Below are 55,886 nucleotides of genomic sequence, written 5' to 3'. Positions count from 1 at the left end.
GTTGCAGGCCGGCAAGGCCGGCCTGCGGAAACAACCTTGAGGCCGGGGAAAGCTGTTGGCGCGAGGCGTATCGGTGCCTCTTGGCATCTTGCGGGCCAGCGAAGCTGGCCCGCAGCCAACCCCAACCGATCCCCGCTCGATACCATCGTTCCGCGCCAACGAGATGGCGGGGTCCGGGGGGACCCTGTCCCCCCGGCGGGGTATGGGGCAGCGCCCCATGCAGCGGGACCGGGGCGGTCCCCCGGACCCCCGCCATTTCGGGGGGCGTAGCGCCAGGGCGGAACCGGGCACGCATGATGTTTGGTTGCGGGCCAGCTTCGCTGGCCCGCGAAAACAACCAAAGCCCGATCATTGGATTTGATGTTTCCTCGCAACGTTCGGCTTGATGGCGAGGGTTTGGTGTCTGGTTGCAGGCCGGCAAGGCCGGCCTGCGGAAACAACCTTGAGGCCGGGGAAAGCTGTTGGCGCGAGGCGTATCGGTGCCTCTTGGCATCTTGCAGGCCAGCGAAGCTGGTCTGCGGCCAACCCCAACCGATTCCGGCTCGATGCCATCGTTCCACGCCAACGAAATGGCGGGGTCCGGGGGGACCCTGTCCCCCCGGCGGGGTATGGGGCAGCGCCCCATGCAGCGGGACCGGGGCGGTCCCCCGGACCCCCGCCATTTCGGGGGTGCGCAGCGCCAGGGCGGAGCCGGGCACGCATAATGTTTGGTTGCGGGCCAGCTTCGCTGGCCCGCGAAAACAACCGAAGCCCGATCATCGGATTTGACGGTTCCTCGCAAGGTTCGGCTTGATGGCGAGGGTTTGGTGTCTGGTTGCAGGCCAGCGAAGCTGGTCTGCGGCCAATCCCAACCGATCCCGGCTCGATGCCATCGTTCCACGCCAACGAGATGGCGGGGTCCGGGGGGACCCTGTCCCCCCGGCGGGGTATGGGGCAGCGCCCCATGCAGCCACCGAAGGTGGCTTTGGCGGCAATGAAAAGCCCCCGATCCGTGGTGGATCGGGGGCTTGTTCTTTTTGTTTCCTGGGAGCTTACAAGGGGTCGGCTTCCAGGGCGTAGGAGCCGTCTTCGCGGTGCACTTCGCGTCCGGTCAGGGGCGGATTGAAGGTGCAGGCCATGACCATTTCGGTCTTGCCGCGCAGGATGTGGTCATCGTGCTTATCCAGGGCGTACATGATGCCCGGGTGGATGGCGTGGACTTCGCCGGTGGCCTTGTCCTCGATGCTGCCTTCGCCGCTGATGCAGTACACGCATTCCAGATGGTTGGTGTAGTGCAGGTTGAGCTCGGCGCCTTCGTGGATGGTGGTGATGTGGAAGCTGAAGCCCATCCCGTCCTCTTTCAGGAGCAGGCGGGTACTGTCCCATCCCTTGGCGCCGACGGTGCGGGTGGCCTTGGCGGTGTTGTAGTCACGAACGATCATGCTGGGTATCGGGCTCCGGTTGGGTTATTCGGCGGCCAGGGCGCGCACGCAGACCGATTCGCCGGCCGCTGCCTGGAGGATGTCCAGGCCGTGGGCGAGCAGGTCCGTCTCGATGGTCAGCGGGGCCAGGACCTTGACCACTTCGTCGTGGGCGCCCGAGGTTTCGATGATCAGGCCGTCCTCGTAGCAGCGGGCGCAGATTTCGCTGGCCAGCTCGCCGCTGCCCACGTCGATGCCCTGCATCATGCCGCGCCCCTTGAGGCTGGCCCCGGGGATGATGGCGGCGATGCGCTGAAGGCGCTCGGTGAGCAGGGCGGCCTTGTCGGCGACCTCGTTCTGGAAGCCTTTGTCGGACCAGAACTTGACCAGCGCGGCGCGGGCGGTGACGAAGGCGTGCACGTTGCCGCGGAAGGTGCCGTTGTGCTCGGCCGGGGCCCAGATGTCGTGCTGCGGGCGGACCAGCAGGCAGGCCATGGGCAGGCCGAAGCCGGACAGCGACTTGGCCATCGGGATCAGGTCGGGGGTGATGCCGGCTTCCTCGAAGCTGAAGAAGCCGCCGGTGCGCCCGATGCCGGCCTGGATGTCGTCGACGATGAGCAGGGCGCCGTGCTTGCGGGCGATGCGCTCGATCTTGCGCAGCCACTCGGGGTTGGCGGCGTTCAGGCCGCCTTCACCCTGCACCGCTTCCAGCAGGAAGGCGGCCGGGGCGTCGATGCCGCTCGACGGGTTGTCGAGCATGGCCTCGATCTGGGCGGCGGTGTCGACCTCGGGGCCGAAGGCGCCGTCGTAGGGCATGCGCACCACGTCGGTCAGGCTGCCGCCGCCGGCGCCACCGCGGTGGTGGCTGTTGCCGGTCGCCGCCAGGGCGCCCATGGTGACGCCGTGGAAGCCGTTGGTGAAGGCGATCACGGTGCGTCGGCCGGTCACCTTGCGGGCCAGCTTGAGGGCCGCCTCGACGGCGTTGGCGCCGGTCGGGCCGGTGAACTGGACGCGGTGATCCAGGCCGCGCGGCTTCAGGATCAGGCGCTCGAAGGTCTTCAGGAAGTCGGCCTTGGGGGTGTTGTGGTAGTCCAGGCCGTGGGCCAGGCCGTCGGCGCTGATGTGCTCGATCAGGGCGGCCTTCAGGTCGGGATCGTTGTGGCCGTAGTTGAGCGAGGCGCAGCCGGCCAGGAAGTCGATGTAGGTGTTGCCCTGATCATCGGTCAGGCGGGCGCCCTGGGCCTGGGTGAAGCTGGCCGGGAAGCTGCGGCAATAGCTGCGGGCAGCCGATTCGCGGCGGGCGTAGATGTCGGTTTCGGCCGAGATGACGGTCGAGGTCATGGGGTCTCTCCCAGTTTTGGGCGGACGGTGGTTGGGTTGAACAAGAACGCGGGGGCGGTCGGCCGCCCGGGGCCCGACGCGCCGTTTCGGCGGCCGGGCCCGGGCGGCTCCGATCAGGCGGCCCGGCGGTTGTCCTGGGTGCGGTCGGCGGCGTCGGCCAGGGCGGCGACATCGAAGGCGCCGATGGTGACCATGTGTTCGGTGGCGTGCTGGCCGCCGAAGTGGGCCTCGCGCTTGAAGTGCGCGGTGTGGCTGAGCGGCGCCCCCAGGCGTTCGGCGAAGCGGCGGAACAGGCCCCAGCTGGCCTGATTGTCGGCCGTGATGGTGGTCTTCATGTGGCTCACCTCGGCGCAGGCCGGGCGGTTCAGAAGGTGGCCCAGCATGCGCCGGCCCAGGCCCAGGCCGCGCGCCCCCTCGGCCACCGCCACCTGCCAGACGAACAGGGTGTTCGGCTCGCCGGGCGGCACGTAGCCGGAGATCCAGCCGACCGGCTCGCCGAAGCGTTCGGCGATCACGCAGGTATCGGCGAAATGGTCGCACTGCAGAAGGTTGCAGTACATGGAATTGGTGTCGAGCGGCGGGCAGGCGGCGATCAGCCGATGGATGGCGACGCCATCCTCGCGCGTCGGGGCGCGCAGGGAGAGCGACGTCGGCCGCTGGCTCGGATGGCGGGTCGTCGGGGTCGCGTCGTGCGTGTGGGTTCGCGGCGCGGCGGCGCTGGACATGTTTTCCTCGAAGGGTTGTTTCGTTAGGGTTCGAAACATACTTCATGGGCGGATTGATTTCAAGGCCGAAGTGGTTACGCCGGTGTTTCAGCCGGCCATGCCTGGAAAAATCTTTATAAAACAATACGATGATCGGCGGGTGCTTATACCTTCGGTGTAGGTTTTGTTTCGATAGCCGAAGTTTTTTGGGGTGATTGGGCAGGCGGTTTCCTTCGTTTTCCGAAGGAGTTGGCCGGGCAGCCCGGGCTTGGCCCGGGGCGCGCCACCGATTATTCTGCCGTCACTCTCCCCCCGTCCGACCTTTCCCGTTCGACCTTTCCCGTTCGACCTTGCAAGCTCTGGATCGTGGCAAGCCCCGCACCATGGAAGACCGCACCCGGACCAGCCTGATCGCCCTGCGCCGCATCCTCGGCGCCACCGAGGCCAGCAGCCGTGCCCTGGCCAAGCGCACCGGGCTGACCACGCCGCAGTTGATCGTTCTCAAGGTGGTCGAGGAGAAGGGCGAGGCGACGGCCAAGACCATCGCCCAGCGGGCCCGGGTCGCCCAGGCCACCGCCACCGCCCTGATCGACCGTCTGGTACAGCGGGGCTATGTGGTGCGGCGGCGCGGCGAGAGTGACCGCCGTCAGGTCTGGGTGTCGCTGACCGAGGCCGGCAAGGCCGCCCTGGCCGCCGCCCCCGATCCCCTGCACGAGCGCTTTTCCAGCCGCTTCGAGGCGCTGGCCGACTGGGAGCAGGCGATGGTGGTCGCCGGCCTGGAGCGGGTCGCCGCCCTGCTCGACGTGGAGACGGTCGACGCCTCGCCGGTGCTGCATGTCGGCGATCTCAAGGCCGGAGCGGCGCAGGCGTCGCCCGAACCGCCGCCCCGGGTTGGCGTGGCCGCCGCCGGCCGCCCGGTCGCAAACTCGGCGACAACCCCGGCGGCCGGCGGCGTGACGCGGGCGGCTCAGAAGGTGAAGTAGCGCACCCCCGGGCGGGCCATGAAGGCGCCGATGGTGGCCGGCTTGACCGGCGCCACGCCGGGCCGGAGGTCGGCCGCCGCGTGGCCCGAGTTGGGCAGGTACAGGCCGCACACCTCCACCGTCGCCCCGAAGTCGATCAGCCCGTCCAGCATCTGGCGCGGCGTCTTGCCGGCCGGCGCAAGGGCTGGCGCCGAACCCTCCTTCGCCGAACCTTCCTTGAGGGCCAGATCGCCGGCCGTGTCGCACAGCAGCAGGCGCACCTTGCTGCCATTGCGGATCGCTTCCATGCCCAGGATCAGGGCCATCCCCTGGGTCTGGGCCGAGCCCGAGGTGAGGGTGATGAAAAGGTCGTCGGCGCGGGCCAGGGTCGGCGTGGCCAGGGCGATCAGGCCGGCCAGCAGGCCGGCGCCGAGGACGCGGATGGGGCGTTTCATGGGCGGGGAACCTCCGTGTGCTGGGTGGTTTCTTGGGCCCGGCGGGGGCGCCGGGTCCGCCGAGCGTAGGGGGCATGGTCGCCGGCGGTCGTTGGCAATTCGCAGGCCCGGGCCAATTCGCAGGTCCGGGCCAATTCGCAGGCCCGTCCGTCCCGAGCCGCCCCCAACCGGCAAATGTCATGTCGCCGGGTCGCCCTTTCGGGGCATCAGGAAGGGGCAGCCCTTCCTTCCACGCCGATCCGGACCCGAGAGCCGACCCATGACCGACATCGCCATCCAGGACACCTATCCCGAAGACCTCAGCCAGTGTTACGGCTGCGGCCGGCTGAACGAGCTGGGCCTGCAACTGAAGACCTACTGGCGGGACGGCGAGACGCTGAGCCACTTCACCCCGGAGGCCCGCCACACCGCCATTCCGGGCTATGTCTATGGCGGCCTGATCGCCTCGCTGTTCGATTGCCACGGCACCGCCACCGCCGCCGCCGCCGCCCGCCACGCCGAGGGCGGGGCGCCAGGCGACGCGCCGCCGCGCTTCGTCACCGCCTCGTTGCAGGTGGATTTCGACAAGCCGACCCCGCTCGGCGGGCCGCTGGAAATCCATGGCCGGGTCGACGAGCTGAAGGAGAGGCGGGTGATCGTCGAGATGACCCTGTCGGCCGAGGGGGTGGTGCGCGCCCGGGGCCGGGTGGTGGCGGCCCGCATGCCGGCCAGCATGACCCCGCAAGCGGCCGCCCTGGCCGGGGCATGAGGCGACGCGCCAATCAGGCGATGCGGGCGGGCTGATCGCCCTTTAATTCAAGCCCTTGTCGGCCCACCGGGGCCGACGGAGGAGCGGCAGGTCGGTCCGCGGGGGCCGACGGAGGAGCGGCAGGTCGGCCCATGGGGCCGGCGGGGTCGAGCGCTTTGACATCGAAAAGCGTCACCAAGTAGGGCTTTGCGGCACTTGGACTCTGTGTTTAGTGTGGGTGGATAAGCTGCCCCACCAGGAGGAGTCCGTTCGCCCATGGCCATCTCGCAGGAGGTCCTCGCGGAGCTCGCCCGTCGCCGCGCCGAGGCCAAGGCGGGCGGCGGGGTAGAGCGTCAGGAGAAGCGCCGGGCCAAGGGTCTGATGACCGCCCGCGACCGCATCGAAACCCTGTTCCAGCCCGACAGCTTCCAGGAATTCGGCCTGCACGCCGAGCACCAGACCCGCCACTTCGGCATGGAAAAGAAGTCCCTGCCGACCGATGGCGTGATCACCGGCATCGGCTATGTGGACGACCGTCCGGTGGCCGGCTTCAGCCAGGACTTCACGGTCGCCGGCGGTTCGCTGGGCAAGGTCCACGCCGGCAAGATCTGTGACGTCATGGACTATGCCATGCGCTGCGGGATGCCCATCGTCGGCATCAACGATTCCGGCGGGGCGCGCATCCAGGAAGGGGTGGAAAGCCTGTCCGGCTACGGCCAGGTGTTCAATCGCAACGTGATGGCCTCGGGCGTCGTGCCGCAGATCGCCGTGATCGCCGGACCGTGCGCCGGCGGGGCGGCCTACTCGCCGGCCTTGATGGACTTCATCATCATGGTCAAGGGCTCGGCCGAGCTGTTCATCTGCGGGCCCGAGGTGATCCGCGCCGCCAGCGGTCAGGTCACCAGCATGGCCGAGATCGCCTCCGCCGAGGCCCACGCCTCGGTCAGTGGCAACATCCACTTCGTGGCCGAGAACGACGCCGAGGCGCTGGGCATCGTCAAAAGGCTGCTCTCCTTCCTGCCCGGCAACAACATGGCCGACCCGCCGCACCGCCTGGAAGCCGACCTTTCGGTGGGCGAGGACCCGGCGCTGAACGACGTCCTGCCGGCCGACAAAAAGATGGTGTTCGACGTGCGCGACGTCATCGCCCGGCTGGCCGACGGCGGCGACTTCATGGAGGTGCAGGCCCAGTTCGCCCGCAACATGGTGGTCGGCTTCGGGCGTGTCGGCGGCGTGGTGGTCGGCTTCATCGCCAACCAGCCGATGGTCAAGGCCGGCGCCATCGACATCGACGCCTCCGACAAGGGGGCGCGCTTCATCCGCTTCTGCAACTGCTTCAACATCCCGCTGGTCACCCTGGTCGACGTCCCCGGCTTCCTGCCCGGGGTCAACCAGGAGCGCGGCGGCATCATCCGCCACGGCGCCAAGATGCTGTTCGCCTATGGGGCGAGCACCGTGCCCAAGATCACGGTCATCCTGCGCAAGGCCTATGGCGGCTCGTTCCTGGCCATGTGCTCGCGCGACATGGGGGCCGATCTGGTGTTCGCCTGGCCGAGCGCCGAGATCGCCGTGATGGGCGCGGAAGGGGCGGTCAACGTGCTGCACCGAAAGACCATCAAGGAGGCCGAAAACCCGGCCGCCATGACCGCCGAGCTGGCCGCCGAGTACCGCGAGCGCTTCGCCTCGCCCTATCTGTCGGCCGGCAACCTGTTCGTCCACGACGTCATCGAGCCGTCGCGCACCCGGGGCGCCATCGCGCTGGGCCTGCGCGGCCTGCTGTCCAAGCGGGAACTGAGGCCGAGCAAGAAGCACGGCAACATCCCGCTGTGACCCCAGGCGACGAGGAGAAAGCCCCGTGGATGTCCTGATCGCCGACGCCGAAATGGCCGGCCTGGGCTTTGCCCTGGTGCTCGGCGTGCTCAGCCTGCTGTGGGGGGCGACGGCGGCGGTGGGTGCCATCTTCATGCGCCACGCCGCCCGCGCCGAGGCGAAAGCCGCCCATCCGGCGCCGGCCGCCGTCGCGCCGCCCCAGCCCGCCCCCCAGACCCCTGTCGGGGGGCCGCCGCCGCACCACATCGCCGCCATCGCCGCCGTCATCGAGGCCATGGGCTATGGCGAACACCGGGTCCACATCCGCCTGCCCGGCCACGAACGGGCCGGCTGGCTGGCCCAGGGCCGGGTGATGCAGAACAGCCGCGCCCAGGAGCGCGGCGGTTGGGGCCGCCGGCCGCCACCTCCGCCAACCCAAACGCCCCCAACCCACAAACAATGAGGCCCAGATGAGGAGCTATCGCATCACCGTCGAGGGGGTGGCCTACGAGGTCACCGTGGAAGAGCTGGGCGGTCCGCAGAGCGCGCCCGGCGTGGCCCCGGCTCCAGCGGCGATTGCCGCGCCGCAGGCCGCCCCGGCCCCGCTGCCGGCGGCCCCCGCCGCCGCCACCCCCGCGCCGCCGCCCGCCGCCGGGGCTGGCGACGTGCCCTCGCCGCTGGCCGGCACGGTGGTCGAGGTCCACGTCGCCGCCGGTCAGGCGGTGGCCGCGGGCGCGCCCCTGGTCACCCTGGAAGCGATGAAGATGAACACCCCCATCCAGGCCCCGCAGGCCGGCACCGTCGGCGCCGTGCATGTCGCCGCCGGTCAGGCGGTGCAGGAAGGCCAGGCCCTGGTTTCCCTGACCTGATGGTCTCCCCTTCCCGGAAGCCCTGAAAGCGCCCCATGGACAACCTCGCCGAGCTCTTCTCGCTGACCGGCTTCTCCCACCTGACCTGGCGCATGCTGGTCATGTGGGGGGTCGTTGTCGTGCTCTTCTACTTCGCGGTCTACCGCAAGTTCGAGCCCCTGCTGCTGGTGCCCATCGCCTTCGGGGCGCTGCTCGCCAACCTGCCCACCCAGGGGCTGGTCAACCTGCCCCACGGCGAGGAAATCGGCGGCCTGTTCTACTATCTGAGCCAGGGCATCCACCTTGAGATCTTCCCGCCGCTGATCTTCCTCGGGGTCGGCGCGCTGACCGACTTCGGCCCCCTGATCGCCAACCCGCGCACCCTGCTGCTCGGCGCGGCGGCGCAGTTCGGGGTGTTCGCCACCTTCGCCGGCGCCATCCTTCTGGGCTTCACCACCCAGGAGGCGGCCTCCATCGGCATCATCGGCGGGGCCGACGGGCCAACCTCGATCTTCCTCTCCAACAAGCTGGCACCGCACCTTCTGGCCCCCATCGCGGTGGCCGCCTACAGCTACATGGCCCTGGTGCCGCTGATCCAGCCGCCGATCATGCGCGCCCTGACCACCGAGCAGGAGCGCAAGATCAAGATGCGCAGCCTGCGCAAGGTGTCGCGCCTGGAAAAACTGATCTTCGCCGGCATGGTCACCGTGGTCTGCATCCTTCTGGTGCCCGCCGCCTCGGCCCTGATCGGCATGCTGATGCTGGGCAACTTCCTGCGCGAGTGCGGGGTGACCGAACGCCTCAACAAGGCGGCCCAGAACGAGCTGATCAACATCACCACCATCTTCCTTGGCACCTGCGTCGGCATCACCATGACCGGCGAGAAGTTCCTGCGCGCCGAAACCCTGATGATCCTCGGCCTCGGCGTGGTCGCCTTCGGCATCTCCACCGCCGCCGGGGTGCTCATGGCCAAGGGCATGAACAAGGTCTCGCGCCAACCCATCAACCCGCTGATCGGCTCGGCCGGCGTCTCCGCCGTGCCCATGGCGGCCCGGGTCAGCCAGGTCGAGGGCCTGCGCGCCGACCCCGGCAACCACCTGCTGATGCACGCCATGGGACCCAACGTCGCCGGCGTCATCGGAACCGCCGTCGCCGCCGGATACTTCATCGCCCAGATGGGGTGACACACCACAGCCGTTCGGCGGTCGGCTGCATGGGGCTTCGCCCCATACCCCACCGGGGGATCGAAGGCGATCCCCCGGACCCCCGCCATGACTTTTCCGAGCCTGGATCGGCTGTCCGTGCCTGACGTCGGAAGTGGCTTCAGGCAGGCCGGCCTTGCCGGCCTGCAACCAGAAAAACCGATCCACCAAGCGCAGCGCCGAAGACTGGTGTGTGGTTGGTTTATCGCTTCCGCAGGCCAGCGAAGCTGGCCTGCACCCAAACCCATTCGGCCCTGACCCCACCTTCGCGTTCCACACCAACGAAATGGAGGGGGTCCGGGGGATCGCCTTCGATCCCCCGGTGGGGGTTTGGGGGCAAAGCCCCCGCTACGACCCCTTCAACTCAGCCAGCACGGCCAGTCGGAGGGCGCTGGAGAGGTTGGTGTCGCGGTTGCGGTCGATTTCGGCCACCAGATCGCCGACGGTCAGGCCGCGCCGTGCCGCCATGGCTTTCAGTTCATCCCAGAACGGTTCTTCCAGCGACACGCTGGTGGCGTGTCCGGCGATGGTCAGCGAGCGCTTCACGGCAGGACCTCGATGCCCACCCCGCCGATCACGTGTTCCAGCACCATCAGCACGGCGAAGCCGATCAGGATCAGCCCGCTGGCCACCGACACCGTGCGCTGCACCGCCGGCCGGTCGAGCCAGCGGCGCATCACCTCGGCCAGGAAGGCCATCGGCAACTGCCACGCCACGTTGATCAGGATGAGCACCGCCGACAAGGTGACAAGCTGGGCCGGGATGTCGTCGCGCGCCGTCTCCAGGAAGTTGGGGAACAGGGCCAGGAACAGCACGATGACCTTGGGGTTGAGCAGGTTGGTCAGCACCGCGTGCCGCCCCGCCTGCCAGGGCCGGATGGCCCTGGGCGCGCCGCCGGTGTCGAGCTTCAGGACCTCGCCCAGCAGGCCCTGGATGCCCAGCCAGGCCAGATACAGCGCCCCGGCCACGGCAACCAGCTTGAAGAGGATCGGCGAGCCCGCGATGACCAGCGAAATGCCAAGCACCGCCAGGGCGGTGTGCACCAGCAGACCCAACTGCACGCCAATCACCGTCGCCACCCCGGCCCGCACCCCACCGGACAAGGTGTAGCGCAGGATCAACAAGGTGTCCGGCCCGGGCGACAAGACAATCGCCCCAGCCGTTACGGCAAACGCCAATAATGTGGAAAATTCAACCGGCAACATGATCCGAACCCTACACCAGCCGAGGTGTGGCGCGCAGCATCAAAGGGGCGCCGCCCCTTTGAACCCCGCTGGGGAGGCCGGGAGGCCTCCCCAGACCCCACCATGAATCAAAACCCCACCCAGGGGGGCTTGCCCCCCTGGGTGGGGTTTTAAGTCACGGCGGGGGTCCGGGGGGGCCCCTGGTCCCCCCGGCGGGGGTCAAGGGGGCAGCGCCCCCTTGGTGCCGCGTGCCGCGCCTCAGCCGGTGTGGATCAGGTGGAGGAAGGCGCCGCAGGTGGTTTCGAGGCGGGCGCCTTGGGGGCCGAGGTTTTGGCCGCTGGCGTCGGTGGCGGTGAACAGGGGCGGAGCGTCGTTGGCGGTTTCGCGGGCGTAGTGGAATTCGTGGCCTCGGAAGGGGCTGCCGGGGGGGCCGAGGGCGGATGGTTCCAGGGCGGTCAGGCGGCGGTATCCGATGGAGAGTTTGGGTGCGGCGAAGCTGGTCTCGATGGGCAGCAGGTTGGCCATGGGGTGGGCGGTGCCGTCGCCGTCGGTGAGGCTGCGTCCGAGGGTCATGTAGCCGCCGCATTCGCCGAACACCTGGGCTTTTCGGGCGGCGGCGGCGCGCAGGCCGTCGAGGAAGGTGTGGGCGTTGGCGAGCTGTCCGGCGAACAGTTCGGGATAGCCGCCGGGCAGGTAGACGGCGTCGGCGGTGGGGTCGGGGCTGTGGTCGGCGAGGGGGGAGAAGGGGAGGATTTCGGCTCCGGCGGCGTGCCAGCCGTCGAGGGTGGCCGGGTAGCAGAAGGCGAAGGCGGCGTCGCGGGCCACGGCGATGCGCTGGCCGAGGGGCGGCAGGGGGCGGGCCGGGCCGGGTGGTTTGGGGGCCGGGCGGCGGTGCGGCAGGGCGAGGGCGGTCAGCGCGGTTACGTCGACGTGGGCCCCGACGTGGGCCGCGGCGTGGTCGAGGAAGCGTTCCAGATCGGCGTGTTCGCCAGCCTGGACCAGCCCCAGGTGGCGGCTGGGCAGGGCCAGCGCGGGGTCGCGGGGCACCGTGCCGAGGACCGGCAGGGTCGGCAGGTCGGCGGCCAGGGCGGCGTTCAGGCGCGCGGCCTGACGCGGCGAGGTGACGCGGTTGACGATCACGCCGGCCACCCGCACGGCGGGACGGTGGCTGATGAAGCCGCGCACCAGGGCGGCGAGGGAGGCGCCGGTGCGGCTGCCGTCGACGATCAGGATGACCGGCCAGCCGGTGAGGGTGGCCAGGGCGGCGGTGGAGCCATCGCCGCTGGCCCCGGCGGGGCCGTCGGGGCCGGGCGGCGGGGCGCCGTCGAACAGGCCCATGACGCCTTCGACCAGGGTCAGCTCGCCGCTGGACAGGGTGGCGATCAGGCGGTCCAGGCTGTCCGCCGGCTGGGCCCAGGTGTCCAGGTTCAGGCAGGGGCGTCCGGTGGCGGCGGCGTGGAAGGCGGGATCGATGTAGTCGGGCCCGACCTTGGCCGGGGTCACGTCGAGGCCGCCTTGGGTCAGCCGGCGCAGCAGGCCCAGGGTCAGGGTGGTCTTGCCGCTGCCGGTGGCCGGGGCGGCGAGGATCAGGCCGCGACTCATGATGACAGGCCGCTGGCGGCCAGTTCCTCGCGCAGGCCATCGGCCATGATCTGGGCCGGGGTGCCGTGGGGGAAGTGGCGCCGGTAGGTGCCGTCCGGCCCCATCAGGTAGACCAGCGAGGAGTGGTCGATGGTGTAGTGGTCGGGATTGCCCTCGGGGTCGGGGACTTTTTCGTGGGTGACGCGATAGGTCCGGGCGGCGGCTTCGAGGTTGTCCGGGTCGCCGGTCAGGCCGATCAGGTCGGTGTGGAAGGCGGCCACGTAGCCGGCCACCACCTGGGCCGTGTCGCGGGCCGGATCGACAGTGATGAACAGCGGCGCGATGTGCGCGCGCTGGGCCGGGGTCAGGGCGTCCAGGGCCTGGGAGATGGTGCCCAGGCTGGTTGGGCAGATGTCGGGGCAGAAGGTGTAGCCGAAGTAGACCAGCATCAGGCGGCCGGCGAAGTCGGCCTCGGTGGTGGTGGCGCCGGTGTCGGCCCGGGTCAGGATGAAGGGGCCGCCGATGGTGGTGCCGGCGGGGCTGTCGTCGGGGGCGAGCAGCCAGAAGCGCCCCCCCAGGCCCAGGCCGATCACCAGGAGCACGGCGGCGAGCAGGGTGAAGGTGCGTTTTTGCGCGGCGCGCGGGGGGTCGGCGGCCATGGCGGCTCTCCGTCTCAGATCAGGGTGATGGCCATGTAGCCCAGCACGCCGGCGTTGAGAAGCAGCAGCAGCGGGGCGACCTGGGCGGTCAGGCTCTTGAAGGCACCGCCGGCCAGATGGCCGATCAGGCCGACGCCGAACAGGGCGGGCACGGTGCCCACGGCGAAGGCGCCCATGGCCAGGGCGCCGGTCAGCGGGTCGCCGGGGGCGGCCGCCGCGGCCAGGGCGCCGTAGAGCAGGCCGCAGGGCAAAAAGCCGAGGACCACGCCGAGCAGGTAGCCGCGCCCCCCGGTGGGGCTGGCGAAGAGCGGCCGGGCGACGCGGCCCAGCGAGTCGGACAGGCGGTTTTCCAGGCGCCTGAGGACCGGCAGGTCGAGCCCCGGCAGGGCTTTCAGGCGGGGCAGGGCGAAGCCGATGAAGAGCAGCGCCGCCAGCCCCAGCAGGGCGGCCGACAGCCAGGACAGCCCGGGCAGCCTGAGCGCCGCCCCGGCGACCAGGGCGGCGGCGACGCCCAGGCCGACATAGGTGGTCAGCCGGCCCAGGTGGTAGGGGATCAGGCTGGCCCCGGCCAGGCGGTGCCATTCGCGCATGCGGCTTGCCGGCACCTCTTCCAGGCGGGCGGCGACCTGGGACAGCACGAAGGGGCCGCACATGCCGGTGCAGTGGGTCAGCCCGCCGAGCAGCCCGGCCATGAACAGGCTGGCCAGCAGGCTGCCATGGGCATCGACCACCACCCGGCAGTGCGACAACCCGGCGTCGAGCAGGCGGAGCAGCAGGGGATCGGGGTCCACGGGACGTCTCTACTCGGATCGGAGGGCCAAACCCGCCCATCACGTCGATGGGCGCCTCATGGCGGTAAGCTCTTCGGTCATGTGGGGTCGGCGTCGGGCCGGAACCAGTCGAGGCGCTCGGCCAGACCGGCGGTCGGGCCGATGACCACCACCGCGGGGCTGGACAGGCCGGCCGCCGCGACGTCTTCGGCCAGCCGGCCCAGGGTGGTCAGCAGGCGGCGTTGGCTGGCCCAGGTGGCGTGGCGGACGACCACGGCCGGCTCTGCGGGGTCGCGGCCGGCGGCCAGCAGGCGGGCGGTGATCTCGGGCAGCACCCGCATGGCCATGAACAGCACCAGGGTCGGCGCGCCCTTGGCCAGGGCGGCGAGGTCGAGCCCCTGGGGCAGGCCGCCGCCGGGGCCCTGGCCGCTGATCAGGGCGACCGCGCCGACCGGCCCGCCGACGGTCAGCGGCACCCCGGCGTAGGCCGGCCCGGCCAGCCCGGCGCTGATCCCCGGCACGACGCGGAAGGTGATGTTTGCCTCGGCCAGGGCCAGCGCCTCGTCCGGTCCGCGCCCGAAGACGAAGGGATCGCCCCCTTTCAGGCGGCACACCCGGCGCCCGGCCCGGGCCTGCTCGATGAGCAGGGCGGACACCGTTTCCTGGCTCGGCGAGGCGCGGCCGCCGCGCTTGCCGATGTCGATGCGTTCGGCGTCGCCGGCCAGGGTCAGCACCACCGGGTCGATCAGGGCGTCGTGCACCACCACGTCGCAACTGGCCAGGGCATGCACGGCCAGCCGGGTCAGCAGGCCGGGGTCGCCCGGCCCGGCGCCGACCAGCCACACCGAGCCGGCGTCAAGCTGGGGCAGGGGGGGCAGAAGGGAATGAGGATCGGGCATGGCGCCGCCATCATGCGGCGCCCCTGGCCGGCGGGCAAGCCCGGGGGCGTTGTCGCGCCCCGGGGCGGGGTGGTATCACCGACTCTCCCCGCCGCCATCGGAGGCCCCTGGCCATGTTCGCGTTCGCCCGCCTGACCTCCCTGCTGCTCGCCCTGGGGCTGGGGCTTGCCGCCCCGCCGGCCATCCCGCCGGCTCACGCGGAGATGGACATGTACCTGACCAACCCGCTGTTCGAGATGGTCCAGAAGGGCGACACCAGCGAGCTGAAACGCCAGTTCCTGGGCGGCGAGTTCGGCGGCCCCAACACCAGCGATCTGGACGAGCGCACCCTTTTGATGGCCGCCGCCTCGCACAACCGGGTCGAGGTGCTGGATCTGCTGCTGGCGGAAGGCGCCGTGGTCGGCCTGACCGACAAGGCGGGCAACACCGCCCTCTCCTGGGCGGCGCGCGATTCCAGCTTGCGCGCCGCCGAGCGCCTGCTCGCCGTCGGCGCCGATCCCAACCACCAGAACAGCCAGGGCCTGACCCCGCTGATGCTGGCCGTGCAGGCCGACGACGCCGCTCTGGTCGAGGCGCTGCTCAAGGCCGGGGCCGATCCGGGGCTGGCCGACCACGCGGGCCAGGACGCCCTGCTGTGGGCCCGCGACGCCCGCGACCCGCGCATCCTCGGCCTGCTCGAAAACGCCTACTGAGCGTTCCCCGAGTCGCCCGGGCGCAGGTGCCGGGCGTGACCGGCGTCGTAGAGGTGGCTGTCGGGGAAGTCGGGCGGATCGAGCACCCGGCCGACCAGGATCATGGCGCTGCGCTTCAGGTCCTGGCGCTTCACCGCCTGGGCGATGTCGGCCAGGGTGCCTTTCAGCACTGTCTCCTCCGGCCACGAGGCCCGGTAGACCACCGCCACCGGGCAGTCGGCGCCATAGGCCGGGGTGAGGTCGGCCACCACCCGCTCGATGTTGCCCACCGACAGGTGCAGGGCCAGGGTGGCCCGGCTTGCGGCGAGGCGGGCCAACTCCTCGCCGGGCGGCATTTTCGAGGCGCGCACGGCGGTGCGGGTGAGGATCACCGTCTGGCTGACCTCGGGCAGGGTCAGCTCGCGGCCCAGGGCGGCGGCGGCGGCGGCGAAGGCGGGCACCCCGGGGACCACGGCCCAGGCGATGCCCAGGGCGTCGAGGCGCCGGGTCTGCTCGCCCAGGGCGCCGTAGAGGGACGGATCGCCGGAGTGGACCCGGGCCACGTCCAGCCCCTCGGCGTCGGCCTGTTGGATCAACTGGAGGATGGCCCCAAGGTCGAGCGGCGCCGTGTCGACCACCAGGGGTGGCCGGTCGGCCTCGGCCCCGGCCTCGGCGACCAGTTCCGGCGGCACCAGCGAGCCGGCATAAAGGACCACCGGGCAGGCCCGGATCAGGGCCCGGCCGCGCACCGTGATGAGGTCGGCGGCGCCCGGGCCGGCGCCGATGAAATGGACGGTCATGCAGGGCTCTCCAACGGGCCGGCGGCGACCGCCAGGGTGATCCCCGGGCCGGCCAGCTTGGGCACGATCAGGCGGGCCGCCGGGCCGGGCGGTGTGCCGAGGCAGGCCAGGGCCGCCGCCTCGGCCACGCCATGGCAGCCGACCGCCCGGAACACCGCCGCCGAGGGGGTGAGCAGGCGCGGCGTCAGGGCTTCCAGCTCGGCCGCCGGGAAGACCCGCAGGGGCAGGCCGAGGTGCTCGGCAAGGCGGCTGAGGGTGGGGTTGTCGCGGCGCCGGTCGAGGCTGCCCAGGGCGCCCAGCCGCGCCGGGTCGAGCCCCCGCTCGGCCAGCGCCGGGCCGATGAAGGCGAACGCCGCCTCGGCGTCGGCCCGCTGTCGACAGCCGACGCCCAGGGCGAGGAACGGCAGGGCGGCGTGGGACATGCGGCGGCGCGCTCCTTGGGCAACGGGCGGCGACTAGAGCAAATCCCGAGCGATCCGGAACGGATCGCGACGACGATTTGCGTCAATATCAAGAGTCTAGAGCATGTTGCGTGATTCACAAAGCACGCGACATGCTCTAGACGCTGTCGCACCGGGGCGCGCCAACCGTCACCGGCCCCCCGTCACCGGCCACCATCGGCCGGGCATTGACCAGTCGGGGCCCGGCGGGGGATAACCCGATCCATGCTCCTGCCCCTGCTCCATCCGGCGGCCAGCGCCATCGATCCCTTCCTGGTCCTGATCCTGGCCCTGGGAGTGGATGCCCTGTTCGGCGAGATGGGGCCGCTGTTCGCCGGGCGACGCCATCCGGTGGCCTGGCTGGGCGGCCTGATCGAGTGGGCCGACCCGCGCCTCAACCGCCCCGACCGGGGACGCGGCGCCCGGCTGGTGCGCGGCGCCCTGATGACCGGGGTCATGGTCGGCGGCGCCTTCGGGCTGGGATTCCTGATCGACCGCCTGCTCGCCCCCGCCCCCTGGGGCTGGGGGGTGGAGGTGGTGCTGGTCTCGCTGCTCATCGCCCAGCGCGGCCTGCACGACCATGTGCGCGCCGTGCTGGTCGGTTTCGCCGAGGAAGGGTTGCCCGGGGCACGCGGCGCCATCCGCCATCTGGTCGGCCGCGACCCGGCCCGCCTGGACGAACACGGGGTGTGCCGGGCGGGGCTGGAATCGCTGGCCGAGAACTTCTCCGACGGGGTGGTGGCGCCGGTCTTCTGGTATGTGGTGCTGGGTCTGCCGGGGATCATGGCCTACAAGGCGATCAACACCCTGGACAGCATGATCGGTCACCGCAACGAGGCCTACGAGGCGTTCGGCAAGCTGGCCGCCCGGCTCGACGACGCGGCCAACTTCCTCCCCGCCCGGCTGGCCGGGCTGATCCTGGCGACGGCGGCCCTGTTCACCCCCGGCGGGCGGCCCCTGGCGGCCCTCGGGACCATGGCCCGGGATGCCGCCAAGCACCGCTCGGTGAACGCCGGCTGGCCCGAGGCGGCGCTGGCCGGGGCGCTCGATCTGGCCCTCGCCGGGCCGCGCCACTATCGCGACTATTCGGTCCAGGACCCGTGGATCGGCTCGGGAAGGGCCCGCGCCACCCCGGCCGACATGCGGCGCGGGTTGCACCTGTTCCGCATCGCCTGTCTGATCCACCTGGGGCTGGTGGTCGCCCTGTGGCTGGGGCTGGCGGCGCTGGCCGGCTGAGGGAGAGCCCCTACCGGGGTCTGGCCGACCAAGCCCCTACCGGGGCAGGGCCTCGGGCGGCAGGTAGGAAGGCCCGTCGGGCGCGTTGCCCGGGGCGGTCACCGGGGCCTCGGTCTCGGCCTCGCGCCACTTGATGCAGGCATCGATGTAGCGGTCGCAACTGTTGCCGCCGTGCGGCCGGATCACCGCGAAGCACACCGCCTGGGCCTCGGCCTTAAGGGCGGGATCGTCGTGGCCGCCGGTGCGCAGGCAGGCGCAGCGCGACGCCTCGCACTGCTGGACCGCCTGACAGCGGCTGTAGGCCGAGCACGGGTCATCGCCCCGGGCCTGGCGCTGGGCATCACGCTCGCAGCGCCGGTAGTCCATCTCGCAGGCCATGTTGGACTGATAGGCGGCGGCCGGCAGGGCCGCCCCGGCGACAACAGCCGCCACCACGGCCACGGCGGCCAGGGGACGGAAGCGGGGGAAGGGTCGCATGGAAGCTCTCTGATCAAGGGAAAAACCAGGGGCGGTTGTATGCCACGCCCGGGTTGAGGTTGGAAGGGGGGATGCCCCGATCCATGGGAGGCAACCTTGCGGAGACAACCTTGTGCGACCGCGCGGGCGGCCCAATATCGGGCCCTGGGCCGGCGGTTGCCGCCGCCCTCGACCGGCCGGGAGAGAGCGATGCTGAAAGCCTTGCGTGCCATCGTCGGCATCCGCACCGACACCGAACAGTCCGCCTATACGGTCATCGAGCACCTGGGTCCAGGCCTCGAGGTGCGCCGCTACGCTCCGCGTCTGGCCGCCGAGGCGCGGCTCGACACCCCGCCCGGCGGGGGCGCCAAAACCCGGGCCTTCCGGCTGCTGTTCAACTACATCTCCGGCGACAACGGGCCGGGCACCAGGGTGGCCATGACGACGCCGGTGGAAACGGCGCCCGGCGGCGGTCGCGACGGGACCAGGATCGCCATGACCGTGCCGGCGGAAACCCAGGACCACGCCGGCACCGTGCGCATGCGCTTCTTCCTGCCCGCCGGCTTCACGGTCGAGACCGCGCCGCCCCCCCGCGACCCGCGCATTCACATCGTCGAGCTGCCCGAGCAGACCCTGGCCGTGCTGCGCTACACCGGCTCGACCGGCCCGGCGGCGGCCAACGCCAGGAAGGCCGAGCTGGCCGACGCCCTGGCCACCACGCCCTGGCGCGCCGAGGGGCCGGCGGTGACCTGCTTCTACGATCCGCCGTGGACCCTGCCCTTCCTGCGCCGCAACGAGGTGGCGGTGCCGGTGAGCCGCTGAGGGTGGCGTAAAATGGGGTTTTGGTCGGCCTCGCGATCACTGGGCATTCGGGTTAGAGTAAATCCCGAGCGATCCGGAACGGATCGCGACGACGATTTGCGGCAATATCAAGGGCCTAGAGTATGTTGCGTGATTCACAAAGCACGCAACATACTCTAGGGTGCCCACTCTTCTTTCCCCCGCTGCCAGGAAAAGCCCCCGATGATCGACCCCCGCTTCGCCGAGATGTTCCCGCTCGCCGACGACGGAACCCCCTATCGCCGCCTCTCCGGCGACTATGTGCATACCGAGCGCCTGGGCGGCCATCAGGTCCTGTTGGTCGAACCCGAGGGGCTGAAGCGCCTGGCCTTCGAGGCCATGCGCGACAGCGCCCACCTGTTGCGGCCGGCCCATCTGGCCCAGTTGCGGGCCATCTTCGACGACCCCGAGGCGAGCGACAACGACCGCTTCGTGGCCCTGTCGTTGCTGCGCAACGCCAACATCTCGGCCGGCATGGTGTTGCCCATGTGCCAGGACACCGGCACCGCCATCGTCATGGGCAAGAAGGGCCAGCGGGTGTGGACCGAGAACGCGGCCGGCATCACCGACGCCCAGGCGCTGTCGGCCGGCATCGCCGAGGCCTACCAGACGCTGAACCTGCGCTACTCCCAGATGTCGCCCAAGGACATGTGGGAGGAAGTGAACACCGGCAACAACCTGCCGGCCCAGATCGACCTTTATGCCACCCCGGGCGGCGAGTACCGCTTCCTGTTCATGGCCAAGGGCGGTGGCTCGGCCAACAAGGTGTTCCTCTACCAGCAGACCAAGGCGGTGCTGAACGTCGAGGCGATGGCCGCCTTCCTGAACGAGAACCTGAAGAGCCTGGGCACCTCGGCCTGCCCGCCCTACCATCTGGCGGTGGTCGTCGGCGGCACCTCGGCCGAGGCCAACCTGAAGACCGTCAAGCTGGCCTCGGCCCACTGGCTGGACACCCTGCCCACCTCGGGCGGCGAGCACGGCCAGGCCTTCCGCGACCTGGAGATGGAAGCCAAGGTCCTTCAGATGACCCGCGACTTCGGCATCGGGGCCCAGTTCGGCGGCAAGTACTACTGCCACGACGTGCGGGTGATCCGCCTGCCGCGCCATGGCGCCTCGTGCCCGGTCGGCATCGGGGTGTCGTGCTCGGCCGACCGCCAGGTGTGGGGCAAGATCACCCCGGACGGGGTGTTCCTGGAAAAGCTGGAGACCGACCCGGCCCGCTTCATGCCCGACGTGAAGACCGACAAGCTGAGCGGCGAGGCGGTGCGCGTCGACCTTTCCCGGCCGATGGACGAGATCAGGAAGACCCTGTCACAGTACCCGGTGAAGACCCGGGTGCTGCTGTCGGGGCCGATGATCGTGGCCCGCGACATCGCCCACGCCCGCCTCAAGGCCAGGCTGGACGCCGGCGAGCCGCTGCCCGACTACTTCCGCGACCACGCCGTCTACTACGCCGGCCCGGCCAAGACGCCGGAGGGTTATCCCTCGGGCGCCTTCGGGCCGACCACCGCCGGGCGCATGGACGCCTATGTGGAGCCCTTCCAGGCGGCCGGCGGCTCGATGGTCATGCTGGCCAAGGGCAATCGTTCGCCCCAGGTGCGCGAGGCCTGCCAGAAGCACGGCGGCTTCTACCTCGGCACCATCGGCGGCGCGGCGGCCGAGGTGGCCCAGGAATCGATCCGCAAGGTCGAGGTGCTGGCCTTCCCCGAACTGGGCATGGAAGCGGTGTGGAAGATCGAGGTGGAGGACTTCCCCGCCTTCATCATCACCGACGACAAGGGCAACGACTTCTTCCAGATGATCTAGAGCAAATCCCGAGCGATCCGGAACGGATCGCGACGACGATTTGCGGCAATATCAAGAGCCTAGAGCATGTTGGGTGATTCACAAAGCACGCAACATGCTCTAGGCCCGATGATCTGAGCCCCGGCGTTCAGCCCCCGCCCGCCCCCACCCGGGAGGTCAGCCCCCGCCCGCCACCACCCGGGCGGCCGGGAAGACCAGCCGCGCCGTGGTCCCCTGGCCCGGCGCGCTGTCCAGCCTCAGGCGGCCCTGGTGCATCTCCATCATGCGGCTGACCAGGGTCAGGCCCAGGCCGGTGCCGCCCATGCCGCCGCTGACCACCGGGCGGGCCTGGGCGGTGCGGGCCTGGAAGTAGGGCTGGGTGGCCTGGGCCAGATCCTCGGCCGACATGCCGATGCCGCTGTCCTTGACCGTCAGGGCCATCCCGCCGTTGGCCATCGGCTCGAAGAACACCTCGATGCGCCCGCCGGCCGGGGTGAACTTGATGGCGTTGGTCAGAAGGTTGAACAGCATCTGGACCACCAGCCGCTGATCGGCGCGCAGGGGCGGCGCCGTCTCCAGCCGCGCCACGGTGATTTCCAGATGGTGGGCCAGGGCCCGCTGGCGGACCAGCCGAAGGGCCCGGGCGGTGGCCTCGGGCAGCGTCACCTCGGTCTCGTCCAACTCGAACTGGCCGGCCTCGATCTTCGACAGGTCGAGCACGTCGTTGACCAGCTCGAGCAGGATCTGGCCGCTGTCGTGGATGTCGCCCAGGTACTCCAGGTAGCGCGGATCGCCCTGGATCGGCCCGAACATCTGGTGGGTCAGGATTTCCGAAAAGCCGAGGATGGCGTTCAGGGGGGTGCGCAGCTCGTGGCTCATGGTGGCCAGGAACTCGGACTTGGAGTGGTTGGCGGCGTCGGCCTGGTCGCGCGCCTCGGCCAGCTCGATCTCGTGGCGGGCCAACTCGCTGACATCCTGCACGATGCCGAAGATGGCGCTCACCTGGCCGTCGCGGCCGTGCTCCGCGTCGCCGCGCACATCGAGCCACTTGATCTCGCCCTCGACCTTGATCCGGGCCCGGAAGGCCAGCGGTTCCCCGGTTTCGATGGTGCGGTACACCTGCTGGCGCACCCGGGGGCGGTCCTCGGGCAGGTAGAAGTCGATGGTGGCCGGCAGGGAGGGCAGCGGCTGGCCCGGGGCGCGCCCCAGAATGCGGTAAACCTGATCGGACCAGACGGCCACCTCTTCCGGCAGCTTGACCCGCCAGTGGCCCACCTTGGCCACCTGTTCGGCGCGCAGCAGGCGGGCCTCCAGGGTCTTCTGGTCGGTGATGTCGGTCTCCACCGAGATGAAGCCGCGCAACCGGCCGTCCACATGCACCGGCTGGCAGGTGACATCAACCCAGTAGGGCCGCCCGTCGCGGGTGTGGTTCAGCAGTTGCTCGTGGCAGGCCTCGCCGCGCTTCAGGGCGTCGTCGATGCGCGCCGCCACCGCCGGGTCGGTGTCCGGGCCGCGCAGGAAGTCGGCCGGGCTCAGGCCCAGCACCTCGGCCCGGGGGTAGCCGGTCAGCGCCTCGAAGCCGGCGTTGACCCATTCGATGCGGCCCTGGGGATCGAAGATGATGACGGCGGTGGTGGTGTGGCTGGCCACCAGGGCCAGGGTGTCGGCTTCCTCGGCGCGGCTCTTGCGGTGGGCCAGCAGGTGGGCCTGCCGCTCGGCGAAGCTGACCACCAGGCCGACCAGCAGGGTGCCGACCAGATTGGCGGACAGCAGGATCGGCCACGCCTTGCCGATGATCGTCCAGCCGGTCGCCCAGTCGGCGCTGACGAAGAACGAGGGGATCACCATCAGGGTGCCGAAGGCGCCGATCAGCAGCAGCGCCAGCGGTCCCGGGCGCAGGCCCCGGCGGGCCAGCACGGCGCCGGCGATCACCCCGGCCAGGCCATAAAGCGCGAAGCCGGCGACCCCACCCAGGGCCACCGGGCCGCCGATCCCCCAATAGCGCACCGCCGCGCCGATGGCGGCGGCGATGGCGGCGCCCAGCGGCCCGGCGAACACCCCGGCCAGGATGGCCGGGCCGCCCCGGGCATCGAAGGTGGCGCCCTCGGGCAGGCGGATCGGGTCGAGCATGACCACCGCCGCCAGCAGCCCGAACATCACCCCCAGCAGGCCCTGGTGCAGGGCGCGGTTGGGCAGCCCGTTGGCCAGCGGGCGCAGCGCCACCACGCCCAGGCTGAACAGCGCCAGCAGGCCGAAATCCGAGACGATGTGCAGGATGGTGTCGACCATGCCGGTTTGGTGCCGCCAAAAGAAGGGACCAGTGTATCTGATTTGACGGGTTATGATAGGTGGCGCGGCGGGGCGCTCAGCGGCGGGGTCGGAAATGGCCGCCCGGGGCGACGGCCCGGTAGGGGTCGGGCACCGCCACCGGCCAGCCCAGGGCGTGGGCGGCGCTCAAGGTCCAGCCGGGGTCGAGCAGGTGCATGCGGGCCAGGGCGACCACATCGGCCCGCCCGGCCACCAGCAGGCTTTCCGCGTCGGCGAGGCTGGTGATGCCGCCCACGGCCATGGTCGGCAGGCCGCTTTCAAGACGCAGGGCGGCGGCCAGCGGGGCCTGGATCAGGCGGCCGCGCTCTGGCCGCTGGTCGGCCACCACGCCGCCGGCCGAGACGTCCAGCAGGTCCACGCCCGCGCTTTTCAGGGCCCGGGCGATGGCCGCCGCGTCCTTTGGGGTCAGCCCCCCGGGGGCCCAGTCGGTGGCCGACAGGCGGGCGGCCAGGGGGCGCTCGGCCGGCCACGCGGCGCGCACCGCGCGGACCACCGCCAGCGGGAAGCGCAGGCGGTGCTCGATCTCTCCGCCATGGTCGTCGTCGCGCCGGTTGGTCAGCGGCGACAGGAACGACGACAGCAGATAGCCGTGGGCCAGATGCAGCTCGACCATGTCGAAGCCGACCTGGGCGGCCCGCCGGGTGGCGGCGACGAAGGCTTCGGTGAGCCGATCCATGTCGGCCGCGTCCATCGCCCTGGGGGTCTGGCTGGCGGCGTCCCAGGGCAGGGCCGAGGGGGCGAGCAGCGGCCAGGCGCCTTCGTCGGCCCGCAGCGGCCGGCCGCCGTCGATCCACGGCACCTGACAGGCCGCCTTGCGCCCGGCGTGGCCCAGTTGCAGGCATACGGCGGCGCCGCTTTCCGCCTTGATGAACTCGACGATGCGCCGCCACGCCGCGGCCTGGGCATCGGTGTAGAGGCCGGCGCAGCCCGGGGTGATGCGCCCCTCGGGGCTGATGGCGGTGGCCTCGGTGACGATCAGCCCGGCGCCGCCCACGGCGCGCGCCCCCAGGTGGACCAGATGCCAGTCGCCGACCACCCCGTCCTCGGCCCGGTACTGGCACATCGGCGACACCGCCACCCGGTTGGCCAGGGTCAGCCCGCGCAGACGCAAGGGGGTGAACAGGGGCGGGGTGTCGGGCGCGGCGCCGGCCCGGGTCGCGACATGGGCCCTGAGGGTGGTCGCCAGCCCGGGGTCGGTGGCCGCCAGATCGGCCACCGTGACGCGGCGCGAGCGGGTGAGCAAGGCGGCGGCGAAGGTGGGGCCGTCGAGGGCGGCGTGGGCCTGGGGCAGGCTTTCGAACCAGCGCATCGAGGCCCGCGCCGCCCGGGCCAGGCTTTCCGAGGCCGGGCGCCGCGCCGCCTCGAAGGCTTGGCAGGCGGCGGCCGGGTCGGTGGGCGCGGCGTCCAGGGCCTCGGCCAGGGCCAGGGCGTCCTCCATGGCCAGCCGGCTGCCCGAGCCGATGGAGAAATGCAGGCTGTGCAGGGCATCGCCCAGCAGGACCAGCCGGCCGGCCGACCAGCGGGCGTTGGTGACCACCGGAAAGCGCCGCCAGCCGCCCGGGTCGGCCTCCAGCGGGGCGGCGCCCAGGGCCTGGGGGAAGAGGCGGCGGATCAGGCCGAGGTCCGCCGCCGGGCCCGCCGCCGGGCCGGCCCCGGGTTGCCCCGGGGCCAGCCCCAGGGCGCGCCAGGTGGCCTCGGCGCATTCGACGATGAAGGTCGCCCGCTTGGCCGAATAGGGGTAGGCGTGGGCCCACACCGGACCGTGCGCGGTGTCGGCGACGAGGAAGCGGAAGGCGTCGCCGGGGTTGCCGCTGGCCGCCCACAGGAAGCGGTTGGCGCCCGCCTCGACCCGGCTGCCCAGGGCCTCGGCGTGGGCCTGGCGCAGCGGCGAGGCGATGCCGTCGGCGGCGACCAGGAGATCGGCCCCGGCCAGCCGGGGGTCGTCGGGTCCACGGATCTCCGCGCCGTGGGTCACCGTCACCCCGGCGGTCCGGGCCGCCTGTTCCAGCACCTGGAGCAGGCCCAGGCGGGGCAGGGCCCGGTAGGGCGGGCCGTGGAAGCGATGGCAGGTGCCGGGGCGCTGGATGTCGATCGCCGCCCAGCTCACCGAGCGGGCCCTGAGGGCCGCCACCTCGCCGGGCAGGGCCTCGGCCAGACGGTTGAGCCCGGCTTCGGCGAAAACCACCCCGAAGCCCCAGGTCTGCCCGGCCGGGGCGCGCTCGAAGACCTGGATGGGCCAGCCGGGGCGGCGGCGGGCCAGGGTCAGGGCCAGGGTCAACCCGGCCGGTCCGGCGCCGACGATGACGATTCTCATGGGACGATTCTCATGGCCCATCCCCGGTGTCCGTGGGACGCAGGCGGAAGCGTTGCAGCTTGCCGGTGGCGGTGCGCGGCAGGCGGTCCACGAAGAGCACCCGGCGCGGGTACTTGTAGGGGGCGAGGCGGGCCTTCACGAAGTCCTGAAGCGCCCGCGCGGTGGCCGGGCCGGCGGCGGCCGGGTCGCTCAGGATGACGTGGGCCGCCACCACCTGGCCGCGCTCCGGGTCGGGCAGGCCGACCACGGCGCAGTCCTCGACCAGGGGGTGGGCCAACAGGCAGCTTTCCACTTCCGGCCCCCCGATGTTGTAGCCGGCCGAGATGATCATGTCGTCGGCCCGTCCCAGGTACCAGAAAAGCCCGTCCTCATCCATTCGGAACAGGTCGCCGGTCAGGTTCCAGCCGTCGTGCACATAGGCCCGCTGGCGCGCCCGGTCGGCCAGATAGCGGCAGCCGGTGGGGCCCTGGATGGCCAGCCGCCCGGGCTGGCCCGGGGGCACCGGCTGGCCGGCCTCGTCGAGCAGCCGGGCCCGGTAGCCGGGGATCGGCCGTCCGGTGGTGCCGGGGCGGGCATCGGCCCCGGTGGCGGCGATGAAGATGTGCAGCAGCTCGGTCGCCCCGATGCCGTTGACGATGCTGTGTCCGGTCAGCTTGCGCCAGCGCTCGAAATCGGGGCCGGGCAGGTGCTCGCCGGCCGACACGCACAGGCGCGGCGGGGCCAGGGGGGCGCCGGCCTCGATCAGCCCGGCCAGGGCGCGGTAGGCGGTGGGGGCGGTGAACAGCACCGTGGCCCGGGTCGCCGCCAGGGCCTGGAGCAGGGCCTCGGGGCTCGGCGCCGGCAGCAGCACGGCGCTGGCCCCGACGCTCAAGGGGAAGGTGAGCAGGGCGCCCAGGCCGAAGGTGAAGGCCAGCGGCGGCGAGCCCAGGGTGATGTCGTCGCACCCCAACTCGAGCCGGGGCGGCACCAGGGCATCGATGGCGGCGAGGTCGCGGTGGTCGTGCACGGTGCCCTTGGCCGGCCCGGTGGTGCCGCTGGTGAAGGCGATCAGGGCCGGGTCGTCGGCCCGCGTCGGGCACGGCGGCAGCCGGCGCCCGGCGGCCAGCGCGGCGGCCAGCAGGGAGTCCAACTGGCCGGCCGGGGCGGCGTCGGGGGCGCCGCTGCCGTGGGTGAGCAGGGGCGGTTCGAGCCCGGCGACTTGAGCGGCGTCGATGGCGGCGGCCAACTCGTCGGTCAGGGTGGCGTCGCACAGCGCCAGGTTGACCCGCGCCTTGCCCAGGATGTGGGCCAGCTCGCCGGCCCGGAGCAGGGGCATGGTCGCCACCGCCACCCCGCCGGCCCACAGCACGGCCAGCCAGGCGGTGGCCAGCATGGGGGTGTTGGGGGCGCGCAGCAGCACCCGCTGGCCGGGGATCAGCCCCAGGTCCTCGACCAGCACGGCGGCCAGGGCGGCCACCCGCTCGGCCAACTGGCCCCGGGTGAGGGTGGAGAAGCCGCCGTCCGGGCCGGGAAAGTGCAGCGCCGGGCGGCCCGGTCCGAGGGCCGGGTCGAGCAGGCGGGCGGCGCTGTTCATCATCTCCGGCCAGTCGGCCGCCTGGGGCAGGCCGGAAAGGTCGCGCCGCGCCTGCTCCTCCGGCGGCGGCAGGTGGTCGCGCACGAAGCTGTCGCGGTGGGCGGTGTCGGGCGGGGTCAGCGTCCGGCCTCCGGGTCCCGGGGGGTGGGTCAGGCGCCGTCGGCGCCCTCGATGGCGGAACGTTTGAGGGTGCCCAGCAGGTCGTGCAGCCGGGCCAGGTCCTGGCGCGGCACCTGGGCCATCATACGCCGCACCCAGTCGTGATGCACCGGGGCCATCTTGCCGAAATGGCTGTGCCCGGCCGGGGTCAGGCGGACGATCTGGGTGCGCCGGTCTTTGGGCGCGGCGAGACGCTCGACCAGCCCTTCGTCGACCAGCCGGTCGACCAGCCCGGTGACGTTGCCGTTGGAGACCATCATGCGCCGCGACAGCTCGCCCATGGACAGGGTCTCGCCCCGCGCCTCGGCCCGTTCGAGCTGGGCCAGGGCGTCGAAGCGGGGCAGGGTGGAGCGGAAGTCGCGGCCCAGCCCGGTGCGGATCTCGCGCTCGATCAGGGTGGTGCAGGTGAGCAGGCGCAGCCACAGGCGGACTTCCAGGGCGGCGTCGTCGGCCACCGCGTTCTCGCGGTCGCGCGGCGTGTCGGCGGGCTCGGCGGAGTCTTCCGGCGGGGGGGCGGAGGCCCTGTCGTCGGCGGGGGCATGGTCGATCATGGCATCACTTCTCCTCCGGCCACGGCGATGGCCTGGCCGGTCATGGCCGAGGCGGCGGGCAGGGCCAGCCAGGCCACCGTCTCGGCGACTTCTTGGGGCGCGATCAGGCGCCCCAGGGGGTTGGGTTCGATCAGGCGGGCCCGGATCTCGGCCTCCGGGCGGCCGGTGCGGGCCGCCACCGAGGCCACCGCGCGCTCGGCCAGGGCGGTGTCGGTCAGGCCCGGGCAGACGCAGTTGACGGTGACGCCGGTGCCGGCGGTCTCCAGGGCCACGGCGCGGGTCAGGCCGACCACCCCGTGCTTGGCGGCGCAGTAGGCCGCGACGTAAGGGTAGCCGGTCAATCCGGCGGTCGAGGCGATGTTGATCACCCGGCCCCAGCCGGCGGCCAGCATCTCTGGCAGCACGGCGCGGGTGAGGCGGAACACGGCGCCGAGGTTGAGCTCGATCAGGCGGCCCCACAGGGCGTCGTCGGTGCGGGTCAGGGGGGCGGTTTCCACCGCGCCGGCGTTGTTGACCAGGATGTGGATCGGGCCGTGGGTGGCGCGGGCCTGGGTCAGCGCGGCCTCGGTCGCCGCCGGGTCGGTGACGTCGGCGCCGAGGGGCAGGGCGTGCGGCAAGGCGGCGGCGGTGGCCTTGAGGGCGGCCATCTCGCGGCCGAGCAGGCTGAGGCGGGCGCCGCGCGCCGCCAGGGCGATGGCGATGGCCGCCCCGATGCCCTTGCCGCCGCCGGTGATCAGGGCGTGGCGGCCGGCCAGGGGCGTGTCGGGAGCGGCGGCGGCGGGGCTGGGCATGGCAGCGGGCAGGGAAGGGACGGGTTCCAGGGATCGGGGGAGTCTGTCACGCCAAAAAACGCTTTGTCTTTGAGAATTTTCGTTTTCGGTGTTTTAGAGGCAAAATAACCTGACTCCTCACCCAACCGGCGCCTGCCGCCGGTCCCACGCCCTCAACCGCCTGGAACCGTCGCCCGTGCAGCCTCTTCATCCCCCCGGTTGGGTCCGTCCCAAGGGCTATGCCCACGGTGCCCTGGCTCGCGGCACATTGGTGGTGACCGGTGGCCTGCTCGGCTGGGACGGCCAGGAGCGCTTCGTGGCGGACGATTTCCTGGGCCAGCTTCGGCAGGTGCTGGTCAACCTGAAGGCGGTGCTGGCCGAGGCCGGGGCCGGGCCGGAGCATCTGGTGCGGCTGACCTGGTACCTGGCCGACCGCCGGGAGTATCTGGCCGACCTGACGGCGGTGGGCGAGATCTACCGCGCCGAGCTGGGTCGCCACTATCCGCCGATGACGGTGATCGAGGTGGCCGCCCTGATGGAGCCCGGGGCGCGGCTGGAAGTGGAGGCCATGGCGGTGATTCCGGATGGATCACCCGGGGGCGGAGCGGCCGCCAGCGGCTGAGCCGCCGTGCCCGGCCCGGGGCGCCCCCGGGCGTCCTGTTTCGCCGCGCGCTCCCGGCCCGCCGTCGCCGGGGCGGGCCGCTTTAGGCTCAGCCGTCGTCGGCGTCGGGGCCGGTGGTCATTTCCTCGACCAGCAGGCCGGCGTTGGTGCGGATGGCACGCTCGATGGCGTTGGCCATCTCCGGATGCTCGCGCAGGAAGGTCTTGGCGTTTTCCCGGCCCTGGCCGATGCGCTCGGAGTTGTGGGAGAACCAGGAGCCGGACTTCTCGACGATGCCCGCCTTCACCCCAAGGTCGAGCAGCTCGCCCAGCTTGGAAATGCCCTCGCCGTACATGATGTCGAACTCGACCACCTTGAACGGCGGCGCCACCTTGTTCTTCACCACCTTGACCCGGGTCTGGTTGCCGACCACCTCGTCGCGGTCCTTGATCTGGCCGACCCGGCGGATGTCCAGGCGCACCGAGGCGTAGAACTTCAGCGCGTTGCCGCCGGTGGTGGTTTCCGGGTTGCCGAACATCACCCCGATCTTCATGCGGATCTGGTTGATGAAGATGATCAGGGTGTTCGACTTGGCGACGCTGGCGGTCAGCTTGCGCAGGGCCTGGCTCATCAGGCGGGCCTGCAGGCCGACGTGCGAATCGCCCATCTCGCCTTCCAGCTCGGCCCTCGGCACCAGGGCGGCCACCGAATCGATGACCAGCACGTCGACCGCCCCGGAGCGGACCAGGGTGTCGGCGATCTCCAGGGCCTGTTCGCCGGCGTCGGGCTGGCTGATCAGAAGGTCGTCCAGGTTGACCCCCAGCTTGCGGGCATAGGCCGGATCCAGGGCGTGCTCGGCATCGATGAAGGCGCAGTTGCCGCCGCCCTTCTGGGCCTCGGCCACCACGTGCAGGGCCAGCGTCGTCTTGCCCGAGCTTTCCGGGCCGTAGATTTCGACAACCCGCCCGCGCGGCAGGCCGCCGATGCCGAGCGCCAGATCAAGCCCCAGCGAGCCGGTGGAGATGGCCGGGATGTCGATCGCCGTCTCGCGCTGGCCGAGGCGCATGATCGATCCCTTGCCGAAGGAGCGTTCGATCTGCCCGAGGGCGGCCTCGAGGGCTTTCTGCTTGTCCATGGTATCCTTGTCCACCAGGCGGAGTACGGTCTGCGGTGACGCCGACATGATCAACGGCCCTCCCTTATTTCACAGCCCGAGGCGGTGCTTCAACGGCCGAGAGTGTACGCTTTTCGTTCCTGCCCGCAAACAAAAAAGAACATCGCGCGAACAGGGGTGGGAAAAAAAACGGGCGCGACGGGGGAAACCGTCGCGCCCGGCAAGGCTGGTCTTGGAGGGAATGCGGGTTGAAACCGACCCGCGGCCCGGCGTGCCGGGCAGACGCACCAGGAAGCTTACTTGGTGCGGAAGTCGTCGTGGCAGCCCTTGCAGGTGCCGCCCAGGTCCTTGACCAGCGGACCCATCGCCTTGCGGTCGGCGTCCTTGGCGGCGACGGCCAGCTTGTCGGCCGCCTCGGCCATCTTCTTAAGGCCGCCCTCGAACTTGTCCCAGTTCTCCCAGATGGCGGGATCGGAGGTGTGCTTGACCGAGGCGCCCTGGGCCGGGTCCTTGAAGGCCGGGATCGACATCTCGGCGGAGAAGGCGATGGCCTCGGCCAGGTGGGCCAGCACCTTGCCGTCCAGCTCGCAGTCGCCCTTCATGAAGCAGCCGATGGCGCCCATGCCGGCCCCGGCCACGCCCATGACGTCCTTGCGGTGCTCGACGACGGCATCGGCATCGGCGGCGAAGGCCGGCGTGGCGCCAGCCAGAAGGGCCGCCGTGGCGGCGGTCAGAACGATACGCTTCATGTGGATACTCCCCTGATGGTGGTGGTCGACTGGATCGGTTGGCCCGGCTGTCCCCGGACGCCGGACGTGGCGTGCGAAAAGGTGGGAACAGGCGGTGGTTTCGGGGCCCGGACACGGGAAAACGCTGTGATCCCGAACCGTTGGCTTGGCCCCTTCGGGCGCGGACGGCACCCCGAAGGGTTTCAGGTTGCGCCCGGCCATCGGCGGACCACTTAGTGCCCGGACGTCACCGGCACAATACCCCTGTTACACTTCAGGTTTCGGTGACCAAGTCACCGTATCGGCCATCCTGGCCCACCACATCATCGCCAGAGCTTTTGCGGGGCACGGCGGAACAGGGTAAGCTGCGCGCCAGATCGATTCCCCACCCATCCGGGCCCGCCCTGCCGTGACCTTCTCCCTCTCCCGCCCCGCGCTTGGTGTCTTCTGCGGTTCCGCCGTCGGCGCCGACCCGGCCCATGCCGAGTTGGCCCGCGCCCTGGGCCGGGCCGCCGCCGAGGCCGGCGTGCCCATCGTCTACGGCGGCGGCAAGGTGGGCCTGATGGGGGTGCTGGCCGAGGCCGCGCTGGCCGCCGGCGGGGTGGTCGCCGGGGTCATCCCGCGGGCCCTGATGGAGCTCGAGGTGGCGGCCGGGAACCTGAGCCACCTCGAGGTGGTCGAGACCATGCACGACCGCAAGCGCCGGCTGTATGAAATGTCGGATGTCTTCTGCGTCCTGCCGGGCGGCTTCGGCACCCTGGACGAGACGGTGGAGATCCTCACCTGGCGACACCTGGGCTGGCACGACAAGCCGATCCGCCTGCTCGACCCGGACGGCCACTGGCGCAAGCTGGAAGAGCTGTTCGCCCATCTGGTGGGCAGCGGCTTCGCCCGCCCGGCCAGCCTTCAGGGCATCGCCACCGTGCGCACCCCGGCCGAGGTGCTGGCCGCCCTGCCGGCGCCGGTCGGCTGAGCCGGGGCGCCTTGGAATCGGCCGGGCCGGCGGTCCGCCCTTGTCCGGGAACCGCCGGGACCCTACTTTTCCCGCGAAACCCCAAAACACCCCCCGCAGCGATGGAGAGCGCCCGACCATGAGCAAGATCAAGGTCACCAACCCGGTCGTCGAACTGGACGGCGACGAAATGACCCGGATCATCTGGGCGTTCATCAAGGACAAGCTGATCCTGCCCTACCTCGACGTGGACCTGATCTACTTCGACCTGGGCATCGAGGCGCGCGACGCCACCGACGATCAGATCACCATCGATGCCGCCAACGCCATCAAGCAGCACGGGGTGGGCGTCAAGTGCGCCACCATCACTCCCGACGAGGCCCGGGTCGAGGAATTCGGCCTGAAGAAGATGTGGCGCTCGCCCAACGGCACCATCCGCAACATCCTGGGCGGCACCGTCTTCCGCGAGCCGATCATCTGCGCCAACGTGCCGCGCTACGTGCCCGGCTGGACCAAGCCCATCGTCATCGGCCGTCACGCCTTCGGCGACCAGTACCGGGCCACGGACTTCGTGGTTCCCGGGGCCGGCCGGCTGACCGTCAGGTTCGAGGGCGAGGACGGGCAGACCATCGAGCACGAGGTCTTCCAGTTCGACGGCCCCGGCGTGGCCATGTCCATGTACAACCTGGACGACTCGATCCGCGGCTTCGCCCGGGCCTGCATGAACTACGGCCTGGAGCGCGGCTGGCCGGTCTACATGTCGACCAAGAACACCATCCTCAAGGCCTATGACGGGCGCTTCAAGGACCTCTTCCAGGAGGTCTTCGAGGCCGAGTTCGCCGAGAAGTTCAAGGCCGCCGGCATCACCTACGAGCACCGACTGATCGACGACATGGTGGCCTGCTGCATGAAGTGGGAAGGCGGCTTCGTGTGGGCCTGCAAGAACTACGACGGCGACGTGCAGTCCGACACCGTGGCCCAGGGCTTCGGCTCGCTGGGCCTGATGACCAGCGTGCTGATGACCCCGGACGGCAAGACGGTGGAGGCCGAGGCGGCCCACGGCACCGTCACCCGCCACTACCGCCAGCACCAGCAGGGCAAGGAAACCTCGACCAACCCCATCGCCTCGATCTTCGCCTGGACCCGGGGCCTCAAGTTCCGCGGCAAGTTCGACGGCACCCCGGACGTGGTCGCCTTCGCCGAAACCCTGGAGCAGGTCTGCATCGACACCGTCGAGGCCGGCCACATGACCAAGGATCTGGCCCTGCTGGTCGGCAAGGACCAGCCGTGGCTGACCACCACCCAGTTCCTCGACAAGCTGGACCAGGGCCTGAAGGCCCGCATGGGCTGAGCCGTGGGGAACTGACCGCCGGCGGCGCCCTGCGTCAGCGCGTTTTGCGCCAGAACGGAATCACTGCCTTCTGGGGTCCGGTTCGCACAACGCTCTTGATTCAATAATTTATACCAACCGGCGATGAGCAAGACTCATCGCGGTTTGGAATAAGTTGGGGGCTTTGCCCCCAAACCCCCACCGGGGAAGCAGGGCTTCCCCGGACCCCTCCATTCGTTGGTGAACAATCGTTGCCTCTGAGCGGGACGCGCCGTGGTTTTTGGTTGCAGGCCAGCTTTGCTGGCCTGCGAAAACAACCGGGGTATGGACACGCAACCCAAGATCGCCCCGACTGTTCGGCTCGCTCAGCGATCAATGAATGGAGGGGGTCCGGGGGAGCCCCTGGCTCCCCCGGTGGGGTTTTAAAGGGGCAAAGCCCCTTTCATACGGACCTTTAGATGAGTTCCTCTCATCGTCGGGTGGTATTAGAGCACGTCTCGGTTGCCTGGGGTCACAAAGCGACCCCAGGCAACCTAAACGTGCGCTAGCGCGACGCCGGCAGCCAAAGGTGGAAGCGGGCCCCGCCCTGGGCCGTGTTCTCGACCCAGATGCGGCCCCCGAAGTGGCTCATCACCTGACGGCTGATGGCCAGCCCCAGGCCCGAGCCGGTGGGCCGGTTGGGGGCCTCGCCGCCGGCCCGGGCGAACTTGTCGAAAATCATCTCGTGGTCGGCCTCGGGCACCCCGGGGCCGTTGTCGGTGACGCTGACCGCGAACCCGCCGCCGGCCGCCGGGCCGCCGCTGACCACGATGCGCGGCTGCTCGGGGTCGGCGAACTTGGCGGCGTTGGACAGCAGGTTGATGACCACCTGCATCAGGCGGTCGCGGTCCAGCCGGAAGGCGGCCCGGGCCGGCTCCAGGGTCACCTCCACCTGGGCCCGGCGGGCCTGGAAGACGCCCTGGGTGGCGGCCACCGCGTCGGCGATCACCTCGCCCGGATCGATCTCGGAAAGGTGCCATTCGCCGCGCCCGGCCTCGAGCTGGGCCAGGTCCAGGTGCTCGTCGATGAGCCGGGTCAGGCGCTGGCTTTCGCTGACCATGATCGACATGAAGCGCTCGGCCTGGGGGCGCGGCATGTCCGGGTTGTCGACCAGGATTTCCGAGAACGAGCGGATCGAGGTCAGCGGGGTGCGGAACTCGTGGCTGACCACCGAGAGGAAGTCGTCCTTCAGGCGGTCCAGTTCCTTCAGCCGGTCGTTGGCCGCCTTCAGCTCGGCGGCGGCGGTTTCGAGCTGGCGGGATTTCTCCTCCAGGCGCTGGCTGTATTCGATGACGTGGCTGGTCTCGGTCAGGATGGCCATCACCTCGTCCAGGCCGACCGGCTCGCCCTGGGCCACCGAGCCGACCAGCACGCGGGCCGAGGCGGCCCCCACCGAGCCGGCCAGCAGACGCTCGACAAAGGCCAGCAGGTCGGGGTCGGCGGCCTTGATGCGCCGCCAGTTCAGGCCGCGCGCCCGCTCGTAGGCGGCAAAGGCGCCTTGGGCCCGCTCGCGGCCCAGAAAGCGGATGGCCAGATCGAACAGGTCGGCCCCGGTGGCCCGGCTGCCGGTCCACAAGGGGGTGTCGCCGCCGCCGGTGCGCCCGAAGACATCGGTGAACAGCACCGCCTGGATGCGCTCCAGGGCGCCTTGCGGGCTGAACAGCGAAACCAGCACATAGGCCCCGATGTTGACCAGCATCGACCACAGCAGGGCGTGGCTCAGGGGGTCCATGCCGGACAGCCCGAACAGCGCCTCGGGGCGCAGCCAGGCCAAGTCGAAGGGGCCGTCGAAGAGGATCATCGGGTCCAGCCAGTCGGCCCGGGCGAAGGTCGGCACGATCAGGGTGTAGGCCCACATGGCGAAGCCGGCGGCCAGGCCGGCCAGGGCGCCGCGCCGGGTGCCGCCGGCCCACCACAGCCCGCCCAGCATGGCCGGCAGCAACTGGGCGGCGGCGGCGAAGCTGGTCAGGCCGATCGAGGCCAGGGCGTCCGATTCGCCGGCCAGCCGGTAGTAGGCGTAGCCCAGGCCCAGGATCAGCACCACCGACAGCCGGCGGATGCCGAGCAGGATGCCGGTCAGGTCGCCGCGCCCGGCCAGCCCGGGGCCGACCAGCCGCAGCAGCAGCGGCACCACCAGATCGTTGCAGACCATGGTCGACAGGGCGATGGCGGCGACCACCACCATGCCGGTGGCCGAGCTCAGGCCGCCGATGTAGGCGATCAGGGCGAGCAGCTCGTGGTCGAAGGCCAAGGGCACGGTGAGGACGAAAAAGTCGGGATCGGCCTCGCCCGGAAGGCGCAACATGCCGGTCAGGGCGATGGGCAGCACGAACAGGGTCATGGCCAGCAGGTAGGCCGGGAACAGCCAGCCGGCGGTGGCCAGATGGCGTTCGTCCACGTTCTCCACCACGGTCACGTGGAACTGGCGGGGCAGGGTCAGGACGGCGGCCATGGAGAGCAGGGTCAGGGTCAGCCAGCGGCCGCCGCCCTCGGGGTCGAGGGTGAACAGCTGGCGCGCCTCGGGCAGGCGGGCCGCCTCGGCGAACAGGTCGGGGAAGCCGGCGAACACGCCAAAGGTGACAAACAGCCCGACCGACAGCAGGGCCAGCAGCTTGAGCAGCGATTCAAAGGCGATCGCGGCGACCACCCCTTCGTGGTGCTCGTTGGCGTCGATGTGGCGGGTGCCGAAGAGGATGCCGAACAGGGCCATCAGGGCGGCCACCCAGAAGGCGGTGTCGGCGAGCAGGCCGTGGCCGCTGTCGGCCCCCGCCGGCAGGTCGGTGAGCACCGTGAAGCTGGTCGCCACGGCCTTCAGTTGCAGGGCGATGTAGGGGGTGGTGCCGATCACCGCGATCAGGGTGACCAGCATGGAGAGCTGGGTGCTCTTGCCGTAGCGCGAGGCGATGAAGTCGGCGATCGAGGTGATGCGGTGGGCTTTCGAGATGCGCAGGATCTTGCGCAAAACGAACCACCAGCCGAGGAAGACGATGGTCGGCCCCAGGTAGATGGTGATGAACTCAAGGCCGCTGCGCGCCGCCGTGCCGACCGCGCCATAAAAGGTCCACGAGGTGCAGTAGACGGCGATCGACAGGGTGTAGACGACGGGGTTGCGGACCAGGCTGCGCCCGGCCTGGGCCCGGCGGTCGCCGTAATAGGCGATGGCGAACAGCAGCCCGACGCAGGCCAGCGAGACGGCGATGACCAGCGGCGCCGGCAGCATCAGCCGGGTCCGCCCCCGGCACGGCCGCCCGGGTGCGCGGTTTCCTCCGCCTCGGCGGCCCGGGCGGCGGCCAGCAGGCGGCGCGAGACCAGGGCTCCGGCGACGATGGCCAGGGCCCAGACGGTGAAGGCGTAGGCGTAGAGCAGCGGCACCCCGGTCAGCGTGGTGTCGTGGCTGAAGACCAGCAGCAGCGGCGGGCAGAGCAGCAGCAGGGTGAGCAGGGGCAGGACCAGGGCGCGGTCGGCGCAGCGCTTCAGGCGGGTCACGGCCCGCCCTCCGGGGGGGCGTCACCGTCAAGGCCGAGCAGGGCGCGCGCCCGCCTGACCACGTCGCGGGTCGAGAAGGGCTTGGTCATGTAGCCGTCGATGCCCAGCTCCAGGCCCTTGCGACGGTCGATCTCGCGGCCGCGGGCGGTCAGCATCAGGATGCGCATGTGGCGGCAGCGCGGATTGTCGCGCACCGCGCGGGCCACCTCGAAGCCGTCGCAGCCGGGGATCATCACGTCGAGCAGCATCAGGTCGGGCGACACGCTGTCGATCATCTCAAGCGCCGTCGGCCCGTCGCGCGCAACCTTCACGGCAAGCCCGGCCTGCCCCATCAGGAAGCACAGCGACTCAACGATCGGTTCCTCGTCCTCCACCACCAGCACGCAGTGGGCCACGACGCGACACTCCCGGTTTTCCTGTCCGGCCGGCGCGGCGGGGGGATCATATGGGGGGAGCCGCGTCGGCCACGCCCTTTTGGCGGGTCGTTGATCTTGAAAGGCCAAGTCTAATCGTCGCGGGCGGCCTTGTCACGGCGCGGAGTCGGCGAACGGCAGGGCGGCCGGGTGGGCCCGTTGCGCGCAGTCCGGGCGCGGGCACTGGCGGCAGGTCAGGCCGACCGGGGTGGCGGCGGCCGGGGTGTCGAGGGCCAGGCCGTCGGCGTAGACGGTCTGCCGGGCGAAGGCGACGTCGCAGCCGATGAGCACCGAATAGAGCCGGCGCGGGGCGCGGAAGCCGCCGCCCGCCTTGCTCACCGCGCGGGCCACGAACAGGTGGGTGGCGCCATCGGGCAGGCGGGCCAACTGGGTGGTCACGTGGTCCGGGGTCAAAAAGGCCGAATGCACGCACCAGCGCGGGCAGACGCCGCCGAAGCGGGGCAGGCTGAGGCCGCTGGTCGAGAAGCGCTTGGAGATGTTGCCGGCGATGTCGGTGCGCAACAGATGGAAGGGGATGCCCTCGTCGCCCGGCCGGCGCAGGGTGGTCAGGCGGTGGCAGACCTGCTCCCAACTGACCGCGAAGTGCTGTTGCAGAAGCTCGATGTCGAAGCGCACCTGGCGCGCCGTGGCCAGGAACGGGGCGTAGGGCAGCATCAGCGCCCCGGCCGCGTAGCCGATCAGGGCGCGCGCCCCCTGGCGGCGGCTTTCCGGGGTCGACAACGCGGCGTCGTCGAGCAGATGCTCGATCTCGGCCTTCAGTTCCAGCTCGGCGATCAGCCCGGCGGCCAGGAAGCGGCTGCTCGCCGGCGGCAGGGCCTGGGAGAGGGCGAGGCGCCGCCGCTCGGGGTCCCATTGGACGGCGGCCGGGCGGGGCACGGCGGCGCCGTCGGCGGGCACGGTGGCCAGGGCCTCGGGGGCGACCCGCTGCACGGTGACCCCATGGCGGCTTTCCAGATGGCGCATGACGTCGGCCAGCAACAGCCCGCCGGAACGGTCGATGGCCGGGCGCAGGGCCTCGGCGGCGGCTTCCAGCTCGGGGAGGTGGTTGCCCCGCTCGAGCAGGAAGTCCTCCACCTCCTCGCCCGGGGCGGGCTCCGGGTGGCGTCCGGCGCTGGCGTCGAGCAGGGCGAAGGTCTCGCCGACCAGATCGGACAGGGTGTGGCTTTCGTCGACCAGCGAGGCGGTGAAGCGCTGGCGCCGCTCGGCGTCGAGATCGCCGTAGTCCTGGAGGATCTCGGCGAACGAGCGCACCGAGGTGACCCGGGTCAACAGGCGGTGGAAGGATTCGGCCAGCGCCGGGTCGTGACCCAGCCGCTCGACCAGGGCGCCGATCTGGTCCTGGCCGCGCCGGTAGGCCCGATAGAGGGTGAGCAGGGCGCGGGCCAGTCCCGGGGCGTGGGTCAGGGCGGCGGTCATCTCGGCCGCCTCCAGGGGCTCGCCGGCGAACAGCGGGTCGGCGGCGATTTCCCGAAGGTCGGCCAGCAGGCGGCTTTCCGCCTCGCCCGACAGATCGCCCGGCGGCATCTCCAGCGCCTCGGCCAGCCGCCGCAGCAGGGCGCCGCCGATGGCCCGCTTGTTGTGTTCGATCAGGTTGAGGTAGGCCGGCGAGATGCCGGCCCGCTGGGCCAGCGCGGCCTGGGTTTGGCCCAGGGCGCGGCGCCGGGCACGCAGGCGATGGCCCACCGGAGGGGCGCTGGCGGGACTTCGGGCCATGGGCGGATCCTTGGCGCGTCACGAGGGCAGGGGCTTTACAAATTTACATGCTTTATGTCCATCTGGTCCAAAGTTTTACAAAATCCTTGTTCTGTGACAAGGGGTTGTTGATTCCTTTTCAGCCGCCGCCCATAATCCGCCCACGGTTCCCGCGATTGGCGGGCGGCCCTTCAGGGGGTCAGCCCATAAGCCGGGCGACGGGAAAGCAACCGGCCAACCAGCCGGATAACCAACAAAACGAAGGCGCTGGCCGGCCCCCTTGGGGATCGTGACCCGCCCGCCAACAACAGAAGGCGTGTCGCCGGCAACGATCCGGCCAAGCGTCCGCCGATGATGAAAACAGGGACCGTTCCGGGGGTCGCCCCCGTTCCGTCCGCGAGATAAGCCAGGCCTGTCCGACGGTTGCCCCTGTGGGGGTGCCGGGGGGCAGGGTGCGGCTCGGCCCGACTCGGCTCGGGCCTGCCTCCGTCCCGGGGGTGGGCGCGCCGTCGACGGGACCGGTCCGCGCGGCTTGGTGGCGCGGCATGGGTGGCGGCTTTGGGCGCGGTCGGGGCCGGACGGCATGCCGTCGGCCGAGGATCCAAACAGACCCACCACTAGGGAGGCCGACCATGTCGGATGATCGCAACAAGCTGACCGTTTCGCGCCGTGGCCTGATGAAGGGCTCGGTGGTCGCCGGGGCCGCGCTGGCCACCCCGACCTTCTTCACCAAGGGGGCCTATGCGGCCACCTTCCGCAACGATCCGACCAACAGCCCGACCGTCACCTTCGGCTTCAACGTGCCGCAGACCGGCGCCTACGCCGACGAGGGCGCCGACGAGCTGCGCGCCTACAAGCTGGCCGTGAAGCACATCAACGGCGAGGGCGACGGCGGCATGCTCAACACCATGAAGCCGCTGGCCCTCGAGGGCAACGGCGTCCTGGGCAAGAAGGTCGAGTTCGTCACCGGCGACACCCAGACCAAGTCGGACGCCGCGCGGGCCTCGGCCAAGCGGATGATCGAGAAGGACGGCGTGATCATGTTCTCCGGCGGCTCGTCGTCGGGCGTGGCCATCGCCCAGCAGTCGCTGGCCCAGGAGATGGGCGTCGTTTTCATGTGCGGCCTGACCCACTCCAACGACACCACCGGCAAGGACAAGCGCCGCTACGGCTTCCGCCACTTCTTCAACGCCTACATGTCGGGCGCCGCGCTCGGCCCGGTGCTGAAGGACGAGTACGGCACCGAGCGCCGCGCCTACCACCTGACCGCCGACTACACCTGGGGCTGGACCCAGGAGGAGTCGATCAAGAACACCACCGAGGCCCTGGGCTGGGAGACCGTCGCCGCGGTCCGCACGCCGCTCGGCGCCGGTGACTTCTCGCAGTACATCACCCCGGTCCTGAACTCGGGCGCCGACGTGCTGATCCTGAACCACTACGGCAAGGACATGGTGAACAGCCTGACCCAGGCCGTGCAGTTCGGGCTGCGCGACAAGATGGTCAACGGCAAGCAGTTCGAGATCATCGTGCCGCTGTACTCGCGTCTGATGGCGCAGGGTGCGGGCGAGAACGTCAAGGGCATCCTGGGCTCCACCAACTGGCACTGGTCGCTGCAGGACGAGGGCTCGATGGCCTTCGTGAAGTCGTTCGGCGCCGAGTACGGCTTCCCGCCGTCGCAGGCCGCCCACACCTGCTACGTCCAGACCATCCTGTACGCCAACGCCTGCCAGATGGCCGGCTCGTTCGCCCCGCCGCAGACCATCCGCGCCCTCGAGGACTTCGAGTTCGACGGCATGGGCAACGGCCCGACCCTGTACCGCGGGGCCGATCACCAGTGCTTCAAGAAGGTCCTGGTGGTGCGCGGCAACGAGAACCCGACCAGCCAGTTCGACCTGCTCGAGGTGGTCAAGGAAGTGCCCGCCGAGGCGGTCACCTACGATCCGGCCATCTTCGGCGGCGAGCTGGGCCCCTACGAGGTCAGCTAAGACCTGATTTCGGGAGGGGGCCGGGATTCCGGCCGCCTCCCGTCTCCCGACGGTGGGTCCGGCCGCGCCCGTGACAAGGGCGCGGCCGGCGCCTTCCCGGAGGTTTTCCCGCCCTCCGGCGGGCCCCTTTCGCGGCCCTGTCGCCGCTGTTCAACCCAGTCGTTTTCCTCAAGGCCCCCCATAAGGCCCCCCACTAGACGGACCGACCGCATGGACGCCTTTGTGCTGCAAATCCTCAACGGGCTCGACAAGGGCGGCGCCTACGCCCTGATCGCCCTCGGCCTGACCCTGGTCTTCGGCACCCTCGGGGTGGTGAACTTCGCCCACGGGGCGCTGTTCATGCTGGGCGCCTTCTGCGCCGTGGCGGTGGAGAAGCTGCTCACCCTGTCCAAGCAGGTCAAGGACGAGAGCATCACCTTCTTCGATGCCTACAAGGAACAACCCTACCTGGAAATCTGGTGGGGTGATTTCGGGCGGGCCATCATCGACTACTCGGTGCCGCTGTCGATCCTGTTCGCCATTCCGGTGATGCTGCTTTTCGGCTTCGTCATGGAGCGCGGCCTGATCCGCCATTTCTACAAGCGTTCCCACGCCGAGCAGATCCTGGTCACCTTCGGGCTGGCCATCGTCCTGCAGGAGATCATCAAGGCCGCCTTCGGCGCCAATCCGATCCCCCAGGCGGCGCCCGAGCCGGTTTCCGGCAGCGCCAACATCGGCGCCTGGTTCGGCCTGGGCGAGGCCGTGGTCTATCCCTACTGGCGGCTGATCTACCTGTTCTTCTCGCTGTCGGTGATCGGCGGTGTGTTCGCCTTCCTCAACATGACCACCTACGGCATGGTGGTGCGCGCCGGCATGGCCGACCGCGAGACCGTCGGCCTGCTGGGCATCAACATCCAGAAGCGCTTCACCGTGGTCTTCGGGCTGGCCGCCGTGGCCGCCGGCCTGGCCGGGGTGATGTACACGCCGATCCTGCCGCCCGACTACCACATGGGCATGGACTTCCTGGTCCTGTCGTTCGTCGTCGTCGTGGTCGGCGGCATGGGCTCGTTGCCCGGAGCGGTGGCCGCCGGCTTCCTGCTCGGCATCCTGCAGTCCTTCTCGTCGATGACCGAGGTCAAGTCGATCATTCCCGGCATCGACCAGATCATCATCTACCTTATTGCCGTTGCCGTGCTCCTGGTCCGCCCGCGCGGGCTGATGGGCCGCAAGGGTGTGATGGAGAGCTAACGTCCCATGCCCACCACCCCTTCCTTTCCCAAGCTCCAGAGCGAGCTGGCCATCATGGCGGTGTTTGCCGCCGCCGTGCTGACCATGCCCCTGTGGATGGCCCCCTTCGGCGCCGCCTATCCCGACCTTCTGCAGAAGTTCGCCATCTACGGCATCTTCGCCATTGGCTTCAATCTGCTGTTCGGTCTGACTGGCTACCTGTCGTTCGGCCATGCCGCCTTCCTGGGTGTCGGCTCGTATGCCGCCGTGTGGTCGTTCAAGCTGTTCACCATGAACGTGCTGCCGGCGGTCGTCTTCGGCACCCTGGTGGCCAGCCTGTTCGCCGTGCTGATCGGTTTCGTCGCCCTGCGCCGGGCCGGCATCTACTTCTCGATCCTCACCCTGGCCCTGGCCCAGATGTCGTACAACATGGCCTACTCGGTGCTGACCCCGATCACCAACGGCGAGACCGGCCTGCAGTTGACCCAGAACGACCCGCGGATGATCGACCACATGTTCGTCGACCGCGGCGCCGGCCTGCCCTCGACCAACCTGTTCGGCCTTGAGATGAGCGGCTATCCCGGCTTCTATTTCTGCGCCGTGGTGCTGATCATCGCCTTCTTCATCTCGCTGAGGATCTTCCGCTCGCCGTTCGGGCTGAAGCTTCGGGCCATCAAGTCGAACCAGACGCGGATGGGCTACACCGGCTTCAACACCCGGCCGCACCTTTTGTTCGCCTTCATCATCTCGGGCGGCTTCGCCGGTCTGGCCGGCTCGCTGCTGGCCATCACCGACCCGCTGGCCGGGGCCGAGCGCATGCAGTGGACGGCCTCGGGCGAGGTGGTGCTGATGACCATCCTGGGCGGCGCCGGCACCCTGGTCGGACCGCTCCTCGGGGCCGGCCTGATCAAGTACTTCGAGAACATCTTCTCGGCCTTCAACGACAGCACCCTGCACGAGATCTTCGCCTTCCTGCCCGATGGCCTGGAAAGTGTCGTGGTCTTCCTGGTCAGCCCGTTCGTCGGCGAGGGCTGGCACCTGACCCTGGGCGCCCTGTTCATGGTCATCGTGATCTTCCTGCCGGGCGGCATCATGGAGGGCTTGCGCCGGCTCTCCCGGCTCGTCCGCCGGCCCTCCGCCGGCCGCGCCGACCAGCCCCAGACCCAGGAAGGGTGAGCCCGATGAGCACCCAGACCGCACCCGCCACCTCCGCCGCCACCTCCGCCGCCCCGGCCATCGCCCACTCGGCCAGTGGTGCCCCGCTGGTCCTCAACGTCACCGACGTTGAGAAGAACTTCGGGGGCCTCAAGGCGCTGAACAACATCAACCTGCAGATCGAGGAAGGGAAGACCCACGCCATCATCGGCCCCAACGGGGCCGGCAAGTCGACCCTGCTCAACGTCTGCATCGGCCGCATCCCGCCCGATCGCGGGGTGGTCGAGTTCGACGGCGTCCCGCTGACCGGCATGGCGCCGCACGAGATCAACCAGATCGGCGTGGTCCGCGTCTTCCAGACGCCGGAAATCTTCCCCGACCTCAGCCTGTTGCACAACGTCATGATCCCCGCCCTGTCGAAGCGCGAGGGAGCGTTCCGCTTCAACCCGTTCCGCTCGCTGGCCCGGGAACACGAGATCCGGGACGACGCCGAGCACGTGCTGGCCGACATGAACCTTCTGGAAAAGAAGGACCTCGAGGCCGGCAACCTGTCGCGCGGCGACAAGCGCCGCCTGGAGCTGGCCATGGGGCTGGTCCAGCGGCCGCGCCTGCTGCTGCTCGACGAGCCGACCGCCGGCATGTCGCGCCACGACACCAACCGCACCATTGATCTTCTGAAGCGGATCAAGGAGCGGGGCATGACCAAGGTCATCATCGAGCACGACATGCACGTGGTGTTCAGTCTGGCCGACCACATCACCGTGCTCGCCCAGGGCACCATCATCGCCGAGGGAACGCCCGACCAGGTGCGCGGCAATCCCAAGGTTCAGGAAGCCTATCTCGGGGGCGCCCATCTATGAGCACCGACAGCATGAATCCGATCGCCGCCCAGGGCTCGCTGGGCAAGAAGACGCTCAGCAACATCAAGGCCACCGGCACCGACCCGGCCTTCTTCTCGGTCTGGGACGTCCACGCCTACTACGGCGAAAGCTACATCGTGCAGGGGGTCAGCTTCGACATCCGCGAAGGCGAGATCGTCGCCCTGCTGGGCCGCAACGGGGCCGGCAAGACCTCGACCCTGCGCACCCTGGCGCGCACCGACAGCCCGCAGCTGACGCACGGCGAGATCTGGCTCGACCACAAGCCGATCCACTCGATGAGCTCCTATCAGGCGGCCCAGTCGGGGATCGCCCTGGTGCCCGAGGACCGGCGCATCATCCCCGGCCTGTCGGTCGAGGAGAACCTGACCCTGTCGCAGATCGCGCCGCCCATCGGCTGGTCCATCGAGCGCGTCTACGAGCACTTCCCGCGGCTCGGCGAGCGGCGCCGCCAGGAGGCGGTGACCCTGTCCGGCGGCGAGCAGCAGATGCTGGCCATCGGCCGCGCCCTGGCCCGCGACGTGCGCCTGTTGCTGCTGGATGAGCCCTACGAAGGCCTGGCCCCGGTGATCGTGCAGGAGATCGAGCGCATCCTGGAGAGCGTCAAGGATCTGGGCATCACCACCGTGATCGTCGAGCAGAACGCCATCGCCGCCCTGCATCTGGCCGACCGCGCCATCATCATGGACATGGGCGAGGTGGTGTTCGACGGCAGCGCCCAGGAGGTGCTGGACAACGCCGACCTGCGCCAGGAGTATCTGGCCATCTGATACCAACCGGCGATGAGAGGAACCCATCGCCGGTTGGCATGAAAGGTTGGCATGAAAGGGGCTTTGCCCCTTTAAAACCCCACCGGGGGACCAAGGTGGTCCCCCGGACCCCCTCCATTCATTCATTGATCGCCGAGCGAGCCGGGATTTCCGCACCCAGGCCAAGGCCGGCCTGCAAGCGAACCATTGGGAGGGCGATCCGAGGCTGCGCGCCCATTCCCCCGTTGTTTTCGCAGGCCAGCAAAGCTGGCCTGCAACCAAAAACCACGACGCGTTCCGCTCGGAGGCAACGATTGTTCACCAACGAATGGAGGGGTCCGGGGAAGCCCTGCTTCCCCGGTGGGGGTTTGGGGGCAAAGCCCCCAATCAGCCGCCTGAGCGGGCGCCCGGTCCCTAAAGGCTTGACCAAACCGCGATGAGTCTTACTCATCGCCGGTTGGTATGAGGCGGGCCGGCCGCTGCCGGCTCCATACTCACCAGAAATGTTCGAGCCGGCCCAGTCAGGGCCGGCTCGAGCTTTTTTGGGGGCTCAGCCGGCCAGCTCGGCCCCGGGTCGGCTCAGCCGGCCAGCTCGGCAAGACAGGTGCGCGGGTCGGGCAGGGCGACGCGGCGCGGGCGCAGCTCCACATGGGTCACCGTTTCCCGGTCGTGGTCGCGGTAGACGAACACATCGAGCAGGCAGCTCGGACCCTGGTAGTGCCAGACCTGGGCCGGTGGTTCGTGGCGGTTGAGGGTCGGCGGCCCCAGGGCCAGGGCGACGGCGGCGGCGCTTTGGCCGATCAGCCCGTCCGGCCGCTCGGGGCGCAACGCCTGGGGCGGCACCGGCGGCGGCGTCGGGTCGGCGGCCCAGTGGGCCAGCCCCAGGCGGAGCGGGTCGACCCGCCCGGCCAGACCACCGCTGCCGGGCAGCGTGGAGGGGCGCCGCTCGATGGGCGCCGGGCGGGTGGTCAGGCTGGTGGTCGGAGGCTCTTCCCCAAGGGCGCTCGGCGGCGTCGCGGCGGGGGGGGGCGCGGCGCAGGCGGCCAGCGTCAGCAGCAGCGCCGCGCCGGGGAGGGCGTGCCTCATTGACCGCCGGAACGCGAGGGTCCGTCGAGCTTGGTCACGGTGCCGGAAATCTCGCCCCCGGCCTCGATGACGATGCTGCTATAGCGCACCGTGCCGACGATCTGCCCGGTGGAGCGCACGATCAGCCCCTGGCGGGCCGTCAGCTCGCCCTCGAAGCGGCCGGCGATGTCGGCGTTTTCCACCTCGGCGCTGCCCTTGAACAGGCCGCCGCCGCCCACCTCGATGTCGGTGGCGTCGGTCAGGTTGGCGTCCACCCGGCCTTCCACGATCAGCTTGTCGCAGGCGCTGATCTCGCCCGACAACTGGATGTCGCGGCCGACCACCAGACGCTTGCCGTCGCCCGACTCGCCGCCCGGGCGGCTACCCGGGGTGCCCAGGGTGCCGGGGGCGCGGGGCATGGCGAGGCCCGGCCGGCTGGTTGCCGGGGCGGGGATTTCCGGGGCTCGGCGCGGAATCTCCGGGTTGTAGCTGGCCGCCGAGGCGGCGGCCCGGCTGCCATGGGCGCCCCGCTTGGCGAACGGCTTCAGTGGCGGGGTGTCGCCCTTGGCCTCGCCCTCCGCCGGCTTTTGTGCGCCGGGGGCCGGGGGAGTCTGGTCTTCGGGGTCTTCGGGGCTGCCATCCTTGCGCCGGAACATGCTGTCGTGTCGCTCCATCGGGGCCGGCCATCGAGGGGGGCCGGCGGGGTCGTCGAAAGGGGCGGCGCCGCCCCGGCTCGCAAGGAGGGTCAGGCCGGGCGCCGGTTCAGGGTCTGGAACAGGTGGACCATCGCCGCCGTGCCGAGAATCGGGGCGACCAGATTGACCACCGGCACGGTCAGCAGCACGGCCAGCACCGCGCCGGCCGGCCACAGACGCTTCAGCGACGCCTTGCGCATCGCGTCCACCGCCTTGGCGTCCAGCCGCCTCAGGGCCACCAGCTCGAAATACTCCCGCGACAGAAGATAGCCGTTCAGCCCGAAGAAGACAAAGGGCGCGATGGGGGGCAGGATCAGATAGACCGGCAGGGCGATCAGGTTGAGGAACACCATCACCCCGACAAAGCGCACGGTGGACAGCAGAACCTCGGCCAGCGGTTGGGCGCGGGCCTTGGGCTGCTCGGGGTAGTGGCGGTCCTCCACCGCCTGGGCGACGTCTTCCAGCAGGAAGCCGAGAACCAGCGAGACCACGCCGGGGAACAGCAGCAGGGCGAGGATCAGCACGCCGAGCCCGGAGACCCAGTCGATCACCGCCTCCAGCCAGGCGGTGTCGGTCAGCGTGAAGCTGCCCAGGATCAGCCACAGCCCGATGGCCAGCAGCACATAGACCGCCAGGGCGCCGCCCATGCTGAGCCACAGCACCTGGCGGATGCGCGGATCGGACAACTGCCCGACGGCTTTCGAGAAGGCATCGATCATCGGCCGTGATCTCCCCCGGAAATGAACAGGACCCGTCGCCGGCTTCTTAGCACATCTTGGCGATGGGGTAGAACCACCGGCCGGCGCGGCGGTGGTCCCCCCTTGGGCGCCATCACTGGGCCGCCGTCTTGCGTGGGCGCGAACGGGGCCGCGCCGGGCGGCGGGGGGTGCCCCGCCCCGGGCCGCGGGCCGGCGCCTCGGCGTCGTGCGGGGTGCCGCCCAGGGTCATCAGCAGGGTGTTGCGGATGTCGTTCAGGCGCCCCGGGTGGTCCACCTTCAGGCCGACCAGATCCTTGACGTAGAAGACATCGACCACCCGCTCGCCGTAGGTCGAGATGTGGGCCGAGCTGATCTGCAGGTTGAGCCCGGTCAGGGTGGTGGTGACATCGTACAGGAAGCCCGGCCGGTCGCGTCCGTTGACCTCGATCACGGTGTGCGTCTTGCTCGCCTCGAGGTCGAAGATGACCCGTGGCGGCACGGTGAAGACCTGGGCCCGGCTGGGTCCCGGGTGCGGCTTGTGCAGCAGCTCGCGGCCCACCTTGAGGGTGCCGGTCAGCGTCGCCTCGACGGTCTTCTTCAGCCGTCCGGGCATTTCCTCGTCGTCCAGTGGGCCGCCGCCCGGGCCCTGCACGGCGAAGGTGTCGAGCGCCATGCCGTTGGCCATGGTCATGATCTTGGCATCGACCACCGAGACGCCGAGCAGCGCCATCGCCCCGGCCAGACGGGCGAACAGGCCGGCGTGGTCCGGGGTGTAGACGATCACCTCGGTGACGTCGCGGGCCGGCACCGGGGCCAGATGCACGGCCAGCGGCTGGCCGGCCGCCTCGGCCTCGGAAATCAGGGTGGCGTGGCGAACCTGGGTCTCGGTGTCGAAGGCCAGCCAGTAGTTGGGATAGCCCATGGAGACGAAGCGCTCGATGGCGGCCTCGGCCCAGCCCTGGTCGTCCAGGAGGCGCGTGGCCAGGGCGCGCTTGGCGGCCGTCACCCGGCGGTCGCGGCTGGTCGCGGCGTGGCCGTCGGACAGCGCCTCGGCGGTGCGGTAGTAAAGCTCGCGCAGCAGGGTGGCCTTCCAGTTGTTCCAGGTCCGGGGGCCGACCGCGCGGATGTCGGCGCAGGTCAGGATCAGCAAAAGCTTCAGGCGTTCCGGGCTCTGCACCAGGGCGGCGAAGTCGGCGATCGTCTTGGGGTCGTCGATGTCGCGCTTGAAGGCGGTGCGGCTCATGTCCAGGTGGTGCAGGACCAGCCAGGCGACGGTGTCCGTCTCCTCGTCGCTCAGGCCGAAGCGTGGCCCCAGCTTGTGGGCGATCTCGGCCCCCAGCACCGAGTGGTCGCCGCCCCGGCCCTTGGCGATGTCGTGCAGCAGCACGGCCACGTACAGGGCGCGGCGCGACTGCACTTTGTCGATCACCGAGCTGGCGGCCGGCAGCTCGTCCTTGAGCCGGCCCTGCTCGATGCGGGCCAGCACTCCGACGGCGCGGATGGTGTGCTCGTCGGTGGTGTAGACGTGGTACATGTCGTACTGCATCTGGGCCACGACGCGCCCGAAATCGGGGATCAGGCGGCCCAGCACCCCGGCCTCGTTGAGCCGGCGCAGGGAGGTTTCGACGCCTTCCGGGCGGGTCAGCATGTCGAGGAAGCGCTGCCACGCCTGTTCGCTGTCGCGCAGGGTGTTGACCAGCCCCGGGTTCTCGGCGATCAGGCGCAGCGCCTTGGGGTGGATGTCGAGGTCGCGCCGCTGGGCGACGGCGAACAGCTCCAGGATGCGGGTCGGGTCCTCGGCCAGGGTGGCTTTGTCGGGCAGCATCAGGCGGCCGCCCTCGACCGCGAAGCCGTCCGCCTCGCGCCGCCCGAAGGGCAGGCGGACCAGGGGGCGGCGCTTGTGCTGCTCTTCCAGCGCCGCGCACAGGATGCGGGTCAGGTCGCCGACGTCCTTGGCGATCAGGAAGTAGTGCTTCATGAAGCGTTCCACGCCCTTGGTCCCGGCGTGGTCGGTGTAGCCCATGCGCCAGCCGATTTCCTGCTGCACGTCGAAGGTCAGGCGGTCTTCCGGGCGGCCGGTCAGGTAGTGCAGGTGGCAGCGCACGGTCCACAGGAAGTTCTGCGCCTTGGCGAAGCGCCGGGCCTGGCCGGGGGTCAGCACCTGGGCGGCGACCAGATCGTCCATGCCGGCCACGTCGTACAGATAGCGGGCGATCCAGAACAGGGTGTGCAGGTCGCGCAGGCCGCCCTTGCCCTCCTTGATGTTGGGCTCCAGCACGTAGCGCGAATCGCCGTGGCCGTCGTGGCGGCCATCGCGTTCCTTCAGCTTGGCCTCGACGAAGCTGGTCTCGGTGCCGCTGACCACGTCGGCCCGGTAGCGCTTTTCGAACTCGCCGAACAGGCGGCGCGAGCCGGTCAGCAGGCGGGCCTCGAGCAGCGCCGTGGCGATGGTCAGGTCGTCCTTGGCCAGGCGCACGCAGTCGTTCACCGAGCGGGTCGCGTGGCCCACCTTCAGGCCCAGGTCCCACAGCATGTACAGCACGTACTCGACGACCTGCTCGGCGCGCGGCGTCGAGCGGTAGGGGGTGAGGAACAGAAGGTCGAGATCGGACTGCGGCGACAGCTCGCCGCGCCCGTAGCCGCCGACCGCGACCAGGGCCATCTCGTCGCCCTTGGTCGGCACGCCGAGGGGATAGACCCGGGTCAGCGCCAATTCCATCAGGGTGACGATCAGGCGGTCGAACAGGTGGCAGCTTTCGGCCACCGTCACCTCGCCGGGGGTGGCCTCCTCCAGGAAGCGGCGGCGCACCTCGGCCCGGCCCTCGGCCAGCACCTCCTTGAGGATGGCCAGCACGGCGGCCCGGGTCGCCGGGGCGCTGGCCGGGCCGGCCTCGAAGCAGGCGTCGAGGCGGGCGATCAGGGCCCGGCGGTCGACGATGGCGCGCGGGTTCTTGATCCGGCGGTGGGACATGGGCAGCGGCGATCCGGACGGGCGGGGGCGGCGGTGGGTGCTCCGCCGACTATAGGCGCTAACACCGGCGTGCCAAAGGCCAGACTCGAAGGAAAACGTGGGCCCGGAGCGCCTCGCGATGAGAGGGGGTCACCGTGTGCTCCCTCTCATCGCGAGGCCGTGCATTAACGGGTCTGGAGTCTGGTGGGGCCTGAGGGTGCTCGCGGCGCGGCTGGCTCTTCACGGCTTCTGGCCGGCCTGCCACACTGCTCGGGATAATTTCTCGCGAGATTGTCGAGCTTCTGTGCCTCAAACTCCGACATCCTCCGGCAATAATCGGACGTCAGTTCATTGTGGCACCTTCTGAATATCTGAGCCCCCTCCCGGCACGAAAACTTCGTCAAGGGACCTTCCTCCAGCTCATGCCGTTTATAGGCAACGGTTTCCTGCCTGCAGTAGCCGCTGGTGTATTGATCATGGCACTCGGACACCCAGGCCAGGCCGGCCGCCGAGACATCGCCTGTCTGTTCATTTCCCGCCTTTTCCGGCCCGGTCAGCGGTTCATAAATCCAGTTTCCGTCTTCCAGGCGCAGCCATTCCCCGTCCTCGGATTTGCCCACCACCTGAATGGCCGCGCCGGCCTCTTTGCGGCCGACCTTGGCAAAACCGGTTCCCGGACCGGCCCGCAGGTTGGCGTTTTTGTTCACAAAAAGGGTTTCCGCCCCTGGGGCGGAAGCGCCGGACTGACCGCCCGTGGCGGATGATCGGGGTTTGGCCGGGGTGGCCGGGGATTGGCCGGCGGCCTGCCCGCCACTGCCTGTCCCGTAGTGTTGCTCGTAGTCGGCCATCAGGGCGGTGTATTTTCGCTCGCTCACGCCCCTCAAGACATCAGAGTGGGCAAACTCCCGGTCGAGAAAGGCAACCTGGGACTTTTCCTCGACCAGTCGGGGGAACGTGTTGGTCAGGAAGTCCTGGGCCTCCGAGTCGGACAGCTTGTCAATAACCGACAGATCATACCCATTGACCAAGGCGCCCTGGATTTCCCTCACGGGCTTGCCATGGGAGGCGATGAGCTTTCCATTCCGGTATTCACAATATCCATGCCTGCTTAATGTATTGCATGTAACTGGCCCCTTTCCATAGAAATTAAAAAAATATGGAATGACAAACTGGAACCCGCTCCCATAACCACTCCGCCCGTCGTAAATGAATTGATAGTCCTGCGGGCTATAGAGGGTCTCATTATCTTTTGAAGCCGGAATGTTCGTGCCATGCGAGATCTCGTAATATTTTTCATCGGCACCCTTGACCAGATCGATCTGAACGCCGAATTCTTCTTCCGCGCGTGCGATGCTGTACTGAATCCATTCCAATGCCTCATCCGGCCCGGATGTCTCGATATTCAACATCCCCGGCTGCCCGGAGTCGTCATACCGGACCCCAAGAAAGGCGTGTATTCTTGCCGGATAGACCATCGAGGGAACCCGGTAATTTCCGTATTCTCCCTTGATGAAGGGCGCGCCGCTGACCTCGACAAGCATCCATATCCGGTCATCGTTGAAGCTTCTGTCATTGCTGTAATGCACGAACTTGCTTTCGATCAGCCAGTAGCCCTGCACCCCCTGATCGAAAGCCTGTGCGCTCTGGATGCCCAGGAACTGCTGGCAGGTCGAATCGCAGACCTTGCGGGCCGCCATCCATTGCTCCGGGGTCACCTTTCTGGGGGTGGATTGGGGAGTGGTGACGCAAGCCGTTAGGATCACGGCAAGCATGGACAGACCGGCCCAGGAAAGCGAAGCACGAAGGCGGGGCATGGGACGGGGCTCCGGGCAAGAAGGCTTCAGCCACCAGAAGGTGCGGGATAGTAGACACCACCTCCCTTCCACAGATCAACCGACGGGAGCGGTGCGCAAGGGACTTGAGCGCCGCCCGGCCACCGGCCATGCTGATCCCCCGCCGCCCGAGGAGACCGCGCCGTGTCCGATCCCGCCCCCGCAACGGTCAGGCTGGAGGTCGGCTTCGCCGCCCACGGCGCCCGGCCCGAGGCCACCCTCAAGCTCGACCTCGACCCCCAGGCCCCCGGCCAGTGGGCCATCCTGGCCCGTTTCCGCCTGGGCCAGGCCTACGAGGCGGGAACCACGGCGCTGCTCCGCCAGGTGCTGGGGCCGGGCGATGGGATGGTCGATGTCGGCGCCCATGTGGGCTACATGAGTACCCTCGCCGGGCTCACCGTGGGGCCCACGGGGTGGGTGGTCGCGGTCGAGCCCGACCCGGCCAATCTGGCCGCCCTGGCCCACAACCTGTCCCTCAACGGCCTGGACTGGGTCGAGCCGCTGGCCGCCGCGGTGGCCGAGCGGGCCGGCCAGGGAACGCTCTATGTGAACGCCGACATGGACGCCGGCCACGCCCTGTGGCCGGTGGCCCGCCACGGCTTCAACGAAAAGACCCGGGCCGATCCGAAGACCCGACCGGTGCCCCTGACCACCCTGGCCGACATTCTTGAGGGCCGGCCCGATCCGCGTCTGGTGAAGATCGACACCGAGGGGGCCGAGGGCGCCGTCATCGCCGGTGCCGGGGCGCGCCTGACCCCGGCCCGGCTCCCCTTGGTCATCGCCGAGTTGAACCTGTTCGGGCTCGACGCCATGGGCCACGACGAAATGGGCCTGCGCCGGGCGATGACCGGGCGCGGCTACCTGGAATACGCCATCGCCGACGATCCGCCGCGCCTTCGGCGGCTGCTCGCCGAGCGGCTTTACGGCCACATGGGGGTGGTCAACCTGCTGTTCCGGGCCCCGGAGGTGTCCCCCGGCCTGCCCGTCGACCCCACCCCCTGGCAGCCCGACTGAGGATCAGCCGTGGTTGCAGGTGCAGCCGCCGCCATGGCCGTGACCCTGACCGTGGCCATGCCCCTTGCAGGAACCCTGGCCGTGCCCATGGTCGTGGTCATGGGCGTGCCCATGGACGTGGTCGTGCCCGTGGTCGTGCCCGTGATCGTGATCGTGGTGGTGCGGGTGGGCCGGCTGGCGGTCCGGGTTGCCGGCGTGCGGCTCCTGGCGCGGCGGCAGCGGCTCGCTGCCGGCCAGCACGGCGGCGGCGGCCGCCGCCGGGTCGGTCTCGCCGGTGGCGACGACGCGGATGCCGCGCCGCGCCATGCGCTCCAGGAAGCGCTGGCCGCAACTGGCGGCGATCAGCACATCGGTGCCGTCCAGCGGGTGCGCCCCGTCGCCGTGGAAGTCGTGGAAGGCCTGGCCGGGTTCCAGCTCCAGCGGGCTGGGCGTGCCCAGGGTGCCCTCGGGCCCGGTTTCGAAGACCAGAAAGCGGCGGGTCTTGCCGGCGTGGGCGGTAATGGTCCTCAGGTTCTGGCTGGCGACGGCGATGCGCATGGATGGGCTCCGGAGAAAGAGGGGCGGGACGGGCGGCCGGGAAGGCACCCTCACCTCTCCTTTCCTACACCTGTCGTCGGTGCGACCTAATAACAATTATCAACGGGGATGGGCCCGTCGGTCGACCGGCGGCACGCTGCCGGTGTCCACCGTCGCCTGGGCCATGTCGCGCAACCGGTTGCGCTGGACGCGCGGGCCGTTGGGGCTGGTCACGGTGGGAAAGGCCTCCAGGGCGATCACCCGCACCGGCACCTTGAAGTCGGCCAGATGGGCCCGGCAGTGGGCGATCAGCGCGTCTTCCGCCACCCTGGCCCCGTTGCGCGGCAGGACGAAGGCAAGGCAGGTCGAGCGCCGCGCCACCCGCACCCCGACCACCTGACAGGCGGCGACCGAGGGGTGGCGCAGCAGGTGCCCCTCGATCTCCGCCGGCTGGACCAGGAAGCCGCCCAGGCGCAGGGCGTCGCCGCCGCGGGCGATGAAGACGAAGCCCCCATCGGCCCTGAGGAAGCCCAGGTCGCCGCTGCGCAGCCAGCCGTCCTCGGTCAGCGCCGCGTCGGTGGCCTCGGGGTCGCCGTCGTAGCCCACCATCAGGCTGTCCGGGCAATAGAGCTCGATCTCGCCCACCTGATTGGGGGCCAGCAGGCGGCCGCGCGGCCCGTCGCTGACGTCGCGGGCGCGCACCCGGGCGTGGGGCGACACCGGCCGCCCGCCGCCCTGCTTGCGGGCATCCAGTGGCAACTCGCCCGGTTGCAGGGCCCACAGGCCCTGGACCTCGCTCATGCCGAACAGGCCGTGGACACGCAGGCCCCGGGTTTCGGCGCGGGCCGCCAGATCGTCCAGGGTGGGGTCGAACTGGGAGACCCCGACGAAATCCAGCCAGGGCCAGGGGTGGGCCGGACGGTCGGGCATCTCGGCCAGCAGGTGGTCGAGCATTTCGTCGGTCAGGTTGAACTGGGTCACCCGGCGGGCGGCGATCAGGACCGCCGCGCGGGCCGGCTCGAAGCGGCCCATCAACACGTTGGGGCGCCCGGCGGCGAGGCTGGCCAGGGCCTGGCAGATGCCGAACACGCCGGACAGGTCGGCCGCCTGCAGGGTTACCGTGTCCGGGGCCGCGTAGCCGAAGGCCGTCGCCACCTGCCGGGCGTGGCAAAGCAGGGTGCCCTGATCGTGCAGCACCAGCCGGGGCCGGCGCGTCGTGCCGGTGGTGACGACGATCAGGCAGGGGCTGTCCGGGGTGCCCGCCTCGGGCACCGGCCCGGCCGGCGGCGCGGCGGTCAGGGCGTCGTGATCGAGCACCGCCACGGCCTCGGGCGGGGGCGCCATCATCGGCCCCCCAACCACCAGCAGGAACCCCAGGTCGAGCCGCCGCCTGTCCGGCGCCTCGCCCAGGCGGGTCGCCTCGGCGGGCTCCAGGACCAGCCCCCGGCAGCCGGCCCGGGCCAGGATGTCGGCCACCTCGCCGGGCCCGAAACGGGTGTTGATGGCCACCGCCACGGCGCCCAGACGGCAGCAGGCCAGGAACACACTCAGCCAGGCGGCGCGCCCGGGCAGCCATACCCCCAGCCGGTCACCGGGCTTGAGGCCGGCCTCGGCCAGGGCGGCGGCCACACGCCGGCTGTCCTCGGCCAGATCGCCGAAGGTCAGGGTCTCCCCATCTTCGATCAACGCCACCTGCGCCGCCGGCATCCCGTCCACGAAGCGGAACAGGGACTCGGGCGGCGCATCGGCGCAGGGATTGCGGGACAAGCAACCTGTCTCCCTGCCCGGTCCGGATCGACGCTGCCCCTCTCTCCCCAGGCAACGCTCCGAACCTGTTCATTACGCTTGGCGGCACCGTCTATGCTGCGATGCACTTAGGACACAGTATCCTCCCTTGCCCACGCCCTGTAAACCGCCACCGGCTGGAGGGTCCGGCCGAGAGACCGCCAAGGGGGCGCTGCCCCCTTGGAACCCCCGCCGGGGGGACCAGGGGCCCCCCCGGACCCCCGCCGCGACTTAAAGCCGTGAAGAGGGGGGTAGCCGAGCGCACGCGCTCGGATACCCCCCTCTTCACGGCTTTGACTCATGGTGGGGTCTGGGGAGGCCTCCCGGCCTCCCCAGCGGGGATTTCAAAGGGGCGGCGCCCTTTGACGGTGCCTCGGCCAAGCCCTCTAGCCGGTGGCGGTTTCGAGGTCGTGGGACAGGGTCAGCCAGTGTTCCTCGGTTTCGGTCAGGGTGCGGCTGGTTTCGGCCAGTTGTTGTTGGAGTCTGGTGATGGTTTCGGCCGGTTGGTTGTAGAGATC

Annotated in this window: 51 protein-coding genes (1 of these 51 only partly in view); 19 read left to right on the top strand and 32 right to left on the bottom strand. The window is 70.3% G+C overall.

The features are described from left to right. Positions 1-1,031 precede the first annotated feature (1,031 nt). The 3 genes from BLR95_RS04770 to ectA all read right to left on the bottom strand — a co-directional run bounded on the left by BLR95_RS04770 (position 1,032) and on the right by ectA (position 3,466). Positions 1,032-1,421: an ectoine synthase gene (locus BLR95_RS04770; RefSeq protein ID WP_092616208.1), complete on the bottom strand. Its 390-nt coding sequence runs from the start codon at positions 1,419-1,421 to the stop codon at positions 1,032-1,034. Between the two features lie 24 nt (positions 1,422-1,445). After that, a complete protein-coding gene (gene ectB / locus BLR95_RS04765; protein WP_092616205.1) occupies positions 1,446-2,741 on the bottom strand; it encodes a diaminobutyrate--2-oxoglutarate transaminase in 1,296 nt (431 codons plus the stop codon). A gap of 113 nt (positions 2,742-2,854) precedes the next feature. Next, positions 2,855-3,466, bottom strand: a complete 612-nt coding sequence (ectA, locus tag BLR95_RS04760; protein ID WP_092616202.1) for a diaminobutyrate acetyltransferase — start codon at positions 3,464-3,466, stop codon at positions 2,855-2,857. A gap of 362 nt (positions 3,467-3,828) precedes the next feature. Here ectA and BLR95_RS04755 point away from each other — a divergent pair, with 362 nt between their 5' ends. Beyond that, positions 3,829-4,428 (top strand): MarR family winged helix-turn-helix transcriptional regulator, encoded by a 600-nt coding sequence (locus BLR95_RS04755; RefSeq protein WP_092616199.1) that lies wholly within the window; start codon positions 3,829-3,831, stop codon positions 4,426-4,428. Here the strand turns inward: BLR95_RS04755 and BLR95_RS04750 are convergent. Continuing rightward, positions 4,413-4,862: a DsrE family protein gene (locus tag BLR95_RS04750; RefSeq protein WP_245689246.1), complete on the bottom strand. Its 450-nt coding sequence runs from the start codon at positions 4,860-4,862 to the stop codon at positions 4,413-4,415. The genes BLR95_RS04755 and BLR95_RS04750 overlap by 16 nt on opposite strands. Positions 4,863-5,121: 259 nt before the next feature. On the opposite strand from BLR95_RS04750, the gene BLR95_RS04745 reads away from it, so the two are divergent. From BLR95_RS04745 to BLR95_RS04725, 5 genes are all read left to right on the top strand, one after another. Then, positions 5,122-5,610: a PaaI family thioesterase gene (locus tag BLR95_RS04745; RefSeq protein ID WP_092616196.1), complete on the top strand. Its 489-nt coding sequence runs from the start codon at positions 5,122-5,124 to the stop codon at positions 5,608-5,610. A 255-nt stretch (positions 5,611-5,865) separates the two neighbouring features. Next, on the top strand, positions 5,866-7,419 hold the full coding sequence (locus BLR95_RS04740; protein WP_092616193.1) for an acyl-CoA carboxylase subunit beta: 1,554 nt from the start codon (positions 5,866-5,868) through the stop codon (positions 7,417-7,419). Between the two features lie 25 nt (positions 7,420-7,444). Next, positions 7,445-7,861, top strand: coding sequence for an OadG family transporter subunit (locus tag BLR95_RS04735; RefSeq protein WP_092616190.1), 417 nt, complete (start codon positions 7,445-7,447; stop codon positions 7,859-7,861). Positions 7,862-7,868: 7 nt separating this feature from the next. Continuing rightward, positions 7,869-8,267, top strand: coding sequence for a biotin/lipoyl-containing protein (locus tag BLR95_RS04730; protein WP_092616187.1), 399 nt, complete (start codon positions 7,869-7,871; stop codon positions 8,265-8,267). Positions 8,268-8,302: 35 nt separating this feature from the next. After that, positions 8,303-9,430, top strand: coding sequence for a sodium ion-translocating decarboxylase subunit beta (locus tag BLR95_RS04725; protein ID WP_092616184.1), 1,128 nt, complete (start codon positions 8,303-8,305; stop codon positions 9,428-9,430). 366 nt (positions 9,431-9,796) lie between these two features. On the opposite strand, the gene BLR95_RS04720 is transcribed toward BLR95_RS04725, so the two are convergent. The 6 genes from BLR95_RS04720 to cobA all read right to left on the bottom strand — a co-directional run bounded on the left by BLR95_RS04720 (position 9,797) and on the right by cobA (position 14,541). After that, positions 9,797-9,994, bottom strand: coding sequence for a ribbon-helix-helix domain-containing protein (locus tag BLR95_RS04720; protein WP_092616181.1), 198 nt, complete (start codon positions 9,992-9,994; stop codon positions 9,797-9,799). Next, positions 9,991-10,653 (bottom strand): LysE family translocator, encoded by a 663-nt coding sequence (locus BLR95_RS04715; protein WP_092616178.1) that lies wholly within the window; start codon positions 10,651-10,653, stop codon positions 9,991-9,993. The genes BLR95_RS04720 and BLR95_RS04715 overlap by 4 nt, the downstream gene beginning before the upstream one ends. Before the next feature lie 237 nt (positions 10,654-10,890). After that, positions 10,891-12,234, bottom strand: a complete 1,344-nt coding sequence (locus BLR95_RS04710; protein WP_092616175.1) for a cobyrinic acid a,c-diamide synthase CobB — start codon at positions 12,232-12,234, stop codon at positions 10,891-10,893. Then, the gene (locus tag BLR95_RS04705; RefSeq protein WP_092616172.1) at positions 12,231-12,872 is read right to left on the bottom strand and encodes an SCO family protein; all 642 of its coding nucleotides are present in this window, start codon (positions 12,870-12,872) and stop codon (positions 12,231-12,233) included. Before BLR95_RS04705 ends, BLR95_RS04710 begins: the two co-directional genes overlap by 4 nt. A gap of 14 nt (positions 12,873-12,886) precedes the next feature. Further along, positions 12,887-13,663 (bottom strand): sulfite exporter TauE/SafE family protein, encoded by a 777-nt coding sequence (locus BLR95_RS04700; protein WP_092616169.1) that lies wholly within the window; start codon positions 13,661-13,663, stop codon positions 12,887-12,889. Between the two features lie 77 nt (positions 13,664-13,740). Further along, positions 13,741-14,541 carry a uroporphyrinogen-III C-methyltransferase gene (gene cobA, locus BLR95_RS04695; RefSeq protein WP_092616166.1) on the bottom strand — a complete coding sequence of 267 codons (801 nt, stop codon included), beginning with the start codon at positions 14,539-14,541 and terminating at the stop codon, positions 13,741-13,743. 113 nt (positions 14,542-14,654) lie between these two features. Here cobA and BLR95_RS04690 point away from each other — a divergent pair, with 113 nt between their 5' ends. After that, the gene (locus tag BLR95_RS04690) at positions 14,655-15,233 is read left to right on the top strand and encodes an ankyrin repeat domain-containing protein (protein ID WP_092616163.1); all 579 of its coding nucleotides are present in this window, start codon (positions 14,655-14,657) and stop codon (positions 15,231-15,233) included. Here the strand turns inward: BLR95_RS04690 and cobM are convergent. After that, positions 15,227-16,012 carry a precorrin-4 C(11)-methyltransferase gene (cobM, locus tag BLR95_RS04685; RefSeq protein WP_092616161.1) on the bottom strand — a complete coding sequence of 262 codons (786 nt, stop codon included), beginning with the start codon at positions 16,010-16,012 and terminating at the stop codon, positions 15,227-15,229. The genes BLR95_RS04690 and cobM overlap by 7 nt on opposite strands. Next, complete coding sequence (locus tag BLR95_RS04680) at positions 16,009-16,434, bottom strand: cobalamin biosynthesis protein (RefSeq protein ID WP_092616158.1); 426 nt, start codon at positions 16,432-16,434, stop codon at positions 16,009-16,011. The genes cobM and BLR95_RS04680 overlap by 4 nt, the downstream gene beginning before the upstream one ends. Positions 16,435-16,677: 243 nt before the next feature. Between BLR95_RS04680 and cbiB the strand changes: the two genes are divergently transcribed. Continuing rightward, a complete protein-coding gene (cbiB, locus tag BLR95_RS04675; RefSeq protein ID WP_092616156.1) occupies positions 16,678-17,688 on the top strand; it encodes an adenosylcobinamide-phosphate synthase CbiB in 1,011 nt (336 codons plus the stop codon). A gap of 36 nt (positions 17,689-17,724) precedes the next feature. On the opposite strand, the gene BLR95_RS04670 is transcribed toward cbiB, so the two are convergent. Beyond that, positions 17,725-18,165: a hypothetical protein gene (locus BLR95_RS04670; RefSeq protein WP_092616153.1), complete on the bottom strand. Its 441-nt coding sequence runs from the start codon at positions 18,163-18,165 to the stop codon at positions 17,725-17,727. A 189-nt stretch (positions 18,166-18,354) separates the two neighbouring features. Between BLR95_RS04670 and BLR95_RS04665 the strand changes: the two genes are divergently transcribed. Beyond that, the gene (locus BLR95_RS04665) at positions 18,355-18,966 is read left to right on the top strand and encodes an SOUL family heme-binding protein (protein WP_245689244.1); all 612 of its coding nucleotides are present in this window, start codon (positions 18,355-18,357) and stop codon (positions 18,964-18,966) included. 201 nt (positions 18,967-19,167) lie between these two features. Then, positions 19,168-20,790, top strand: coding sequence for a fumarate hydratase (locus BLR95_RS04660; protein ID WP_092616150.1), 1,623 nt, complete (start codon positions 19,168-19,170; stop codon positions 20,788-20,790). A gap of 156 nt (positions 20,791-20,946) precedes the next feature. Here the strand turns inward: BLR95_RS04660 and BLR95_RS04655 are convergent, their stop codons facing one another. The 5 genes from BLR95_RS04655 to BLR95_RS04635 form a co-directional block, all read right to left on the bottom strand. Further along, positions 20,947-23,058 (bottom strand): PAS domain S-box protein, encoded by a 2,112-nt coding sequence (locus BLR95_RS04655; protein WP_092616147.1) that lies wholly within the window; start codon positions 23,056-23,058, stop codon positions 20,947-20,949. 76 nt (positions 23,059-23,134) lie between these two features. Beyond that, a complete protein-coding gene (locus tag BLR95_RS04650; RefSeq protein ID WP_218119483.1) occupies positions 23,135-25,411 on the bottom strand; it encodes an oxidoreductase in 2,277 nt (758 codons plus the stop codon). A 10-nt stretch (positions 25,412-25,421) separates the two neighbouring features. After that, on the bottom strand, positions 25,422-27,068 hold the full coding sequence (locus tag BLR95_RS04645) for an AMP-binding protein (RefSeq protein ID WP_245689242.1): 1,647 nt from the start codon (positions 27,066-27,068) through the stop codon (positions 25,422-25,424). A 65-nt stretch (positions 27,069-27,133) separates the two neighbouring features. Beyond that, complete coding sequence (locus tag BLR95_RS04640) at positions 27,134-27,694, bottom strand: MarR family winged helix-turn-helix transcriptional regulator (protein WP_092616502.1); 561 nt, start codon at positions 27,692-27,694, stop codon at positions 27,134-27,136. Further along, the gene (locus BLR95_RS04635; RefSeq protein ID WP_092616144.1) at positions 27,691-28,485 is read right to left on the bottom strand and encodes an SDR family NAD(P)-dependent oxidoreductase; all 795 of its coding nucleotides are present in this window, start codon (positions 28,483-28,485) and stop codon (positions 27,691-27,693) included. The genes BLR95_RS04640 and BLR95_RS04635 overlap by 4 nt, the downstream gene beginning before the upstream one ends. 175 nt (positions 28,486-28,660) lie before the next feature. On the opposite strand from BLR95_RS04635, the gene BLR95_RS04630 reads away from it, so the two are divergent. Then, positions 28,661-29,086, top strand: coding sequence for a RidA family protein (locus BLR95_RS04630; RefSeq protein ID WP_092616141.1), 426 nt, complete (start codon positions 28,661-28,663; stop codon positions 29,084-29,086). Between the two features lie 88 nt (positions 29,087-29,174). On the opposite strand, the gene recA is transcribed toward BLR95_RS04630, so the two are convergent. Further along, positions 29,175-30,248: a recombinase RecA gene (gene recA / locus BLR95_RS04625; RefSeq protein WP_092616500.1), complete on the bottom strand. Its 1,074-nt coding sequence runs from the start codon at positions 30,246-30,248 to the stop codon at positions 29,175-29,177. A gap of 227 nt (positions 30,249-30,475) precedes the next feature. Then, positions 30,476-30,928 (bottom strand): c-type cytochrome, encoded by a 453-nt coding sequence (locus BLR95_RS04620; protein WP_176787615.1) that lies wholly within the window; start codon positions 30,926-30,928, stop codon positions 30,476-30,478. 388 nt (positions 30,929-31,316) lie between these two features. On the opposite strand from BLR95_RS04620, the gene BLR95_RS04615 reads away from it, so the two are divergent. Next, positions 31,317-31,880, top strand: a complete 564-nt coding sequence (locus BLR95_RS04615) for an LOG family protein (protein ID WP_092616135.1) — start codon at positions 31,317-31,319, stop codon at positions 31,878-31,880. Positions 31,881-31,998: 118 nt separating this feature from the next. Beyond that, positions 31,999-33,210, top strand: coding sequence for an NADP-dependent isocitrate dehydrogenase (locus BLR95_RS04610; RefSeq protein WP_092616132.1), 1,212 nt, complete (start codon positions 31,999-32,001; stop codon positions 33,208-33,210). 523 nt (positions 33,211-33,733) lie between these two features. Here the strand turns inward: BLR95_RS04610 and BLR95_RS04605 are convergent. From BLR95_RS04605 to BLR95_RS04590, 4 genes are all read right to left on the bottom strand, one after another. After that, complete coding sequence (locus tag BLR95_RS04605; RefSeq protein WP_092616130.1) at positions 33,734-36,448, bottom strand: sensor histidine kinase; 2,715 nt, start codon at positions 36,446-36,448, stop codon at positions 33,734-33,736. Beyond that, entirely contained in the window at positions 36,448-36,714 is a 267-nt protein-coding gene (locus BLR95_RS04600; protein WP_092616128.1) for a hypothetical protein, read from the bottom strand. The genes BLR95_RS04605 and BLR95_RS04600 overlap by 1 nt, the downstream gene beginning before the upstream one ends. Then, the gene (locus BLR95_RS04595; RefSeq protein ID WP_092616126.1) at positions 36,711-37,109 is read right to left on the bottom strand and encodes a response regulator transcription factor; all 399 of its coding nucleotides are present in this window, start codon (positions 37,107-37,109) and stop codon (positions 36,711-36,713) included. The genes BLR95_RS04600 and BLR95_RS04595 overlap by 4 nt, the downstream gene beginning before the upstream one ends. Positions 37,110-37,241: 132 nt before the next feature. Continuing rightward, on the bottom strand, positions 37,242-38,861 hold the full coding sequence (locus BLR95_RS04590) for a helix-turn-helix domain-containing protein (protein ID WP_092616123.1): 1,620 nt from the start codon (positions 38,859-38,861) through the stop codon (positions 37,242-37,244). 611 nt (positions 38,862-39,472) lie between these two features. Between BLR95_RS04590 and BLR95_RS04585 the strand changes: the two genes are divergently transcribed. From BLR95_RS04585 to BLR95_RS04565, 5 genes are all read left to right on the top strand, one after another. Then, on the top strand, positions 39,473-40,825 hold the full coding sequence (locus BLR95_RS04585) for a substrate-binding protein (protein ID WP_176787613.1): 1,353 nt from the start codon (positions 39,473-39,475) through the stop codon (positions 40,823-40,825). A 210-nt stretch (positions 40,826-41,035) separates the two neighbouring features. Beyond that, positions 41,036-42,052: a branched-chain amino acid ABC transporter permease gene (locus BLR95_RS04580; RefSeq protein ID WP_092616120.1), complete on the top strand. Its 1,017-nt coding sequence runs from the start codon at positions 41,036-41,038 to the stop codon at positions 42,050-42,052. A gap of 6 nt (positions 42,053-42,058) precedes the next feature. Next, positions 42,059-43,207 carry a branched-chain amino acid ABC transporter permease gene (locus BLR95_RS04575; protein ID WP_092616117.1) on the top strand — a complete coding sequence of 383 codons (1,149 nt, stop codon included), beginning with the start codon at positions 42,059-42,061 and terminating at the stop codon, positions 43,205-43,207. A 5-nt stretch (positions 43,208-43,212) separates the two neighbouring features. Beyond that, positions 43,213-44,046, top strand: a complete 834-nt coding sequence (locus tag BLR95_RS04570) for an ABC transporter ATP-binding protein (RefSeq protein WP_092616114.1) — start codon at positions 43,213-43,215, stop codon at positions 44,044-44,046. Continuing rightward, on the top strand, positions 44,043-44,834 hold the full coding sequence (locus BLR95_RS04565; protein ID WP_245689240.1) for an ABC transporter ATP-binding protein: 792 nt from the start codon (positions 44,043-44,045) through the stop codon (positions 44,832-44,834). The genes BLR95_RS04570 and BLR95_RS04565 overlap by 4 nt, the downstream gene beginning before the upstream one ends. A 558-nt stretch (positions 44,835-45,392) precedes the next feature. On the opposite strand, the gene BLR95_RS04560 is transcribed toward BLR95_RS04565, so the two are convergent. The 5 genes from BLR95_RS04560 to BLR95_RS04540 form a co-directional block, all read right to left on the bottom strand. Beyond that, positions 45,393-45,899, bottom strand: a complete 507-nt coding sequence (locus BLR95_RS04560) for a hypothetical protein (RefSeq protein ID WP_092616111.1) — start codon at positions 45,897-45,899, stop codon at positions 45,393-45,395. Continuing rightward, positions 45,896-46,534 (bottom strand): bactofilin family protein, encoded by a 639-nt coding sequence (locus BLR95_RS04555; RefSeq protein WP_176787611.1) that lies wholly within the window; start codon positions 46,532-46,534, stop codon positions 45,896-45,898. The genes BLR95_RS04560 and BLR95_RS04555 overlap by 4 nt, the downstream gene beginning before the upstream one ends. Before the next feature lie 89 nt (positions 46,535-46,623). After that, complete coding sequence (locus BLR95_RS04550; protein ID WP_092616106.1) at positions 46,624-47,292, bottom strand: EI24 domain-containing protein; 669 nt, start codon at positions 47,290-47,292, stop codon at positions 46,624-46,626. Between the two features lie 112 nt (positions 47,293-47,404). Further along, positions 47,405-50,242, bottom strand: coding sequence for a [protein-PII] uridylyltransferase (locus BLR95_RS04545; RefSeq protein WP_092616103.1), 2,838 nt, complete (start codon positions 50,240-50,242; stop codon positions 47,405-47,407). A 164-nt stretch (positions 50,243-50,406) separates the two neighbouring features. Next, positions 50,407-52,035, bottom strand: a complete 1,629-nt coding sequence (locus tag BLR95_RS04540; protein WP_143130933.1) for an SH3 domain-containing protein — start codon at positions 52,033-52,035, stop codon at positions 50,407-50,409. Between the two features lie 162 nt (positions 52,036-52,197). Between BLR95_RS04540 and BLR95_RS04535 the strand changes: the two genes are divergently transcribed. Beyond that, positions 52,198-53,067: an FkbM family methyltransferase gene (locus BLR95_RS04535; RefSeq protein WP_092616097.1), complete on the top strand. Its 870-nt coding sequence runs from the start codon at positions 52,198-52,200 to the stop codon at positions 53,065-53,067. Positions 53,068-53,070: 3 nt separating this feature from the next. Here the strand turns inward: BLR95_RS04535 and BLR95_RS04530 are convergent, their stop codons facing one another. The 3 genes from BLR95_RS04530 to BLR95_RS04520 all read right to left on the bottom strand — a co-directional run. Continuing rightward, entirely contained in the window at positions 53,071-53,604 is a 534-nt protein-coding gene (locus BLR95_RS04530) for a NifB/NifX family molybdenum-iron cluster-binding protein (protein ID WP_092616094.1), read from the bottom strand. A gap of 99 nt (positions 53,605-53,703) precedes the next feature. Further along, the gene (locus tag BLR95_RS04525) at positions 53,704-55,350 is read right to left on the bottom strand and encodes an AMP-binding protein (protein ID WP_092616092.1); all 1,647 of its coding nucleotides are present in this window, start codon (positions 55,348-55,350) and stop codon (positions 53,704-53,706) included. 404 nt (positions 55,351-55,754) lie between these two features. Further along, positions 55,755-55,886, bottom strand: partial view of an ABC-F family ATP-binding cassette domain-containing protein gene (locus tag BLR95_RS04520; RefSeq protein ID WP_092616089.1) — the 3' end only. 1,749 nt of this gene lie beyond the right edge of the window; only the last 132 of its 1,881 coding nucleotides appear in the window; the start codon falls outside the window, past its right edge; it ends in the stop codon at positions 55,755-55,757.

Source organism: Roseospirillum parvum, from assembly GCF_900100455.1.
GTDB lineage: Bacteria > Pseudomonadota > Alphaproteobacteria > Rhodospirillales > Rhodospirillaceae > Roseospirillum > Roseospirillum parvum.
Note: the sequence above shows the minus strand (reverse complement) of the source record. Positions and strands in the feature narration are given on the sequence as shown.

What these genes read in the sequence shown, in the direction of transcription:
- BLR95_RS04585 (WP_176787613.1), top strand. Translation starts at nt 39,473, where the DNA reads ATGTCGGATGATCGCAACAAGCTGACCGTTTCGCGCCGTGGCCTGATG.
- BLR95_RS04750 (WP_245689246.1), bottom strand. Translation starts at nt 4,862, where the DNA reads ATGAAACGCCCCATCCGCGTCCTCGGCGCCGGCCTGCTGGCCGGCCTG.
- BLR95_RS04635 (WP_092616144.1), bottom strand. Translation starts at nt 28,485, where the DNA reads ATGCCCAGCCCCGCCGCCGCCGCTCCCGACACGCCCCTGGCCGGCCGC.
- BLR95_RS04655 (WP_092616147.1), bottom strand. Translation starts at nt 23,058, where the DNA reads ATGGTCGACACCATCCTGCACATCGTCTCGGATTTCGGCCTGCTGGCG.
- BLR95_RS04620 (WP_176787615.1), bottom strand. Translation starts at nt 30,928, where the DNA reads ATGAAGCGTATCGTTCTGACCGCCGCCACGGCGGCCCTTCTGGCTGGC.
- BLR95_RS04640 (WP_092616502.1), bottom strand. Translation starts at nt 27,694, where the DNA reads ATGATCGACCATGCCCCCGCCGACGACAGGGCCTCCGCCCCCCCGCCG.
- BLR95_RS04605 (WP_092616130.1), bottom strand. Translation starts at nt 36,448, where the DNA reads ATGCTGCCGGCGCCGCTGGTCATCGCCGTCTCGCTGGCCTGCGTCGGG.
- BLR95_RS04710 (WP_092616175.1), bottom strand. Translation starts at nt 12,234, where the DNA reads ATGAGTCGCGGCCTGATCCTCGCCGCCCCGGCCACCGGCAGCGGCAAG.
- BLR95_RS04545 (WP_092616103.1), bottom strand. Translation starts at nt 50,242, where the DNA reads ATGTCCCACCGCCGGATCAAGAACCCGCGCGCCATCGTCGACCGCCGG.
- BLR95_RS04550 (WP_092616106.1), bottom strand. Translation starts at nt 47,292, where the DNA reads ATGATCGATGCCTTCTCGAAAGCCGTCGGGCAGTTGTCCGATCCGCGC.
- BLR95_RS04565 (WP_245689240.1), top strand. Translation starts at nt 44,043, where the DNA reads ATGAGCACCGACAGCATGAATCCGATCGCCGCCCAGGGCTCGCTGGGC.
- BLR95_RS04770 (WP_092616208.1), bottom strand. Translation starts at nt 1,421, where the DNA reads ATGATCGTTCGTGACTACAACACCGCCAAGGCCACCCGCACCGTCGGC.
- BLR95_RS04570 (WP_092616114.1), top strand. Translation starts at nt 43,213, where the DNA reads ATGAGCACCCAGACCGCACCCGCCACCTCCGCCGCCACCTCCGCCGCC.
- BLR95_RS04745 (WP_092616196.1), top strand. Translation starts at nt 5,122, where the DNA reads ATGACCGACATCGCCATCCAGGACACCTATCCCGAAGACCTCAGCCAG.
- BLR95_RS04755 (WP_092616199.1), top strand. Translation starts at nt 3,829, where the DNA reads ATGGAAGACCGCACCCGGACCAGCCTGATCGCCCTGCGCCGCATCCTC.
- cobA (WP_092616166.1), bottom strand. Translation starts at nt 14,541, where the DNA reads ATGCCCGATCCTCATTCCCTTCTGCCCCCCCTGCCCCAGCTTGACGCC.
- BLR95_RS04650 (WP_218119483.1), bottom strand. Translation starts at nt 25,411, where the DNA reads ATGAGAATCGTCATCGTCGGCGCCGGACCGGCCGGGTTGACCCTGGCC.
- ectB (WP_092616205.1), bottom strand. Translation starts at nt 2,741, where the DNA reads ATGACCTCGACCGTCATCTCGGCCGAAACCGACATCTACGCCCGCCGC.
- cbiB (WP_092616156.1), top strand. Translation starts at nt 16,678, where the DNA reads ATGCTCCTGCCCCTGCTCCATCCGGCGGCCAGCGCCATCGATCCCTTC.
- BLR95_RS04725 (WP_092616184.1), top strand. Translation starts at nt 8,303, where the DNA reads ATGGACAACCTCGCCGAGCTCTTCTCGCTGACCGGCTTCTCCCACCTG.
- BLR95_RS04540 (WP_143130933.1), bottom strand. Translation starts at nt 52,035, where the DNA reads ATGCCCCGCCTTCGTGCTTCGCTTTCCTGGGCCGGTCTGTCCATGCTT.
- BLR95_RS04560 (WP_092616111.1), bottom strand. Translation starts at nt 45,899, where the DNA reads ATGAGGCACGCCCTCCCCGGCGCGGCGCTGCTGCTGACGCTGGCCGCC.
- BLR95_RS04715 (WP_092616178.1), bottom strand. Translation starts at nt 10,653, where the DNA reads ATGTTGCCGGTTGAATTTTCCACATTATTGGCGTTTGCCGTAACGGCT.
- BLR95_RS04730 (WP_092616187.1), top strand. Translation starts at nt 7,869, where the DNA reads ATGAGGAGCTATCGCATCACCGTCGAGGGGGTGGCCTACGAGGTCACC.
- ectA (WP_092616202.1), bottom strand. Translation starts at nt 3,466, where the DNA reads ATGTCCAGCGCCGCCGCGCCGCGAACCCACACGCACGACGCGACCCCG.
- BLR95_RS04680 (WP_092616158.1), bottom strand. Translation starts at nt 16,434, where the DNA reads ATGTCCCACGCCGCCCTGCCGTTCCTCGCCCTGGGCGTCGGCTGTCGA.
- recA (WP_092616500.1), bottom strand. Translation starts at nt 30,248, where the DNA reads ATGTCGGCGTCACCGCAGACCGTACTCCGCCTGGTGGACAAGGATACC.
- BLR95_RS04555 (WP_176787611.1), bottom strand. Translation starts at nt 46,534, where the DNA reads ATGTTCCGGCGCAAGGATGGCAGCCCCGAAGACCCCGAAGACCAGACT.
- BLR95_RS04530 (WP_092616094.1), bottom strand. Translation starts at nt 53,604, where the DNA reads ATGCGCATCGCCGTCGCCAGCCAGAACCTGAGGACCATTACCGCCCAC.
- BLR95_RS04740 (WP_092616193.1), top strand. Translation starts at nt 5,866, where the DNA reads ATGGCCATCTCGCAGGAGGTCCTCGCGGAGCTCGCCCGTCGCCGCGCC.
- BLR95_RS04665 (WP_245689244.1), top strand. Translation starts at nt 18,355, where the DNA reads ATGCTGAAAGCCTTGCGTGCCATCGTCGGCATCCGCACCGACACCGAA.
- BLR95_RS04575 (WP_092616117.1), top strand. Translation starts at nt 42,059, where the DNA reads ATGCCCACCACCCCTTCCTTTCCCAAGCTCCAGAGCGAGCTGGCCATC.
- cobM (WP_092616161.1), bottom strand. Translation starts at nt 16,012, where the DNA reads ATGACCGTCCATTTCATCGGCGCCGGCCCGGGCGCCGCCGACCTCATC.
- BLR95_RS04610 (WP_092616132.1), top strand. Translation starts at nt 31,999, where the DNA reads ATGAGCAAGATCAAGGTCACCAACCCGGTCGTCGAACTGGACGGCGAC.
- BLR95_RS04580 (WP_092616120.1), top strand. Translation starts at nt 41,036, where the DNA reads ATGGACGCCTTTGTGCTGCAAATCCTCAACGGGCTCGACAAGGGCGGC.
- BLR95_RS04590 (WP_092616123.1), bottom strand. Translation starts at nt 38,861, where the DNA reads ATGGCCCGAAGTCCCGCCAGCGCCCCTCCGGTGGGCCATCGCCTGCGT.
- BLR95_RS04690 (WP_092616163.1), top strand. Translation starts at nt 14,655, where the DNA reads ATGTTCGCGTTCGCCCGCCTGACCTCCCTGCTGCTCGCCCTGGGGCTG.
- BLR95_RS04705 (WP_092616172.1), bottom strand. Translation starts at nt 12,872, where the DNA reads ATGGCCGCCGACCCCCCGCGCGCCGCGCAAAAACGCACCTTCACCCTG.
- BLR95_RS04670 (WP_092616153.1), bottom strand. Translation starts at nt 18,165, where the DNA reads ATGCGACCCTTCCCCCGCTTCCGTCCCCTGGCCGCCGTGGCCGTGGTG.
- BLR95_RS04660 (WP_092616150.1), top strand. Translation starts at nt 19,168, where the DNA reads ATGATCGACCCCCGCTTCGCCGAGATGTTCCCGCTCGCCGACGACGGA.